The 57,671-nt window shown below is 44.3% G+C and carries 49 protein-coding genes (2 of these 49 cut by a window edge); 26 read left to right on the forward strand and 23 right to left on the reverse strand.

The features are described from left to right. Together cdd and purT are read left to right on the forward strand one after the other, a co-directional pair. Positions 1 to 403 carry the 3' end of a cytidine deaminase gene (cdd, locus tag R7Z47_RS08910; RefSeq protein WP_262606578.1) on the forward strand. Its footprint begins 488 nt before the window's first position, so the window shows 403 of its 891 coding nt (coding positions 489-891); its start codon lies off the left edge, out of view; the stop codon is at positions 401 to 403. 148 nt (positions 404 to 551) lie between these two features. Continuing rightward, complete coding sequence (gene purT, locus R7Z47_RS08915; RefSeq protein WP_017633939.1) at positions 552 to 1,727, forward strand: formate-dependent phosphoribosylglycinamide formyltransferase; 1,176 nt, start codon at positions 552 to 554, stop codon at positions 1,725 to 1,727. Positions 1,728 to 1,799: 72 nt separating this feature from the next. Here the strand turns inward: purT and R7Z47_RS08920 are convergent, their stop codons facing one another. Next, positions 1,800 to 2,450, reverse strand: coding sequence for a thiopurine S-methyltransferase (locus tag R7Z47_RS08920; RefSeq protein ID WP_021707633.1), 651 nt, complete (start codon positions 2,448 to 2,450; stop codon positions 1,800 to 1,802). 315 nt (positions 2,451 to 2,765) lie between these two features. On the opposite strand from R7Z47_RS08920, the gene R7Z47_RS08925 reads away from it, so the two are divergent. Beyond that, positions 2,766 to 3,545, forward strand: a complete 780-nt coding sequence (locus R7Z47_RS08925; protein ID WP_025766820.1) for a phosphoribosylglycinamide formyltransferase — start codon at positions 2,766 to 2,768, stop codon at positions 3,543 to 3,545. A gap of 121 nt (positions 3,546 to 3,666) precedes the next feature. Here R7Z47_RS08925 and ihfA read toward each other — a convergent pair whose 3' ends face one another. Continuing rightward, on the reverse strand, positions 3,667 to 3,963 hold the full coding sequence (gene ihfA, locus R7Z47_RS08930) for an integration host factor subunit alpha (RefSeq protein ID WP_005377899.1): 297 nt from the start codon (positions 3,961 to 3,963) through the stop codon (positions 3,667 to 3,669). 534 nt (positions 3,964 to 4,497) lie between these two features. Here ihfA and R7Z47_RS08935 point away from each other — a divergent pair. After that, positions 4,498 to 5,379, forward strand: coding sequence for an AEC family transporter (locus R7Z47_RS08935; RefSeq protein ID WP_005377901.1), 882 nt, complete (start codon positions 4,498 to 4,500; stop codon positions 5,377 to 5,379). A 213-nt stretch (positions 5,380 to 5,592) separates the two neighbouring features. Here the strand turns inward: R7Z47_RS08935 and pheT are convergent, their stop codons facing one another. The 6 genes from pheT to R7Z47_RS08965 all read right to left on the reverse strand — a co-directional run bounded on the left by pheT (position 5,593) and on the right by R7Z47_RS08965 (position 14,604). Continuing rightward, a complete protein-coding gene (gene pheT, locus R7Z47_RS08940) occupies positions 5,593 to 7,998 on the reverse strand; it encodes a phenylalanine--tRNA ligase subunit beta (protein WP_262606580.1) in 2,406 nt (801 codons plus the stop codon). A gap of 18 nt (positions 7,999 to 8,016) precedes the next feature. Further along, a complete protein-coding gene (gene pheS / locus R7Z47_RS08945; RefSeq protein ID WP_005385470.1) occupies positions 8,017 to 9,000 on the reverse strand; it encodes a phenylalanine--tRNA ligase subunit alpha in 984 nt (327 codons plus the stop codon). Between the two features lie 191 nt (positions 9,001 to 9,191). Further along, positions 9,192 to 10,367 carry a hypothetical protein gene (locus tag R7Z47_RS08950; protein ID WP_411913053.1) on the reverse strand — a complete coding sequence of 392 codons (1,176 nt, stop codon included), beginning with the start codon at positions 10,365 to 10,367 and terminating at the stop codon, positions 9,192 to 9,194. Positions 10,368 to 10,377: 10 nt separating this feature from the next. Beyond that, entirely contained in the window at positions 10,378 to 11,169 is a 792-nt protein-coding gene (locus tag R7Z47_RS08955) for an outer membrane lipoprotein-sorting protein (RefSeq protein WP_025766823.1), read from the reverse strand. A gap of 18 nt (positions 11,170 to 11,187) precedes the next feature. Then, positions 11,188 to 13,566 carry an efflux RND transporter permease subunit gene (locus R7Z47_RS08960; RefSeq protein ID WP_318129999.1) on the reverse strand — a complete coding sequence of 793 codons (2,379 nt, stop codon included), beginning with the start codon at positions 13,564 to 13,566 and terminating at the stop codon, positions 11,188 to 11,190. A gap of 249 nt (positions 13,567 to 13,815) precedes the next feature. Then, positions 13,816 to 14,604 carry a TetR/AcrR family transcriptional regulator gene (locus tag R7Z47_RS08965; RefSeq protein WP_005377913.1) on the reverse strand — a complete coding sequence of 263 codons (789 nt, stop codon included), beginning with the start codon at positions 14,602 to 14,604 and terminating at the stop codon, positions 13,816 to 13,818. Positions 14,605 to 14,874: 270 nt separating this feature from the next. Between R7Z47_RS08965 and R7Z47_RS08970 the strand changes: the two genes are divergently transcribed. Beyond that, the gene (locus tag R7Z47_RS08970; protein ID WP_031780965.1) at positions 14,875 to 15,060 is read left to right on the forward strand and encodes a hypothetical protein; all 186 of its coding nucleotides are present in this window, start codon (positions 14,875 to 14,877) and stop codon (positions 15,058 to 15,060) included. On the opposite strand, the gene R7Z47_RS08975 is transcribed toward R7Z47_RS08970, so the two are convergent. The 6 genes from R7Z47_RS08975 to thrS form a co-directional block, all read right to left on the reverse strand. Further along, the gene (locus R7Z47_RS08975) at positions 15,053 to 15,862 is read right to left on the reverse strand and encodes a helix-turn-helix domain-containing protein (RefSeq protein WP_005385480.1); all 810 of its coding nucleotides are present in this window, start codon (positions 15,860 to 15,862) and stop codon (positions 15,053 to 15,055) included. The genes R7Z47_RS08970 and R7Z47_RS08975 overlap by 8 nt on opposite strands. A 366-nt stretch (positions 15,863 to 16,228) precedes the next feature. Then, positions 16,229 to 16,546, reverse strand: coding sequence for a heavy metal-binding domain-containing protein (locus R7Z47_RS08980; RefSeq protein ID WP_005377919.1), 318 nt, complete (start codon positions 16,544 to 16,546; stop codon positions 16,229 to 16,231). A 189-nt stretch (positions 16,547 to 16,735) separates the two neighbouring features. Then, positions 16,736 to 17,089 carry a 50S ribosomal protein L20 gene (gene rplT / locus R7Z47_RS08985; protein ID WP_004727974.1) on the reverse strand — a complete coding sequence of 118 codons (354 nt, stop codon included), beginning with the start codon at positions 17,087 to 17,089 and terminating at the stop codon, positions 16,736 to 16,738. A gap of 40 nt (positions 17,090 to 17,129) precedes the next feature. Continuing rightward, positions 17,130 to 17,324: a 50S ribosomal protein L35 gene (gene rpmI, locus R7Z47_RS08990; RefSeq protein WP_005377932.1), complete on the reverse strand. Its 195-nt coding sequence runs from the start codon at positions 17,322 to 17,324 to the stop codon at positions 17,130 to 17,132. Positions 17,325 to 17,445: 121 nt separating this feature from the next. Continuing rightward, positions 17,446 to 17,997 (reverse strand): translation initiation factor IF-3, encoded by a 552-nt coding sequence (gene infC, locus R7Z47_RS08995; RefSeq protein WP_080276913.1) that lies wholly within the window; start codon positions 17,995 to 17,997, stop codon positions 17,446 to 17,448. A 3-nt stretch (positions 17,998 to 18,000) separates the two neighbouring features. Further along, the gene (gene thrS / locus R7Z47_RS09000; RefSeq protein WP_005395892.1) at positions 18,001 to 19,929 is read right to left on the reverse strand and encodes a threonine--tRNA ligase; all 1,929 of its coding nucleotides are present in this window, start codon (positions 19,927 to 19,929) and stop codon (positions 18,001 to 18,003) included. 403 nt (positions 19,930 to 20,332) lie between these two features. Between thrS and R7Z47_RS09005 the strand changes: the two genes are divergently transcribed. Continuing rightward, the gene (locus tag R7Z47_RS09005; RefSeq protein WP_005377942.1) at positions 20,333 to 21,310 is read left to right on the forward strand and encodes a DUF3187 family protein; all 978 of its coding nucleotides are present in this window, start codon (positions 20,333 to 20,335) and stop codon (positions 21,308 to 21,310) included. A 6-nt stretch (positions 21,311 to 21,316) separates the two neighbouring features. Here the strand turns inward: R7Z47_RS09005 and R7Z47_RS09010 are convergent, their stop codons facing one another. Continuing rightward, positions 21,317 to 22,060, reverse strand: a complete 744-nt coding sequence (locus R7Z47_RS09010; protein WP_005377943.1) for a sporulation protein — start codon at positions 22,058 to 22,060, stop codon at positions 21,317 to 21,319. Positions 22,061 to 22,308: 248 nt separating this feature from the next. Here R7Z47_RS09010 and hutC point away from each other — a divergent pair, with 248 nt between their 5' ends. The 6 genes from hutC (at position 22,309) to R7Z47_RS09040 (ending at position 29,787) form a co-directional block, all read left to right on the forward strand. Then, entirely contained in the window at positions 22,309 to 23,016 is a 708-nt protein-coding gene (gene hutC, locus R7Z47_RS09015) for a histidine utilization repressor (RefSeq protein ID WP_005385493.1), read from the forward strand. Between the two features lie 129 nt (positions 23,017 to 23,145). Continuing rightward, a complete protein-coding gene (gene hutI, locus R7Z47_RS09020; protein WP_005377945.1) occupies positions 23,146 to 24,396 on the forward strand; it encodes an imidazolonepropionase in 1,251 nt (416 codons plus the stop codon). 1 nt (position 24,397) lies between these two features. Then, entirely contained in the window at positions 24,398 to 25,408 is a 1,011-nt protein-coding gene (gene hutG / locus R7Z47_RS09025) for a formimidoylglutamase (RefSeq protein WP_262606582.1), read from the forward strand. Between the two features lie 73 nt (positions 25,409 to 25,481). After that, on the forward strand, positions 25,482 to 27,179 hold the full coding sequence (hutU, locus tag R7Z47_RS09030) for a urocanate hydratase (RefSeq protein WP_054578031.1): 1,698 nt from the start codon (positions 25,482 to 25,484) through the stop codon (positions 27,177 to 27,179). Between the two features lie 11 nt (positions 27,180 to 27,190). Further along, entirely contained in the window at positions 27,191 to 28,726 is a 1,536-nt protein-coding gene (gene hutH, locus R7Z47_RS09035) for a histidine ammonia-lyase (RefSeq protein WP_017634855.1), read from the forward strand. A 335-nt stretch (positions 28,727 to 29,061) separates the two neighbouring features. Next, a complete protein-coding gene (locus tag R7Z47_RS09040; RefSeq protein WP_017821813.1) occupies positions 29,062 to 29,787 on the forward strand; it encodes a DUF3581 domain-containing protein in 726 nt (241 codons plus the stop codon). 110 nt (positions 29,788 to 29,897) lie between these two features. Here the strand turns inward: R7Z47_RS09040 and R7Z47_RS09045 are convergent, their stop codons facing one another. Next, positions 29,898 to 30,359 (reverse strand): methyltransferase family protein, encoded by a 462-nt coding sequence (locus tag R7Z47_RS09045; RefSeq protein ID WP_262606583.1) that lies wholly within the window; start codon positions 30,357 to 30,359, stop codon positions 29,898 to 29,900. A 73-nt stretch (positions 30,360 to 30,432) separates the two neighbouring features. Then, positions 30,433 to 33,468 carry an FAD-binding and (Fe-S)-binding domain-containing protein gene (locus R7Z47_RS09050; protein WP_256902860.1) on the reverse strand — a complete coding sequence of 1,012 codons (3,036 nt, stop codon included), beginning with the start codon at positions 33,466 to 33,468 and terminating at the stop codon, positions 30,433 to 30,435. A 263-nt stretch (positions 33,469 to 33,731) separates the two neighbouring features. Between R7Z47_RS09050 and R7Z47_RS09055 the strand changes: the two genes are divergently transcribed. The 7 genes from R7Z47_RS09055 (at position 33,732) to R7Z47_RS09085 (ending at position 39,716) form a co-directional block, all read left to right on the forward strand. Further along, positions 33,732 to 34,412, forward strand: coding sequence for a DUF3334 family protein (locus R7Z47_RS09055; protein WP_005388843.1), 681 nt, complete (start codon positions 33,732 to 33,734; stop codon positions 34,410 to 34,412). Between the two features lie 208 nt (positions 34,413 to 34,620). Further along, complete coding sequence (locus R7Z47_RS09060) at positions 34,621 to 35,316, forward strand: DUF2786 domain-containing protein (protein WP_005377954.1); 696 nt, start codon at positions 34,621 to 34,623, stop codon at positions 35,314 to 35,316. Positions 35,317 to 35,533: 217 nt separating this feature from the next. Then, positions 35,534 to 36,193 (forward strand): OmpA family protein, encoded by a 660-nt coding sequence (locus tag R7Z47_RS09065; protein WP_005377956.1) that lies wholly within the window; start codon positions 35,534 to 35,536, stop codon positions 36,191 to 36,193. A gap of 76 nt (positions 36,194 to 36,269) precedes the next feature. Continuing rightward, positions 36,270 to 37,244, forward strand: a complete 975-nt coding sequence (locus R7Z47_RS09070) for a J domain-containing protein (RefSeq protein WP_005388848.1) — start codon at positions 36,270 to 36,272, stop codon at positions 37,242 to 37,244. A gap of 177 nt (positions 37,245 to 37,421) precedes the next feature. After that, positions 37,422 to 37,604 carry a hypothetical protein gene (locus R7Z47_RS09075; RefSeq protein WP_005377960.1) on the forward strand — a complete coding sequence of 61 codons (183 nt, stop codon included), beginning with the start codon at positions 37,422 to 37,424 and terminating at the stop codon, positions 37,602 to 37,604. Between the two features lie 411 nt (positions 37,605 to 38,015). Further along, a complete protein-coding gene (locus R7Z47_RS09080) occupies positions 38,016 to 38,408 on the forward strand; it encodes a SulA-like leucine-rich domain-containing protein (protein WP_262627306.1) in 393 nt (130 codons plus the stop codon). A 204-nt stretch (positions 38,409 to 38,612) separates the two neighbouring features. Continuing rightward, positions 38,613 to 39,716 (forward strand): phosphoribosylaminoimidazolesuccinocarboxamide synthase, encoded by a 1,104-nt coding sequence (locus tag R7Z47_RS09085; protein ID WP_005377963.1) that lies wholly within the window; start codon positions 38,613 to 38,615, stop codon positions 39,714 to 39,716. 78 nt (positions 39,717 to 39,794) lie between these two features. Here R7Z47_RS09085 and R7Z47_RS09090 read toward each other — a convergent pair whose 3' ends face one another. The 3 genes from R7Z47_RS09090 to R7Z47_RS09100 form a co-directional block, all read right to left on the reverse strand. After that, on the reverse strand, positions 39,795 to 41,468 hold the full coding sequence (locus R7Z47_RS09090) for an alkaline phosphatase D family protein (RefSeq protein ID WP_054576435.1): 1,674 nt from the start codon (positions 41,466 to 41,468) through the stop codon (positions 39,795 to 39,797). 330 nt (positions 41,469 to 41,798) lie between these two features. Then, entirely contained in the window at positions 41,799 to 42,176 is a 378-nt protein-coding gene (locus R7Z47_RS09095; RefSeq protein ID WP_005377965.1) for a hypothetical protein, read from the reverse strand. Between the two features lie 288 nt (positions 42,177 to 42,464). After that, complete coding sequence (locus R7Z47_RS09100) at positions 42,465 to 44,819, reverse strand: helicase-related protein (RefSeq protein ID WP_213969558.1); 2,355 nt, start codon at positions 44,817 to 44,819, stop codon at positions 42,465 to 42,467. Between the two features lie 213 nt (positions 44,820 to 45,032). Between R7Z47_RS09100 and R7Z47_RS09105 the strand changes: the two genes are divergently transcribed. The 3 genes from R7Z47_RS09105 (at position 45,033) to R7Z47_RS09115 (ending at position 49,200) form a co-directional block, all read left to right on the forward strand. Next, a complete protein-coding gene (locus tag R7Z47_RS09105) occupies positions 45,033 to 46,721 on the forward strand; it encodes an NAD-dependent malic enzyme (RefSeq protein ID WP_005377977.1) in 1,689 nt (562 codons plus the stop codon). A 154-nt stretch (positions 46,722 to 46,875) separates the two neighbouring features. After that, on the forward strand, positions 46,876 to 47,610 hold the full coding sequence (locus tag R7Z47_RS09110) for a vancomycin high temperature exclusion protein (protein WP_005388862.1): 735 nt from the start codon (positions 46,876 to 46,878) through the stop codon (positions 47,608 to 47,610). A gap of 219 nt (positions 47,611 to 47,829) precedes the next feature. Continuing rightward, positions 47,830 to 49,200 carry an SLC13 family permease gene (locus tag R7Z47_RS09115; RefSeq protein ID WP_213966548.1) on the forward strand — a complete coding sequence of 457 codons (1,371 nt, stop codon included), beginning with the start codon at positions 47,830 to 47,832 and terminating at the stop codon, positions 49,198 to 49,200. Between the two features lie 142 nt (positions 49,201 to 49,342). Here R7Z47_RS09115 and R7Z47_RS09120 read toward each other — a convergent pair whose 3' ends face one another. Then, a complete protein-coding gene (locus R7Z47_RS09120) occupies positions 49,343 to 50,680 on the reverse strand; it encodes a GGDEF domain-containing protein (RefSeq protein ID WP_262606584.1) in 1,338 nt (445 codons plus the stop codon). Between the two features lie 334 nt (positions 50,681 to 51,014). Between R7Z47_RS09120 and R7Z47_RS09125 the strand changes: the two genes are divergently transcribed. Further along, positions 51,015 to 51,839 carry a DUF2797 domain-containing protein gene (locus tag R7Z47_RS09125; RefSeq protein WP_005377984.1) on the forward strand — a complete coding sequence of 275 codons (825 nt, stop codon included), beginning with the start codon at positions 51,015 to 51,017 and terminating at the stop codon, positions 51,837 to 51,839. Between the two features lie 90 nt (positions 51,840 to 51,929). Here the strand turns inward: R7Z47_RS09125 and R7Z47_RS09130 are convergent, their stop codons facing one another. Together R7Z47_RS09130 and R7Z47_RS09135 are read right to left on the reverse strand one after the other, a co-directional pair. Beyond that, positions 51,930 to 53,165 (reverse strand): cysteine desulfurase-like protein, encoded by a 1,236-nt coding sequence (locus R7Z47_RS09130; RefSeq protein ID WP_005377986.1) that lies wholly within the window; start codon positions 53,163 to 53,165, stop codon positions 51,930 to 51,932. Further along, on the reverse strand, positions 53,149 to 53,805 hold the full coding sequence (locus R7Z47_RS09135) for a 2OG-Fe dioxygenase family protein (protein ID WP_005377989.1): 657 nt from the start codon (positions 53,803 to 53,805) through the stop codon (positions 53,149 to 53,151). The genes R7Z47_RS09130 and R7Z47_RS09135 overlap by 17 nt, the downstream gene beginning before the upstream one ends. A 359-nt stretch (positions 53,806 to 54,164) precedes the next feature. Here R7Z47_RS09135 and trxB point away from each other — a divergent pair, with 359 nt between their 5' ends. The 3 genes from trxB to cydC all read left to right on the forward strand — a co-directional run. Beyond that, positions 54,165 to 55,124: a thioredoxin-disulfide reductase gene (gene trxB, locus R7Z47_RS09140; protein WP_005377991.1), complete on the forward strand. Its 960-nt coding sequence runs from the start codon at positions 54,165 to 54,167 to the stop codon at positions 55,122 to 55,124. Positions 55,125 to 55,227: 103 nt separating this feature from the next. Continuing rightward, positions 55,228 to 57,015 carry a heme ABC transporter permease/ATP-binding protein CydD gene (gene cydD, locus R7Z47_RS09145; RefSeq protein WP_262606585.1) on the forward strand — a complete coding sequence of 596 codons (1,788 nt, stop codon included), beginning with the start codon at positions 55,228 to 55,230 and terminating at the stop codon, positions 57,013 to 57,015. Beyond that, positions 57,008 to 57,671, forward strand: the 5' portion of a protein-coding gene (gene cydC, locus R7Z47_RS09150) for a heme ABC transporter ATP-binding protein/permease CydC (RefSeq protein WP_262606586.1). It continues 1,058 nt past the right edge of the window; only the first 664 of its 1,722 coding nucleotides appear in the window; its start codon is at positions 57,008 to 57,010; its stop codon lies beyond the right edge, outside the window. Before cydD ends, cydC begins: the two co-directional genes overlap by 8 nt.

Genomic DNA, 57,671 nt, shown 5'->3' on the forward strand with positions numbered 1-57,671 from the left:
AGCCTTTGGACCAAACGATCTCGGTATCGAGTCCGGCTTAATGGCAGAAGTTAAACACCAATTCTCATGTGATGATGAAGACGCACTCATCCAAAGTGCAGTTGAAGCGATGAACATGAGCCACTCTCCATACACCAACAACTTGAGTGGTTTAGCATTAGAGATGACTAGCGGCCGTGTATTCCAAGGCGCTTATGCAGAAAATGCAGCGTTTAATCCTAGCTTGCCACCGCTACAAGTTGCGCTAATCCAAGTTTTACTTGCGGGTGAAACCTTTGACAGCATCAAAGCCGCTGCATTGGTAGAAAACTCTGAAGGTAAGATCAGTCACTTAGCCGATACGCAATCAACGTTGGAAGCGTTGAATCCAGATATTCCGCTTAGTTTTGTCAACCTTATTTAGGACGGCACACAAATTCAACAAAAAGCTCTACAACATGTAGAGCTTTTTTATTACCTAAAAACCAAAAGCAAACGTTTGCTTTGTCATAAAACTTCAGTATGATCTCCTGCAATTTCTGTCTCATCACTCTATTTTGTAAGGGAACACTATGTTTGGCACTGCAACTAGCGCAAATGCTACCCGTGTATTACTTTTAGGCTCTGGCGAACTCGGTAAAGAAGTCGCCATTGAATGCCAGAGACTTGGTTTAGAAGTGATTGCTTGTGATCGCTATGCCAATGCTCCAGCGATGCAAGTCGCTCACCGTAGTTATGTTATCGACATGTTAGATGGGAACGCCTTAGAAGAAGTTATTACGAAGGAACAACCTACTTACGTCGTACCAGAAATTGAAGCCATCGCAACCGGCAAACTGGTAGAGCTTGAAGAGAAAGGACTGAATGTTGTTCCAACCGCTAAGGCAACCAGGCTAACAATGAATCGTGAAGGTATCCGACGTTTGGCAGCAGAAGAACTGGAATTGACGACTTCACCTTATCGTTTTGCAGATAACTTTGAAGACTTCAAAGCCGCGGTTGAGCATGTGGGTATTCCGTGCGTGGTGAAGCCTGTGATGAGCTCTTCAGGTAAAGGGCAAAGTGTTATCAAGACCGAAGACGACGTTACAAAAGCATGGGATTACGCTCAGGAAGGCGGGCGTACGGGTGCAGGTCGCGTTATCGTGGAAGGTTTTATCGACTTCGATTACGAAATCACTTTATTGACCATCAGAGCCGTTGACGGTGTGCATTTCTGTGCTCCAATTGGTCATCGTCAGGAAGATGGCGACTACCGCGAATCATGGCAACCGCAAACTATGTCAGAAAACGCAGTAAAAGCAGCTGAATACACGGCTGAGAAAGTGGTAAACGCGCTCGGTGGCTACGGCATCTTTGGTGTAGAGCTATTTGTTAAAGGCGATAAAGTCATTTTCAATGAGGTCTCTCCTCGCCCTCACGATACGGGCATGGTTACAATGATTTCACAGGAAATGTCTGAGTTTGCTCTCCACGTGCGCGCGTTTACCGGAATGCCAATTAATAATATTGTGCAATATGGCCCATCTGCGTCTGCTGTTATTCTTGGACAAGGAACTTCCACAAACATTCGCTTTGAAAACCTAAGCAAAGCTTTAGCTCAACCTCAAACACAAGTTCGTCTATTCGGTAAGCCAGAAATCGATGGCCGCCGCCGTTTAGGTGTTGTCCTTACGCGACGAAAAACCACCGAAGAAGCCGTTCAAGATGCTGTTGAAAGTGCTTCAAAAGTGAATATCATTTATTAAATACGAACCACTCATACAAAAATAGCGCAGCTCAAATTGCTGCGCTATTTCGTGTTCCAAACCGAAGAGAGCCTATTCACTCTCGATTAAGTACACTTCTTCAGAGAAGCGACTTAAGCCTTTTTTCGCAATTTTAGGATGATTCTCGTCAGCTTCATCTACGTTCAAACAAGTAACTTTGTAACCTGAAAATAACTGCTCTATCTCTTCGACCGGCACGCTAAATGGAGGCCCTGCCATCTCTTCTTGAGGATAGTTGAGTGTAACAAGCAAAATACGACCGCCTGGGTTCAGCAGTTGCTTGAGACGCTCTACATACTCCTCTCGCATATCTTGCGGTAAAGCAACCAACGCGGCGCGATCATAAATGATATCGGCTTGAGATACTGGTGCAGTGAAAAAGTCCCCAGTATAAATAGAGAGCTCATCAAATTGATAAAGCTCGTGCATGCCATTAAGAGGCGTTACCGTTGGCGTGTAAAAATGTTCAGCAAAAAAGGCACGCACAGCAATATGGCTTAGCTCAACACCTTCAACCGAATCATGCTTCATCGCTAGCCAAATCAAGTCTTCTGACTTTCCACATAAAGGAACTAACACTTTATCTTCACGCTTTGGATTAGTGTGTTTCCAATATACTGGTAATAGCGGGTTTACATCTTCCAAGTGAAATCCGATCTGATTGCTGGCCCATTTGTTATGCCAAAATTCTTGGTCTCTCATTTTACTTTCTACTTGTCGGCTGTTTTCATTTTGAGAGGTAAGACTAACGTTTTTTTTCAATTTGTCTATGCCGTTCATCTTTGGTTAATACTGCGGTGATAGGATGTAATCGGTCTCATAGGAGACGCGCCTTTATCTGATAATCAGAATAAAGAAAAGAGAAATGGTGATCTAACGCACGATTCTACTTCAAGATAAAACTGAAACCTTGGAATCTTTCGTAATGGCCCCATTTATAAGTTAGTACCTGATTTGCCGAACTTAGCGACCTTTATGTTCCCTATTTTCTAAGTACAAGCAAGTTAAGGAGAGTGAATGAGCTTATTTCTTCGTACTACAGCATTGATGCTTTTGGTACTTAGCCGTGCACCGGCATTTGCCGCACTTCCAATTACCCCTGCGCCTAGTGGCGAACAAAATCGTTCAACCAGCCAAAACGAAGTTTGTTCGAAACTTTTTAAACACAGCCTTAGCGGTTTATACGGCATTCAGTCAATCGACACCACGCCAACTCAGCCATATTCTGACTTCGACATTCTTTACAGCAAAGCACACCAAGCACAATTTGAACTTGAAACTATCTGTAAAAGTACCGCACTTCTTAATGACGCTCAGCCATACTTCGCAGGTGTAAAATCCAAACAACGAGCAGAAGAAAAGATAGCTTTAGAGTTAGATGGGAAAGTTGAACGTATTACTGACCTAGCACGTGCAACGATTGTAGCTGAAGACGTCGCGAGCTTAGTCTCCATTTATGAAACGTTAGAGCGTGAAACAACGATTGTGAAAGTAAAAAATCGATTCAAAAAACCTGGCCCTTCAGGATATAGAGACTTGAACTTGCTCGTTCGTTTACCAAAAACAAACCTAGTAGCCGAAGTTCAACTGCACTTGAAAGCAATCGCAGATGTAAAAAGCGGTCCCGAACACGACCTATACGAAAAAATCCAGAAACTAGAACGTCAAGCGATGTTGGAAAAACGTGAGCTAAGCGAAATAGAGCTTGCCTCTATTCGCAACATGCGTACACAGTCTAAGAACTTGTACCAACAAGCATGGCAACCATACTTAACAACGCATCTAGAAGCGGCGTAACCGATATCATTAAGCGTCTCTCATAAACAGAAAAACCACCGCATTGCGGTGGTTTTCATTTGTATGCACACGAATTTTACGCAAAAAAAGACCACGCCTTAGCGTGATCCATTTATTCGGCTTACTGTACTTTCTTCAGGTTTTCTACACGAGCTTTTAACTTCTGACCCGGGCGAAAAGTCACTACACGTCGAGCAGTAATTGGAATATCTTCACCAGTTTTCGGGTTACGACCAGGTCGTTCATTCTTGTCACGAAGATCAAAGTTACCAAAACCTGACAGTTTTACCTGTTCGCCACTTTCCAGTGCCTTACGAATCTCTTCAAAGAACACTTCCACCGTTTCCTTGGCGTCCCGCTTACTAAATCCTAATTTATCAAACAGGTTTTCTGCCAGTTCGGCTTTTGTGAGCGCCATAAAACTTTCCTCAAAGCTATGTTAAACAATGCTACGTTAGTGTAGCGCCAGAGCAGTTTTACCCTACCAATTCAACAACATATCGGGGTTACATCAGGAAGTGTATGACAAGCTTATGATTTTCGCCAACTTTTTTCTTGGCGAACAAAAGGAATAGCACTACGTAAATTATTGTTAAACGCCAGAAATTTGATATTTTTGTTTTTGTTTCATCTTTATCAGGAAAAACATCCAGATTATAAAACTAAAAGTAGTTTAAATATCAACATTAAACACTATTTAATAAAAATATCAGATATTGGTTATTTAACAGACACTTGACATAGAACTTGTCGTAAATTCAGTGATTTGTATGTAACTCGATACGTAACAATTAGATTAAAAGGTATGACCACCTGTACTTTGCAACTGTGCTTTGAAAGCTTGATTAAACCCACGCTTCTCGCTGTTTAACGATGACGCCATATATAAAGATTGATAATGTGGAAGTTCGTGTATTTCCTCATTAGCTTCTTACACTGCTTCTAGGCGACCATGATTAATCAAATCATAAATATTCTTTTCCCTGTTTTTGCTCTTGTCGGAGTTGGCTATTTGGTCGGTCGTTACATCAAGCCTGACTTTCGCCCAATAAACCGCATTAATATTGAGGTGTTTACGCCAGCACTGGTATTTTCGTCACTCGTTAGCATGCCGCTCGATTCAAATCAGGGGCCGCTTCTTTTGGCGGCAATTGTTGCGGTTTTAATTCCCGCACTACTCATGATCCCGGTATGTCGATGGACGTCACTCTCGTTTAAAACCTGGGCGCCACCACATATGTTTCGCAATAGCGGAAATCTAGCTATTCCTTTGTTTACCTATACGTTTGGAGAAATTGCGCTGTCGTCAGCAGTGCTTTTATTTGTCGTGTCAGCATGCTTGCATATCAGCTTAGGCGTAATGCTGCTTAGTCATGGCAACCCTTTTAAGCAAATAGTCAAGATGCCAATCTTTTTAGCAGCGTCGTTGGCTCTGTTTCTCAACGTGTCAAATGTGGGTGCATGGGCGCCTTTATACGAAGCCACTGCTCTACTTGGGCAAGCGGCCGTACCCGTGATGCTTTTATCTCTGGGGGCACAAATGTGTCATTTACGGTTGGACGGTTTAAAGATTGGTGTGTTGTGTACCGTGCAGTCACTGGCAACTGGTGCTGTCGCTTTTGCACTTATTTATTGGTTAATTCCCCTTCCAACGATGCAATTGCAAATGATGGTGCTCTTCACAATGCTGCCGCCAGCCGTCATGAATTACCTATTTGCGGAAAGGCTGAATATAGAACCCATGAAAGTGGCGTCAATGGTACTATTTGGCAACTTTTTCAGCATTCTTACGCTACCTCTTCTGCTTAGCTATACCCTCTCACTCGCTGCCTAACCGCCAACAAGCTATCGTTAGTGTGTATTAGCTGAAAAACAATACGTTCCTAATCTCGGGTAAGGGCCATCCCTAGTTTGGTCTAGTATTTTAAAGTAATGAGGGATGGTGCGAGCAGTAAGGAACTTGAACAACGATAAGGTAATCCTAAAAATAAAAAACCCTGCCAAACTGGCAGGGTTTTCATTTCTTAAGAAGATACGTTACGCGAGATTAGTCACGCAGAGACGCACCAAACTTCTCAGAAACGTGAGCAACGATAGCGTCAACCGCACCAGCGATATCTGCATCTTCAAGCGTACGCTCAAGTGACTGTAGAGTCAGAGCGATTGCTAGGCTCTTCTTACCATCTTCAACGCCTTTACCTACGTAAACGTCGAACAGTTTCGCATCTTTAAGGAACTCGCCACCTTGCTCTAGACAAGCGTTAACAATGTCACCAGATGCAACAGCTTCATCCACTACTACCGCGATATCACGACGGTTTGAAGGGAATTTAGAAAGTGCTACCGCTTCTGGGATCACTTTGCTGTTAATTGCAGACCATTCGATTTCGAATACGATAGTACGACCATTTAGACCGAACTTACGCTCAAGCTCAGGGTGAACGGTACCGATCACGCCCACTTCTTTGCCATCTACGATGATTGCCGCAGATTGACCTGGGTGAAGTGCTGGGTTAGCTTTTTTGCTTTCAGGTGACAGTGCAGCGAAAGAGTACGCTTTTTCGTTCGCAGATAGCTCTAGAATCGCTTCTAGATCGCCCTTAAGGTCGAAGAAATCAACCGTGTTAGTTTCGATATCCCAATGTTCTTCACCGCGAGTACCAGCAATAACACCTGCAAGCATAGGCTCTTGGCGCATGCCGTTTTCTGCAGTTTCACATGGGATGAAACGTAGGCCGTATTCGAATAGACGAACGCGTGGCTGTTGACGCTTCTGGTTGTGAACAACCGTGTTCAGCAGACCTTGGATAAGACCAAGACGCATTGCTGACATGTCTGCAGAAATTGGGTTTGGAAGCACTAGAGGCTCAACACCAGGTACAACTAGCTTTTGTTGCTCAGGCTCAACGAAGCTGTATGTAATTGCTTCGTGGTAACCACGGTCAACAAGAAGATCACGAACGCGTTTCAGTGGAAGATCCGCTTCAACGTGGTTGTGCATCTTAAGTGCTGCTGCTGGGTGTTGGTTAGGAATGTTGTCATAACCGTAGATACGGCCAACTTCTTCAATCAGGTCTTGCTCGATAGCGATATCGAAACGCCATGTTGGCGCTACTGCCATCCAACCTTCTTCTGAAGCTTCAACAGTCAAACCTAGACGCTCTAGGATTTCTACTACGTCGCTATCTGCAATGTGGTGACCTAGCAGGTTGTCTAGCTTAGTACGACGTAGAGCAACTTTGTTTGGCTTAGGTAAGTCTGCTTCAGACTCTACTGCAACAACAGGTGCTACTTCACCGCCACAAATTTCAACAAGAAGCTGTGTTGCACGCTCCATTGCGCTCACTTGTAGTGCGTAATCCACACCACGCTCAAAACGCATTGAAGAGTCAGTGTGCAGACCGTAGCTGCGTGCGCGACCACGGATGTGGTCAGGTGCAAAGAATGCACACTCTAGTAGAACGTCTTTAGTCTCAGTTGTTACACCAGACTCTTCACCACCAAAGATACCTGCGATTGCAAGTGCTTTGTTATGGTCAGCAACTACTAGTGTATCTGCGTTTAGTTCTGCTTCGTTGCCGTCAAGAAGCGTTAGCTTCTCACCTTGCTCAGCCATACGAACTACGATGCCACCTTCGATCTTCGCTAGATCGAATGCGTGCATTGGTTGGCCTTGCTCTAGAAGAACGTAGTTAGTGATGTCTACTACAGGGTCGATAGAGCGAATACCACAACGACGCAGTTTCTCTTGCATCCATAGTGGTGTTTCAGCTTGAACGTTTACGTTCTTAATAACACGACCTAGGTAACGAGGACACGCAGCAGGAGCTTTCACTTCGATAGACACTTTATCGTCGATTGAAGGGGCAACTGCTTCTACTAATGGCTCTGTCACGTCAGCACGGTTTAGTACGCCAACTTCACGAGCTAGACCACGAATGCTGAAACAGTCAGCGCGGTTTGCCGTTAGGTCTACGTCTACTGTTACGTCGTCTAGACCTAGGAATTCACGGAAATCGGTACCGACTACTGCGTCTTCTGCTAGTTCCATGATACCGTCTGACTCAACGTCGATACCTAGTTCAGTGAATGAACAAAGCATGCCGTGAGATGGCTGGCCACGTAGTTTCGCTTTTTTGATTTTGAAATCACCTGGAAGAACAGCACCAACTGTTGCTACTGCTACTTTCAGACCTTGGCGACAGTTAGGTGCGCCACAAACAATGTCTAGAAGCTCTTCTTCACCCACGTCAACTTTAGTTACGCGCAGTTTGTCTGCATCTGGGTGTTGACCACATTCAACAACGTGACCGACTTTAACGCCAGTAAAAGAACCTGCAACAGGAAGAACGTCGTCTACCTCTAGACCGGCCATTGTAATTTGGTGAGTTAGCTCGTCAGTAGTAACCGCAGGGTTTACCCACTCACGAAGCCATGATTCGCTGAATTTCATGTTGATGAGCCCTCTGGATTACTTGAACTGTTTTAGGAAACGAAGATCGTTCTCGAAGAACGCACGTAGGTCGTTCACGCCGTAACGAAGCATTGTTAGACGCTCAACACCCATACCGAATGCGAAACCAGAGTATTTTTCAGGATCGATACCTACGCTACGTAGCACGTTCGGGTGAACCATACCGCAGCCTAGCACTTCTAACCATTTACCGTTTTTGCCTTTCACGTCTACTTCAGCTGAAGGCTCAGTGAATGGGAAGTAAGATGGACGGAAACGTACTTCTACTTCTTCTTCGAAGAAGTTACATAGGAAATCGTGCAGGATGCCTTTCAGCTGAGCAAAGTTTACGTTCTCATCAACCAGCATGCCTTCCACTTGGTGGAACATTGGCGTGTGCGTTTGGTCGTAGTCGTTACGGTATACACGGCCTGGTGCAATAAAACGGAATGGTGGTTTACCATTTTCCATCGTACGGATCTGTACGCCTGACGTATGAGTACGAAGCATCAAGTCTGGGTTGAAGAAGAAAGTATCGTGGTCAGTACGCGCTGGGTGATCAGCTGCGATGTTTAGCGCATCGAAGTTGTGGAATGCATCTTCGATCTCTGGGCCAGCCTCGGTGTTAAAACCAAGTTCGCCAAAGAACTTCTCAATACGCTCTACAGTACGAGTTACTGGGTGTAAACCACCGTTTTCAATACGACGACCTGGTAGTGTTACGTCGATTGTTTCTGCTGCTAGTTTCGCTTCAAGCTCAGCACGTTGTAGTGCATCTTTACGAGCTGCGATAGCTTGCTGAACGACGCCTTTCGCTTTGTTGATCTCTTGACCAGCTTCACGGCGTTCTTCTGGTGGTAGTTTGCCTAGGCTTTGAAGTTGAGCAGTTAGCTCACCTTTTTTACCCAGATACTGAACACGCACTTCATCAAGTGCGACTAGCGATTCGGCAGCTTCAATTGCAGTGCTCGCGCTAGCAATGATCTCTTCTAGATGTTGCATCGTTTCCTCATCTACCTGTAGGTAGTGTCCATAAGGGAGTGATTGGTTTTTTGATAGCTGTACATAGTAGCCAAACCGGGCACCAATGCCAAATTGAATTACGAAAAGAAGAGGTTATTGAATAAAAAGAGCACAAAAACGTCAAAAATGTCATCTTTAGTTAATCTGCCGTTTAGTTGCGCCCTTTTGTTTTAGAAATAGTATTGAATAGATAGCTCGATAAAATCGTCATCTCTAGCGAAGTAGAGCAAATCATTTGGTGTTTCATTTTTAAACAACCAAGCATCAATTTGCCACTTAACGTGATTCGATATTCGGCTCGATGCTTCTAACTTAGCATTGTAAACATCATCGTTATCTAAATCCTTCGTGATTCCCGTCAATACTTCCGTTCCGTCCTCATCATTGAGCGCCCAACGAATACCTGCAAACACATCATTTTGACCGATAGTTTGTGCGTTGTTCCCACGACTGTCATAGAGGTACTCACCAATAACCCCCACATCCCAAACCGTGTCAAATGCACCGACGAAGGTATACTCAAAACCCGTCACAAGACCGACATGATTATCAGCACTATCTCGATAAATACTTTCCAGTTTCCATAACCAATCGCCAACGATTCCTTGCACATCCAGACCGACATGACTCATCAGAGCGTAGTAAGGCTTTAATTCTCCGTACTCAAAACGAAAGTAAGGATCCCGGTTTGTTCCATATAAATAGCTTAGGCCTACGTCCCAATCGCCAAGCATTTTCGAATATCGAAAAGCCACATCTACGTGCTTCTCTTCTCTGCTTGATTCATAGATAGCATCATCAGAGACAACGGGTTCGGTTCGCAAGCGGCCATCTGTACCCGCAAACGTTCGCTCCCTAAAGTAAGGTAACAACATTGCGTGGACGGTGCCCCAGTCTTTGAAAGAGGTAAAATGTAACATCGGCTGACCGAGTTTATCTTCACCATCGACAGCTTCAATGGCATCTGTTTGGTTTACTACATCAACTAAATGGGCTGATTCAGTCACTCCCCAAAAGACCTTACTAATCCCAACTCGAAGCTCATATTCATCCCAATAAGTCAGATAAAGTGCCTCTCGTATGTCGCCATGACTTCGCTCATCGTCTAGACCATCCAGACGATAGAAAGGTGTGAAAGTAAAGTTTGCATCACCATTTTGCATCTCCCAGTAAAATTCTGGCTGCAAAACCAATGACGTTTGCGCTTTGCTCTGACCCTGAGAGCCCGTTTCAAAAAACTGACGATGCTCAATATTGACTTGTCCTGCGAGCTCGACGGCAGTCAGAGGCATCGAGTAAAAAAAGGCTGCTGCACTAAGCAACAACCCAGCATTTAATCGCTTCATTTTTCCTCCACTACCTCACTCGCTTCAACACATTCTTATGAAAGTCATTGTCTTGTAATCCAGTGTTAAAACGCATTTCGCTAGTCGTTAGCTCAGTACTTTTTCCTGTTTGATGGTTTGTCATCGCCATAGTGTGCGCTCGCCAATATTGGTTGAGATATTGCTTGTAATCGGAAAAAGAAAGCGTTTTTAACAAAGAGCCTTTGCGGTCGTAAAACTCAACTTTAAGTGGACGATAATGCGCTTTATCTAACCACACCGTTTGCTTGGTATAACCTGAGTTCTTATCGGTCGGAATTTGCTCTACGACGAAAACATCTTGCCCGTTTATGCTGTCATCTTTTAGGTAGTTGAAACGGTATTTTTCAATCTCAAAGGAACTGAGATCCTCATACGCGAATTCACTGCCCATAAAAGGACCTGATTTGTTACGCGACGAAATACGTTTCACACGTTTCAGTGCAGGAAGGTAAAGCCATTGGTCATCGGCACCCACCGTATGAGAATGGTTGAGAAACGCCGTGCCTTTTACATCTCTCGGTTCATCAAATATCGTGAGCCCTTTGTCACCATCGCCATCAACTTCGAGTGATTGTAAGCGCATTAAACGTGTGCTGCTTTCTCCTTGCGCGTTTCGCAGAATCATTTGCATCGTAGCAACAGAATCCCCCCACCCTTCATCACGGGCTTTGCGCTCTTGGGCAATTTCTAGTCCTTTGGCTTCATCCGCCAACACCGCATGACTCATAATAAGCGAGACAGAAAGTACTGATACTTTTAAGGCATTTTTTACTAAATTCATGTTCGATCCTTTAATTCGTTATGACTGAGTAACAGTCTTGGTTTGAGAGCCAGTTGATTTAAGCTTATTTCGGCGCTCCACCTCGTCGTAAACGCCTTTGTCAAACAACATCAGTAGAGTCGGTAGGAAGATGAAATCCACAACAAGGGCAATAAAGATGACAATGGCACTCAGCTGTCCCATATCGGCATTTAAACGGAAGCTCGACATCGCCAGAACAGAGAAACCAGCAACAAGCACGACCGTCGTAATCCAAAGTGCGCGCCCCACGGTACGAAAGGCGTAGCGAACCGCTTGCTCCGCACTGTGGCCATCTTTACGAGCGTGTTGATATTTAGAAAGAAAGTGAACGGCGTCATCGACAACAACACCAAGCGTTAATGTCACAACGACAGACAATCCCAAGTTAATCTCGCCAGAAACCAGCGCCCAAATACCAAAACCAATAAGCGCAGGAGCAATATTCGGGACAAGACTAATTAAGCCAAGCTTGAACGAACGCAAGGCAAAGATCAGTAATGCAGAGATTAAGACAAGAGTAATGGGCAAGGTTGACAGCATGCTGGCCATATTCGTTTCACCAATATGCGCAAACATCAATGAAGGACTAGACGCAACAACATCATATTGAGGCGCGTTTTCGTTAAACCATTGGTAAATGCGATTTTCCAAATCAACAAGCTCGACGCTGCCCAAGTTCTCCACGGTGAGAACCATCTTGATCGACGACTTATCTACATTGATTTGGTTGTTCAAATCTAAACCATACGGTAGTGACATTTCATAAAGCAGCAGATATTGAGCCGCTAATTCTCTGTCTTGAGGGAGCGAGTAATAAGCCTGATCATCTCCATGCATGTTCTTGTTTAGGCGCTTATAAACATCGCTCAAGGTCGCAACATGGTCCGTTTCTGGCTGCAACCTTAGCCAGTCAGTAAATTTACCCACGTAATTGAGAAAATTAGGATCGGCAATGCCCTGCGATTCGTTGGTTTTTATCGCGATACTGATGTTCGCCATGCCACTGATTCGCTCTTCCATAAAATCAGCCGCTCGGCGAAATTCATTGCTATGGCCAAAGTACTCGACGGATTCATCATTGACTTTGTTCAGCGGAATCAAGCTCGCACTCGCGACAATAACAAGCACCGACAACGGCAATAACGCATGTCGCTTTGACACCACGAAATCTCCTAAATGATCCATAAAGTGCTTTCTTTCATCAGAAGTATCCGACTTAACCGTAACCGGAAGGATATTAAGCAAGGCGGGAAGTAACGTGATGGAAAGGAAACAAGCAACCATGACGCCAAGGGCTGATAGGTTGCCGAAATCTCTCAGGATTGGAGAATCCGACATATTCATCATTAAAAAGCCGATCGCGGTGGTAATGGAGGTAATCAAGATAGGCATGAAATTGAGCGCAATACTTCGCTCAATAGAGTGGGCTTTACTAAAGCCGTTTTGCATAGACTGACGCATTGTCGCGATGATGTGTACACAGTCTGCGACGGCAAGCGTCATCACCAAGGTAGGCACATTAACAGTCGCCGTGCTTAAGAACATACCAGCCCATCCTGACAAGCCCATTGTAACCATAACCGAGCCGATAATAACGATGAGCGTCGCGATGACGCTAAGCAATGAGCGCAACATGATGGTCAGAAACACCAATATCACTAGTAACATAGTAGGCACTAATGTTGCGCTATCATCTTGGGCTGCGGTCATAAACGCGTAGTTCATTGCAATAATACCAGCCTTGTGGAATTCGGTGTCTGGGTACACTTGCTGATAACGCTCAATCATTCCGTTTATGTAAGCAACCACCTCTTGTACTTCAGCAGTTTTATCTATTTCAGGGAGTTGGACCGTAATGTTTACGACCGTGACATCTCCTTTTTCAGAAATCAGTGAACTTTTCAAAACCGGCTCACTCAACGCAATACTTTTGACTTTCTCTATTCGTTGAGGTGTCAATTCATATTCGCTATACAGTAAGTCTTCGACAAGAAGATCATCTTCAAACGCTTCGGTATGCTGGTAGTTGGCGAGGGAATCAACGCGGGTGGAGTATGGAACTTGCCACGCCTCGTCAGTGATCTGCTGAATAAGAGATAATGTGCTAGGAGTAAAAACAGTGCCGCTCTTTGGCGCTATAACCAAAGCAAGACTGTCAGATTTTGCAAAGGTGGTTTGAATTTCATCAAACGCAAGTAACTGCTCATTTGTTCCATCAAAGAAGATGTCGTAATCTCCTCTAAAGTAAAGATTTTTTCCTCCAATAGTTGCTATGACAATCAATAAAACGGTAGCAAGCATCACCAATACACTGTAATTCGTTGGTAGCTTACCCCACCCTGAACGGGCGTATTGTTGAACGTTGTGATGTGGCATCACACTCTCCTTTTGTGACGTTTCGTCAAATTTAAAAACTAAAAAAACAGCAAATGCTGTAAATAACCAGACAAACTCGACATGCAAACTTTAGATCGAATGAATTTGGCTACATAAGTCAGTTTTTAGTAACTTCCTATGCTTCTCGTGATCATTGGCTGAACGCCAACCCTCGAGATTTAATGACGATTCGTCACAATAGTGCGATAAAAAAGCCAACCATAACGTCAGATTGGCCTTTCCAGTTTATTAGCGATTCACTGACTCTAAATAAGCAAGCTCTTCACTAAATAACTCCTGCTCCACTCGACGCCAGGTTTTACGGTAGTCCCATTCTGTAGATAAAGGCGACCAACCTAAACCATCAAGTAACATATTCGCGTTGTGCAGTACTGAGAATGGGTCTTGAATTCGCTGAATACATCGACTGTTCGATGCATTTTGCGCCAAAGCGTTTGAACCGAATGCAATAGACCAGTTGGCGAATACAATAGCATCAGAACCAATTGCGGGAGAAAACTTAAGATCACCACATTCTACCGCATTGTTCACCAGCGCATCAGCACCATCTATTACTTGTTCTTCCAAGTTATTCAGTTCATTCACACGTTTAGGCGAAGCCTTCTCTAAAACCCAAGGCGTCTTTGCAACAATCGCACAAGTTGATAGTACTGGCTCCATACGAGCGTAAATACGATAACCTACATGCATCGCAATGATTTTTTCTCTGGTATTGCCATTAAATTTGGCGGTACGTTCGAAAAATATTGCTTCGCTTTTCAGCGAATGAATACAAAGCGCAAGAATCACATCTTCTTTGCTGCAAAAATGATTGTAGATCGTCCCTTTAGAATAAGGGCTTGACGCTGTAAGCTTGTCCATCGTTAAGTTGGCAAAGCCTTGCTCTTGAACTAAAGACTTAGCCAATTGAATAAGCTCTATCTCACGATCAGCAATCGCCTGTTGCTTTTTTGTTAGCCCTGAAGACACACGACATCCGTCTTGCTTGCTATATTTTTTACAGCGAAAGTTAAACATAATCCTTTGATCCGTATACCAACACACTCCCAATAATTGTAACACGATTCTTTAATACAGGAACGCAACTAAAGTTGACGAACCGTCATAAATGACACTTCGTCATAATAGATCAAAAAACAAACATTTCAAGTATGAATTTATAATTAGAAGATAAATAGCTACCAATTATGCATACCCAAGTAGCTACAGGATGCTTGGTTCAACGAGAATGGTTTCTTTGTAGAAGAAGCGAGAGAGGCTTTGGGAGGAACAACGAAGGAAATCAGCATGTTAAAAATAACGAAAGTAGATGCTGAACAGGTATTATTCGAAATAAGCCCAACACACTTTAAGTCTGAATTAAGAGCAAACACCGCTGAATGCCCTACTTACAAAGTATTTGCTGTCTTAGGCTTTTTCTTTTGCAACGCCCTTTCAGAAACTCTCTTCAAAAAAGGCTCAAAATCTATATAGATAGGCTTGGCTTATCACCTGCAGCTGCGATGGCATAACGAATATCATCAATAAATCGCCCCTCTGTCTCAATAATGCCGTCAGAGAATGTGACTGGCTGATGTGGCCCAGCAAGTAGAACAATATTAGTAAAATCAGAGACATTAAAGTTCTCTGCTACAACATTTTTGGAATGAAAATCAATGACGGTCTTTGCAACTTGATCTTCCAGTAACAAAAGCTGTTCTTCAGTAATTTTCATACGCGCCAAAGCAACGCGAACACACTTATCGTGGGTAGTCGTCTGCTCTTTTATGATTTCGGTATATTTGTCGTTGAGCTTGGAGTTCTCTGCATAGCTATAATATAAAGGCCCGTGCAGCGTTATATTTTTATCTTCATCAACGTAAACGAGATCCAACAACTCTAATGCTTTTAAGTAATCAGACATGCTCTGCTCAGACAAGTCATACTTTTTCTTTAAAATAGAATAACCGTCTTTACCTCGAAGCATTCTCAATTCACGATAAAAGTCGTAAAGGTGAGGGAATTGAAAGAATACCTCATCCTGCGTACGACTAAAGTAATCCTCGTCTTCACCTTGCAATTGATTTGCGAGCTTTTGTAGTTCATCTAACGTGCAATCAACCGCTCTACAATATTCCAGCAACTTATCTAAAGCGAGATTCGTGCTTGTAAGATGTCTCTTAAAGGTAGATAGTGGCATACCCATTTTCTCAGATAGCTCTCGATATGTTAGCCCTTTTGTTTTAATCGCTTGGCGTAATGCGGCTAGCAAGTATTCGGGAGTCAGATCTCTCATCTACAATTCCTTTTGGCAATGTTACAGCTGTATAGTATTTGTAACAATTTAGAACCGCTTGGCAAGGTATAAGTTCATATTTTTATAAGAAAAACATGAATTAATATACTGAAAGGAGAATTCACACAACAAATGAAAAATTCAATATGAATTCAATTTCATTATAGGTATAAAATAATATGCAAAATAAAAGTAAAGCAATCACTCTAAATTATCGTGATTAATTTTAATAGTAACGTAAAGTTGAGAATATAAATCCATTAGCTCTGCAAAAATCTAGAATAATTAACCTAAAAGGAACAGAACGGTAAATGCATAATAATTCACCGCTCTCTATTAGCATTTTTGCAATGCTATTCAAGTAGACTAGTCCGCTAGTTTCACTGCAGTACCAAATGCCAAAATTTCCGAAGAACCATCTACGATTGAGCTTGTGGTAAATCGAATCCCTACAATTGCATCGGCACCTTTAGATTCAGCGTCCGCCACCATGCGCTGTATAGCAATATCACGCGCGTCGGTCATCATTTCCGTGTAACCACGAATTTCGCCGCCAACAATGCTCTTGATACCCGCCATGAGGTCACGGCCAATATGCTTTGATTGAACAACATTACCAGTTACAACCCCTCTGATTTCAGAGATCTGCTTGCCAGGAATGCTTTCGGTCGTTGTGTAGATCATTTTTAATCCCTTATAAACGTAAAAATTTATACCCAAGCTACCTTATAACTAACATAAGATGCTAACCAATAAATTGAGAAGACTGATAAACAATACTCTAAATAGCCAAGCTAAAAGTCATTTGGGTATAAATTTTAGCAATAAAAAAGGAGAGCTAATGCTCTCCTTCTCTTAATCCTAAACTGTTAATTAAAGAGCAGCTTTCGCTTTTTCAACTAGAACTGCAAATGCAGCTTTGTCGAATACTGCGATGTCCGCAAGGATCTTACGGTCGATCTCGATAGATGCTTTCTTAAGACCGTTGATGAAACGGCTGTAAGATAGACCATTTTGACGAGATGCCGCATTGATACGTGCAATCCATAGTTGACGGAATTGACGTTTCTTAGCGCGACGGTCACGGTAAGCGTATTGACCAGCTTTAGTAACTGCTTGGAAAGCTACGCGGTAAACACGTGAACGCGCACCGTAGTAACCTTTAGCTTGTTTTAGAACTTTCTTATGACGTGCACGAGCTTGTACACCACGTTTTACGCGAGGCATTATGCTTCTCCTAAACTAAACGATTGATAACTAAAAAGAATTAAGCGTATGGCAACATACGGATTACTGCAGCCACTTCACATTTTGGAAGGATTGCATTCGGACGTAGTTGACGCTTGTTCTTAGTAGTACGCTTAGTCAGGATGTGACGTTTTGTAGCGTGCTTGTACTTAATACCACCAGCAGTTTTCTTAAAACGCTTAGCAGCACCTTTGTTGGTTTTCATCTTAGGCATGATGAATAACTCCGCATTGAGTAGGTTTAATAAACAACGTAATTAGGGCGAACAAAACCCAGCCGTTATGCCTTTATCGAAAGGAAAGCGGCTAGGTTTTAATTACTTGATGAGCCGTTAATTACTTCTTTTTAGGGGCTAGCACCATGATCATCTGGCGACCTTCAATCTTCTTAGGGAAAGATTCAACTACAGCAATTTCTGCAGTATCTTCCTTAAGACGATTTAGAACGTCAACACCGATGTCTTGGTGTGCCATCTCTCGGCCACGGAAGCGAATTGTTACTTTCACTTTGTTGCCTTCTTCAAGGAAACGCGTCAGGTTGCGTAGTTTTACCTGATAGTCTCCAATATCAGTTCCAGGACGGAATTTTACTTCCTTGATCTGGACCTGCTTTTGCTTCTTCTTCTGCTCTTTAGCAGTTTTGCTCTTCTCGAAGAGGAACTTACCATAGTCCATCACACGACAAACAGGTGGCTCGGCGTTAGGACTGATCTCAACGAGATCCATACCAGCTTCTTCAGCAGCTGCAATGGCTTCTTGAATCGATACAACACCAACTGATTCACCGTCAGCGCCTGTTAGTCGAACTTCACGAATACCACGAATTTCACCGTTGATACGGTGCGGGTTTTGTTTTACCGGCTGTTGGCCACGTCTTCCGCCTTTAATAGCTTATTCCTCCAGATTGAGCTTACGGCTAGAGATCTCGTCTTGGATGTATGCAATAAAATCATCCACTTTAAATTTACCAAGATCTTTACCTTTACGAGTACGCACTGCAATTTCGCCAGCTTCCATTTCTTGGTCACCAACAACAAGCATATACGGTACACGCTTCAAAGTATGTTCGCGGATTTTAAAGCCAATCTTCTCATTTCTCAAGTCCGCTTTAGCTCTAATTCCACTTTTTTGTAGTTTTTGTACTATTTCTTGAACATAACCTGACTGTTTATCAGTAATGTTCATAAGAACTGCTTGTTCTGGCGCCAACCAAGTTGGGAAGAAACCAGCATATTCTTCGATAAGGATACCGATGAAGCGCTCTAGTGAACCTAGAATCGCACGGTGAATCATTACCGGTACAAGACGTTCATTGTTTTCACCTACATAAGTTGCACCTAAGCGACCTGGTAGGTTGAAGTCTAGCTGGACAGTACCACACTGCCACGCACGGTCTAGACAATCGTATAGTGTGAATTCAATCTTAGGACCGTAGAACGCACCCTCGCCTTCTTGAATTTCGTATGGAATATCCATCGATTCAAGAGACTGCTTCAATGCTTCTTCAGATTGATCCCAGATTTCATCTGAACCTACACGTTTCTCTGGACGAGTAGACAGTTTCACTACGATGTTGTCGAAACCAAATGTTTGGTACGTATCGTACACCATCTTGATACAGTTTGTTACTTCTTCTTGAATTTGGCTCTCAGTACAGAAAATGTGAGCGTCATCCTGAGTAAAGCCACGTACACGCATAATACCGTGTAGTGCACCAGATGGTTCGTTACGGTGACATGAGCCAAACTCAGCCATACGTAGCGGTAGGTCGCGGTACGATTTTAGACCTTGGTTGAAGATCTGTACGTGACCTGGACAGTTCATTGGCTTAATCGCGTATTCACGGTTCTCAGAAGAAGTTGTGAACATTGCATCAGCGTATTTGTCCCAGTGCCCAGAGCGTTCCCAAAGAACACGGTCCATCATAAGTGGACCTTTCACTTCTTGGTAACCGTACTCATCTAGCTTAGCGCGGATGAATACTTCTAGATCACGGAAGATAGACCAACCATTGTGATGCCAGAACACCATACCCGGTGCTTCTTGCTGCATGTGGAATAGGTCTAGTTGCTTACCAATCTTACGGTGATCACGCTTCGCCGCTTCTTCTAGGCGAGTTAGGTGCGCTTTCAGTGCTTTCTTGTCGTGGAAAGCCGTACCGTAGATACGTTGAAGCATTTTGTTGTCGCTGTTACCACGCCAGTAAGCACCTGCAACATTCAGCAAAGTGAAGTGTTGACAGAAGCTCATGTTAGGAACGTGAGGACCACGACACATGTCGATGTATTCTTCATGGTGGTAAAGGCCTGGACGATCATCACGAGATACGTTTTCGTCTAGGATTTCCACTTTGTATGGTTCGCCACGTGATTCAAACGTATCACGCGCTTCCTGCCAGCTTACTTTTTTCTTAACCACTTCGTACTTGGTTTTCGCTAGCTCTTTCATACGCTTTTCAATCTTTTCAAGATCTTCTTGCGTTAGAGATTCGTCTAAGTCGATATCGTAGTAGAAGCCATTGTCGATGGTTGGACCGATCGCCATTTTAGCTTGAGGGTAAAGCTGCTTAAGAGCGTGACCAAGAAGGTGAGCACAAGAGTGACGAACGATTTCTAGACCGTCTACTTCATCTTTAACTGTGATGATTTCAAGGCTTGCGTCTTCTTCAATTAGATCACACGCATCAACGCGGTTACCGTTTACACGACCAGCGATAGTTGCTTTTGCAAGACCAGGACCGATCGATTGCGCAACTTCCATAGTAGAAACTGGGTTGTCAAATTGACGCTGACTGCCGTCAGGAAGAGTAATAATAGGCATGCTATGTCCTTTACAGTGGTGTTGCACACCAAGCAACACATGTTATTCAAATTAGAAGCTATTTGTTGAAAATAGTTGAGAGTCAATAAAGGCCTCTCGGTAACACGAATACCGGACCGTTATCGAAAATGGGATTGTACCTAGCTCACATTTAGAATGCAAAGCGCGATTTTGTTTTGTCATAAGAACTTAACCGCAGACCCGTCACGACAATCTGATCATGCTTTTTTAAGAGACCGCATAGCTGATGAATGGAATTGCCCCTCAATGAACTTACACAACAAATTACAATATCCCCTATTACGTGTGAACCGATACAAAGCCTAACACGCTGGGCGAGAGCTCAACGTGCGATTTAGGTATATAGTTGTTTTATAGAGTAGTTTGTATGTAGGTATTCATCATGGTCTATTTCAAATCGCGCTTTATGGTGCTTCTAAGCACCTCGATATGTTCTTTGCAAGCCTTCGCATCAAATGACTTATATGGCCCGCTGCGTTCTTACGCACAATCCCCAATGCAAGTGGTTAGTCACACCAACATACTACGTTCAGGACACAGTCTGCCCTCTGGTTTTGTCGAAGCCTATGGTTCGGGAACCGTGGCAAGTGTTTGGGCTCATACTGATGAATACGCACTGGATTATTACCACAATCAAATCGAATTAGGCAGCAAATGGCAAGTCAGCAACCGTTGGCAGTGGGAGCTCAACTATCGATGGGTCTTTGCCGCTGACAACCATTTAGATGGACTGACGAAAAGCTTCCATAAACTTTTCGGTATCGGACAAAATGGGCGGGATAAAGTAGACAGAGATCGTTTTTACATTTCAATGCCGCAATATGATGTGCTTGAAGATGATTTCGAAGGACAAACACTGGCCAATAACCTATCTACTTACTTACAGTATCAAGTGTTCCAAAATGAACATCACGGCCTATCGATTGGCGGCAGTTTGTATTTTAACGATGTGGCTCACGGCACTTTTCAAGGTAGCAGTTTCGAGCAAGGCTTCCAATTAAACTACAGCTACTTAAGTGATGCTCATGCATTTTATTCGATGATTGGCATGACTTTTCGATCGGATGACCGTGCCTTGCTCGATCTGCCCTATCGACATAATACGATTGCCATTGCGGGTGGGTACCGTTATGCCTTAGAAGATAACCATCACCTGATGTTGGAATATCATTGGTATCAAGGCTCAACAGAAGGGCCCACAGAGTTTGCTGATGCCTCTAATGAACTGGTATTGGGCTATCGATATCTAATGGAAAATTCAGCGCTTGAGTTTTTAGCCGTAGAGAACGCAAGAAACATGGATAACAGTACCGATATCGCTTTCACAATAGGATATCGGTACATATTTTCATCAAGTTGATGAGAGCTATAGATTTAGCGTTGGTGTAACTGCGGCAGCGACTTGAGCATCGGTTGCATTGATCGGCAACGTAAACGAGCGATATTGGTCACCAGCCAAGCTGAGCGAACGGTCAATCTCTGCCAAACAATGCATGACCTGCCCTTCCAGAATAAAAGAGAGCTCAATTTCTTTTGATGAGATAAAGCCGCTGTTACGGAACTCTAGCTCTTGATAAATACCAGAGCGAGAGGCAAACGAGCCACCGCGCAAAAAGCCTTTTTCAACATCGGCTTTAACCATAGTGAAGCCAGCTTGCTCGATCGCTTGAATAACCCGAGATGCTACTGGTAGTGGTTTCACTTCAATATAGTCACGGTCACGCGGGTCAATCGCAAAATCAATATCTAACGTCGTCTCGACCCAAACATGACATTGATTCTTAAGTGCGCTAACCGCAGTAATTGGTGTTTCGTCATGCAGTTTTAGCTCAAACGGAACCTGCTTTTCTTCATTAGGTTGAATCACAAAAGGGTCAACTGCTTTCAATTGATCAATAGTGAAGGTTTGGTAACTTACGCTATCATCCACTTCGACTTTCATTTCCGTGTTCAATTTAATCGTAATAGCATCAATTTGTTGTTCGACGTCTCCGCCTTTGATATGAACATGCCCTTTCAGCGTCGCTCCTTGAAACACGCTCATTTCGTCCAAAATGGTATCTACTTTTGCAGAGCCGATCCCCAGTGATGCTTTCAATTTTTTAAACATACTTTTCCTTTTTTAGCGATTTTTCTTCTAATAATCGTTTGTTTACACAATTGTTTTCTGCTGTGCAAGCAATAGACCACAAGAAAATGTTTGAATTCAATCATCAATCCAAATAATGCTCAGCAGCAAGAGTCATTCAGCTCTGCAATAGGGTTGCTCGGTCACTAAGCGGTACATTCGTCGAGAAATGTTTGCAATTTGTACCTAAATTAAGCAGTATTTGTATAGTCAAATAAAGGGAGATCATTATGTCTGCACCACTCTACATTCAAATTAAACAATTTATCCTGGATAAAATTGATGCTGGAGAGTGGGTAGTTGGTCATCGCATCGCCACCGAGATTGAGCTTACCGAGCAATTTGGTGTCAGTAGAATGACAGTGAACAAAGCAATTCGGGATTTAGTAAATGAGGGCCGATTACAACGTCGCCCACGCTTAGGCACGTTCGTGTGTGATCCTGGTGAAAAGTCAGAATCTCCCCTGCTAGACATTCGAAACATTGCCGAAGAAGTCAGCGATAGAGGGCGAAAGTATGGCAGTAAAGTGCTCAAACAGATTGCCATAAAAGCAGATGACAACATTGCGACAAAACTCGGCGTTATGCTAGGCACGACAGTGTTTTACAGTGAAATTATTCACTATGAAGACCAAACGCCGATTCAATTGGAGCTCCGCTGGGTGAATAGCCAATATGCCCCGAGTTATTTAAATCAAGACTTCACACAAATCACTCCAAATCAATACCTGTCAGATAATTGCCCACTCAGCGCGATAGAACATACTGTAGAGGCAATTGTGCCTGAAAGCCGTATTAAGCAAGACTTAAAAATGCAAGCCAATGAACCTTGCCTTCTCTTGAATCGCAGAACGTGGAGCCAAGATAAGTTAGTCAGTACCGCCCTACTTTATCACCCTGGTAACAAATATAAGCTGAGCTCAAAAGTGCTCATTTAAGGACAAGGTTTGTCCTCTAGATCTACGTTTTGATCACATTTTAGCAACATCAATCTTGTCAGTGTTCTTATTTTGCTCTATTTATTTGTATATACATTTAATGATACAAATAAACACAGGGACACAAACATGGATTTGCTGATTGAAAACGCACGTCTAGTTACCATGCAATCGGGAGAATGCGGATACCTTCCAACGCCTCCAGCGCGCATTGGTATTCAATCTGGAAAAATCGTTGCGATCAGTACTTGTGCCATTGGTGAAGACGCACCGCAAACCGAGTCTCTGCTGTCTGCCCAACATTACGCTCAGAGTATCGACCTTCAAGGCAAGTTAGTTCTGCCAGGTTTGATCGACTGCCACACTCATCTTATTTACGCGGGCAATCGTGCCAACGAATTTGAAATGCGCTTAAACGGCGTGCCATATCAAGAAATTTCCAAACAAGGCGGTGGGATACTTTCAACGGTGCATGCGACGCGTTCAGCAACCGAAGCGCAATTAGTTGAGTTAGCGTTGCCACGTTTAGACGGGCTACTCGCGAGCGGCGTCACTTCTGTCGAAGTGAAATCAGGCTACGGATTGACACTGAATGATGAAGTAAAAATGCTCCGTGCAGCCAAAATGCTTGAACAAGAGCGCAAAGTTAAAATCACCACTACACTTCTCGCCGCTCACGCCATTCCGCCAGAGTTCCAAGGTCGTGCAGATGATTATATTGAGCACATTTGTCAGGACATAATCCCTGTTGTCGCAAAGGAAGAATTAGCTACGAGTGTCGATGTTTTTTGTGAATCGATTGGTTTCAATCTTGAACAAACAGAAAAAGTGTTTGTAGCTGCAAAACGTCACGGCTTAAAGGTTAAAGGGCATACTGAGCAGCTTTCTAATCTCGGTGGTACAGCCCTCACTGCGCAATACAACGGTCTGTCAGCGGATCACATCGAGTTTTTAGATGAGCAAGGTGTTAAAGCACTTGCTCGATCAAACACTGTCGCCACTCTATTGCCTGGCGCTTTTTATTTTCTAAGAGAAACTCAGTTACCACCGATTGAGTTGTTGAGAGAGCATAACGTGCCGATGGCAATTGCTACGGACGTCAACCCAGGTACATCACCATTTTCTGATCTCACACTCATGCTGAATATGGCGTGCACACTATTTCGCCTTACACCGCAAGAAGCACTGCGTGGTGTAACGCAACATGCAGCCAAAGCTCTGGGTTATCAAAACTCACGTGGCGAAATCAAAGTAGGGTTTGATGCGGACTTCTCTATCTGGGATATCGAAAGCCCTGCGGATTTAAGCTATCAAGTCGGAGCAAAACGTCTGGTAGGTCGTATAGTAAATGGTGAATACATTTCACACGGAGGCCAATAATATGTCTCAATTCGACCTACACTCTCCCCTATTTCATTGGCAAGGCCGTCATGATGCCGAGGACGGCAAGCTTGGTCAGCGAATTCATCACGTTGTTCAACGCCAAAAAGCAGATGAGTTGAGTGCCGTTGCGCATGGCGTCTCATTACTCGGTTTTGCTACCGACGCTGGCGTTGCGAGAAACAAAGGACGCATTGGCGCGAAAAAAGCGCCTGACTTAATCCGACGAGCACTCGCTAATTTAGCATGGCACCAAGACGCCCCACTATATGACTTAGGTACTGTGGTGTGTGAAGACGACTTACTGGAAGAGAGCCAAGCTCTATGTGCAGCAACCATTTCAAGCGCACTGCCCCATACGCCAGTCATCGTGCTGGGTGGTGGGCATGAGATTGCGTGGGCCTCGTTTTCCGGCTTAGCGGAATATTTTAAAGCGCACCATCCAGAGAAGAAGCCTAAAATCGGCATTATCAATTTCGATGCGCATTTCGATTTGCGCGCATTCGAGAGTAACCTCGCCGACATAAGACCGAGCTCTGGTACACCCTTCAACCAAATTCACCATTTTTGTCAACGTAACGATTGGGACTTTCATTACGCTTGTATTGGTGTAAGCCGCAGTAGCAACACTAAAGCGCTATTTGAAAAAGCAGATGCGTTAAATGTTTGGTATGTAGAGGACAATCAGCTCTGCTACTTAAACCACAGTTATCACTTAACTCAGCTTCAGCATTTTATTGACGACTGTGACTACCTCTATTTGACTATTGATCTGGATGTATTCCCTGCTGCAACCGCACCTGGAGTCAGCGCACCAGCAGCTCGGGGAGTGAGTTACGACACAATTGCCCCCTTTTTAGATCGAATTCTTCATTACAAAAATAAGTTAATGCTGGCTGATATCGCCGAATACAACCCAAATTATGACTTCGATAGTCAAACAGCACGATTAGCTGCCCGTTTGTGTTGGGATATCGCCAACGCAATGGCGGAAAAACAGCACAAACCATAATGCATCCCAGATGCCACTGATTATTACGACCAAGCAAGTACTTGGTCATCACGAGAAACTAAAGGAGTCTGAAATGACACAGCGCCAGGGACAAGATCCACGACTTGATACAAGCAGAACAATTCGTGCACCTCACGGAGATAAACTGCGCGCAAAATCTTGGCTAACCGAAGCCCCTCTTCGTATGCTGATGAACAACCTTGATCCTGATGTTGCAGAACATCCACATTCACTGGTTGTATATGGCGGCATTGGCCGAGCAGCGCGAAACTGGGAATGTTACGACAAGATTGTTGAAGTACTTGAAAGACTCGAAGATGACCAAACGCTTTTAGTTCAATCAGGCAAGCCTGTTGGTGTTTTCCCTACCCATAAAAATGCTCCACGCGTGCTTATCGCAAACTCAAACCTTGTTCCGCATTGGGCAAACTGGGAACACTTCAACGAGCTCGATAAACAAGGCTTGATGATGTACGGCCAAATGACCGCTGGCAGCTGGATATACATTGGCTCGCAAGGTATCGTACAAGGCACATACGAAACGTTCGTATCTGTTGCAAAAAAACACTTTGACGGTGAAGCAAAGGGCCGTTGGATTCTAACAGGTGGTCTCGGTGGCATGGGTGGTGCTCAACCTCTCGCTGGTACAATGGCGGGCTTCTCCATGATTGCAGTAGAGTGTGATGAATCACGTATCGATTACCGCCTACGTACAGGCTATGTCGATAAGAAAGCGACTTCTTTAGATGAAGCGCTAGCTATCATTAAAGAGTCAGACACACCAGTATCGGTTGGTCTACTAGGTAATGCAGCAGACGTTTTCTCTGAGCTAGTAGAACGTAATATCACGCCTGATGTCGTAACAGACCAAACGTCTGCACACGACCCGCTCAATGGCTATTTACCACAAGGCTGGAGCATGTCTCACGCAGCAGAAATGCGTTTGCAAGATGAAGCAATGGTCGTAAAAGCAGCGAAAAAATCCATGGCTGTGCAAGTTCAAGCGATGTTAGAGCTGCAAAATCGCGGCGCCGCAACACTCGACTACGGTAACAACATCCGCCAGATGGCCTTGGAAGAAGGCGTAGAAAACGCATTTGATTTCCCTGGCTTCGTTCCAGCCTACATTCGTCCTCTATTCTGTGAAGGTATCGGTCCTTTCCGTTGGGCTGCTCTCTCTGGCGATCCTGAGGACATTTATAAAACCGACCAAAAAGTAAAAGAGCTAATTCCAGATAATCCGCACTTACATAACTGGCTAGATATGGCTCGCGAACGCATCCAGTTCCAAGGTTTACCTGCGCGTATTTGCTGGGTTGGTCTTAAAGATCGTGAGCGTCTTGGTCAAGCATTCAACGAAATGGTAAAAAATGGCGAACTTAAAGCGCCCGTTGTCATTGGTCGAGATCACTTAGATTCTGGCTCTGTAGCAAGCCCGAACCGTGAAACCGAAGGTATGATGGACGGTTCTGACGCCGTATCAGACTGGCCATTATTAAACGCGCTACTCAACACGGCGGGCGGCGCAACTTGGGTTTCACTGCACCACGGTGGTGGCGTAGGTATGGGCTTCTCGCAACACTCAGGTATGGTTATCTGCTGTGACGGCAGTGAAGATGCCTCACAACGTATTGCCCGCGTGCTGCATAACGACCCAGCAACAGGCGTGATGCGTCATGCTGATGCGGGATACGATATCGCTAAACAATGTGCAGCAGAGCAAGGGCTAGATTTGCCAATGCTCAACGAAGAACTGAAGAAGCTCAAGTAAGGATGAAAGAGATGTTAAATTTAACGCTAAAGCCAGGTCATATTAGCTTAAACGAACTACGCCAAGTGAGCCGTTCACCAGTCAACCTTACTTTGGATCCTGAAGCCATTCCGGCCATTGAAGAAAGCACACAGGTCGTAGACCGAGTCATCGCGGAAGATCGAACGGTTTACGGAATTAACACTGGTTTTGGGCTATTGGCTAACACACGAATAGCACCAGAAGATTTAGAAACACTGCAACGCAGTATCGTTCTTTCTCATGCGGCAGGTATCGGTGAGTTTATGTCAGATGAAACGGTTCGTCTGATGATGGTATTAAAAATCAATAGTCTGTCTCGTGGCTTTTCTGGGATTCGCCTAAAAGTCATCAATATGCTGACCGACCTAGTCAACGCACAAGTTTACCCTTGCGTACCTAAAAAGGGCTCTGTTGGCGCATCAGGTGACTTAGCTCCTCTAGCCCATATGAGCACAGTATTACTGGGAGAAGGGCAAGCTCGCCACAACGGTAATATCATTTCCGGGCAAGAAGCATTAAAAATCGCAGGTCTAGAGCCTATCACTCTGGCGCCAAAAGAAGGCTTAGCGCTACTAAATGGGACTCAGGCATCCACAGCGTTCGCATTGGAAGGCCTGTTTATCGCGGAAGACCTTTTCGCGTCAGCAACCGTTTGTGGTGCAATGTCTGTTGAAGCCGCTCTCGGCAGCCGACGTCCATTCGATCCGCGCATTCACCGTGTACGTGGTCATCGCAGCCAAATGGACGCAGCACTCGCATACCGTCATTTGTTAGACACATCGAGTGAAATAGGTGATTCGCACACTAACTGTGAAAAAGTACAAGACCCGTATTCTTTGCGCTGTCAGCCTCAAGTGATGGGTGCGTGTTTACAGCAAATCCGCAATGCGGCGGAAGTATTACAAGTAGAAGCGAACTCCGTATCAGATAATCCGTTGGTGTTTGCTGAAGATGGTGACATCATCTCTGGCGGTAACTTCCACGCGGAGCCTGTTGCAATGGCAGCCGACAACCTAGCACTTGCGATTGCCGAGATCGGCAGCTTGTCTGAACGTCGTATGGCATTACTTATCGATAGCGCGCTATCAAAACTGCCACCGTTCTTAGTCGACAATGGTGGTGTGAACTCTGGTTTCATGATCGCTCAGGTGACCTCTGCTGCGTTAGCAAGTGAAAACAAAACGCTCGCTCACCCAGCGTCAGTAGACAGCTTGCCAACATCTGCAAACCAAGAAGATCACGTCTCAATGGCAACATTCGCGGCTCGCAGATTGAAAGAAATGGGCGAAAACACTCGCGGTATTCTGGCTGTCGAATACCTCTCAGCAGCACAAGGCCTAGACTTTAGAGCGCCAAACAAGTCCTCTGAGCGTATTGAGATTGCGAAACAAATGTTGCGTGAAAAAGTATCGTTCTACGATAAAGATCGCTACTTTGCTCCAGACATTGAACAGGCAAATACTCTGCTTAAGCTGGCTATTCACAACACGCTCATGCCAGAGAGCTTGTTACCAAGTGTTCAATAACCAAGCATAACTGGCATTTCATCGAATAAACAGATAATGACTTGAAGGCTCTACGTTCAGCGTGGAGCCTTTTTACATACGATTAAACATGTTGATGGCACTATTTATGAACGCCTGTCTACTTTGATGGCTATACTTTAAAAGATAGGCGAGCGAAAAGGTCGTTGTTTATTGTTTTCACAAATAAAAGCGTTGCTAAAGTATGCGTTTTTAACGGTTTATCCGCCGAAATAGTGTCTTATTGTTAGGATACGGTGAAGTTTTCACTGGATGGACCATTGCTACGCAGATATTCGCATATAATCCCACACAGTTTTGGTTACTACGTAAAAATTATGTTTCTAACACCTTATTTTTCAAACACTAATCACCAGTTTCAGTTCACTCGCGAACAAGCAAGCCACTTTGCAAAACGTGTCGCAGGTGACTACAACCCAATTCATGATGAAGACAACAAACGCTTTTGTGTCCCTGGAGATTTACTTTTCGCTGTGCTTCTTAGTAAAGAAGGCGTTAGCCAAAAGATGCGTTTTAACTTCTCTGGCATGGTAAACGATGGTGTAGCACTTCATATTGAAAATAAGTGTGACAAAGAAAGCGCTGTTGTTGACGAGGCAGGTAAAGAATACTTACACATGTCCCGTGAAGGTGAAACTAACCACGATCCGGCATTTATTGAGCATGTAGTGACAAATTACGTGCAATTTTCTGGTATGAACTTCCCTCACATCATGGTTCCTCTTATGGAAGAGAAGCAAATGATGATTAACTGCCAGCGTCCATTAGTTATTTATGAAAGCATGGAAGTCGAATTTTCACGCTTAGACCTTACGCATCCAGAGGTGGATTTCACTGGCGCAACATTCGACGTAGAAGGAAAACGAGGTGTAGTCACCTTAAACTTTGCGTTCAAAGAAGACGGTGAAGTCGTTGGTAAAGGTATTAAGCGCATGGTTGCAAGTGGCTTGAAGCCATATGACCAAGAAGCGGTTGACGACCTTGTACGCCGCTTTAATGAACGTAAGGATGCATTCCTAGCAAAGTTCGTTAAGGCAGCCTAGTCGACTGCCCTATCAGAAGCGCACAAAAAACGTGTTTACTAAAAGAAAGCCCAACGTCGACCGTTGGGCTTTCTTTTTATGTCTCATCCAAACAAAACTAAACGCAATGTTTAGAGCCAACGACGAACATGGTTTTTATAATCCACATACTCTTCACCAAACAATCGCTCTAAAACGCGTTCCTCAGGCTTGATTTGAAACCGATTCATATAACTGACAAATATCACGCCACAAAGCACCACACTCAAGTGCTGCCACCACAAACCAGTTGCTATGATTAGAAGCAATAATGCCGTGTACATAGGGTTGCGTGAAAAGGCAAACACACCAGTTCTTACAACAGAAGATGCCGCTTCAGGTTTTACTGGGTTCACTGTGGTTTTTACTTTGCGAAATTCATACACGCCAGCAATGCCCATGTAGCCAGACAACAAAGTTAATACACCTACTACAAATTCAACAAAGGGAACTCGAATGTTCATGCTCGGCGTCAAAACTTTAAGTCCGTACATCAAAGGTATGACTAGCAAAAACACCACAACAGGTGGGACTTTGAGTTCAAGTTTTCTCAAGATTCATATCCTTTGAAAGGGTCTAAATACGGTTTCTAAAAAGCCCAGTAAAACTGGGCTTGATTTAGTCCGATTACAACAAAGTTAACAGCGCCTGAACGGGATGCTTGGGCTTCGTTCCTTCAAAGCGTTTAACTTGGCTGCGGCAAGAATAGCCTGTAATCAAACATCTCTCGTTATCCAACTTATCTAAGCTCGGCTTCCAGCTTAAATTGTAAATGTCTTTCGACATCGACAACTTATCAACCTCATGACCAAACGTACCCGCCATACCACAACAACCAACAGGTACCGTATTCAAAACTGCACCAAAGTGAGCAAAAATAGCGCCCCACTCTTTTTCCGCATTTGGCATTTTGGTTTTCTCAGTACAGTGAGCAAACAGATACCAAGGTTCCTGCGCCTTATGCTCTCCGCTTTCAAACGCTTCTAGTCTTGGGTAAAGCCATTCGTGGGCTGTTAGTACATCGAAATTACCTCGCTTACTGCCAAGCACTTCAGCGTATTCATCTCGATAACACAGCACCAAAGCAGGATCGACGCCAACTAATGGGATATCCAAATCCGCTACCATCGCCAAGAACTTCGCTGTGTCGGCTGCTGTGTCCTTAAACTGACGTAAAAACCCTTTAATGTGTTGTGCTTTACCATTCGGCTTAAACGGCAGAAGCACCGGATTCATACCCAGCTTTTTCAATAACTTAACGAAGTCTTCAACGACATCAGCGTCGTAGTAACTAGTGAATGGGTCTTGAACAATTAAAACATGCTTGCTCTTTTCAGACGAAGACAAACCACTGAGCGCTTGCAGATCATAAGGCGTTGTCAGCGACTCTACTCGTTGTTTCAAGGTGGGTACTGATAACAACGGCGCATCGACATACCCGACCGTAGATGCCGTTAAACTTTTCACCCACGACTGCTTCAAAACACCATTTACGACACCTGGCGCTTTCGCCATCATCGGCAGCATAGTCTCAATGTTGGCAACCAGATAGTCTTTTGCAGGACGTTGGTAACGAGAGTGATAGATGTTTAAAAAGCGCGAGCGAAAGCTCGGAACATCGACTTTAATCGGACACTGACTCGCACACGCTTTACACGCCAAACAACCATTCATCGCTTCATACACTTCGTGAGAGAAGTCATACTCGTGACGACGATTGATAGAATGACGTACGCGGTCAATCATGGTTTTGATTGATGTTTTGTTTTCTAGTGTTTGCTTTTCTAAGTCAAGAATATCAATGCCTTGCTCAGTAAGCTGACGCAACCACTCGCGAACCAAACCCGCACGACCTTTCGGTGAATGACGACGATCGGCTGTTACTTTCATCGATGGACACATTGGCGAGCTGGTATCGTAGTTAAAACACAAACCGTTACCGTTACATTCCATCGCTTGTTTAAAGCTGTCACGTACTTGAACGTCAATCTGACGGTCATAGTAACCACGTTTGGTATCGGTAACTTTGACAAGCTCTGCATCACTATCCAGCGGTGTACAGATTTTGCCCGGGTTCATTTTGTTGTGTGGATCGAATGCCGCTTTCACACGTCTCAGTTCAGTAAACAACTCATCACCGAAAAACTCAGGGCCATATTCTGAACGGAAACCTTTGCCGTGTTCACCCCACATCAAACCGCCGTATTTCGCCACCAGCTTAACCACTTCATCAGAAACTTCGTGCATCAATGCTTCTTGGTGCGGGTCACACAAATCCAACGCAGGACGTACGTGAAGCACCCCAGCATCGACGTGACCAAACATGCCGTAATTCAGAGACTTGCTGTCTAACAGTTCTCGAAACTCCACAATGAAGTCCGCCAGGTTTTCTGGTGGCACACAAGTATCTTCAGCGAATGCGACCGGTTTAGCACGACCTTTTGCTGCGCCTAACAAACCCACCGCTTTTTTACGCATGTTGTAAATACGCCCAATGCTCGCTACATCGTTACAAACTTGGTAGCCGATAATGCCCGCTTCTTCTGTTTCCAACATGGTATCGAGCTTGGCGGTCAATGCTGCAACCTGAGCAGCAACTTCCTCTTCGTCCTGACCTGCGTATTCCACCATATTGATGCCAAGCATCTCTTTATTTGGAACATCGGTAAGTAAATCGCTCACGGTGTGCCAAACGATATCTTGCTTCGCGAGATTAAGCACTTTTGAGTCAACGGTTTCTACAGACAACGCCTTCGCTTCTACCATAAACGGTGCATTACGCAGTGCCGAATCAAAGCTGTTGTATTTAACGTTAACCAAAGTACGCGCTTTCGGAATTGGCGTCAGGTTAAGCTTCGCTTCGGTAATGAATGCCAATGAACCTTCAGCGCCGCACAGTACTCGTGTGATATCGAAACGGTCACCGTCTTCATTCAAGGCATTTTTTAAATCGTAGCCCGTTAAAAATCGGTTAAGAGGAGGAAACTTATCTACGATCTGCTGGCGTTTTTCACGACATACGGATTCCGTTACACGTAGCGCCTTGGCAGCAAACTCGCCTTCTTTTGGGTAACCATGAGACAAGTCCGACTCTAAAATTGAACCATCAGCAAACACCGCTTGTAGCGACAAAACATGATCGGATGTTTTTCCGTATTTCAGAGAACCTTGACCAGAAGCATCGGTGTTGACCATGCCGCCAATCGTTGCACGGTTACTGGTAGATAAGTCTGGAGAGAAGAAGTAGCCATAAGGGCGAACAGCGTCATTTAACTGGTCTTTCACTACACCAGTTTGTACACGAACCCAGCCTTCTTTCTCATTAATCTCAAGCACTTTGTTCATGTGACGAGACATATCCACCACAATACCTTTGGTTAGCGACTGACCATTGGTCCCTGTGCCGCCACCACGAGGTGAAAAGGTAATTCGTTCGTACTTTTCTTTATTGCTCAGTTTCCCGAGGAGAGAAACATCTTCTGTCGTTTTGGGATGAACGACAGACTGAGGAAGTTGCTGGTAAACACTGTTGTCAGTGGCAACCGCTAGTCGGCTTGAATATTGGCTTTCGATATCGCCAGTGAATCCGGCGTGCTCAAGCTCTTTCAGAAAACTAAGAACAAGAGGATCGACATCAGTTTGCGAGTGTAATCTTGGTAACATTTGCTTCCTGCCCCTACGACGCTGATCCGATCAGCTGCGGGTTGTGTAATTATTTGCTCACTTCTCATACAAATTGGCGCTAAGCGAAAAAAAACACCACAAAAGAGTTAGTGAAGTAATACTCTTTGAATTTCGTCACTTTACAACATTTAAAAAGACGAGCAAATCAGAATCTCGATACAATAATTAAACTTATGCTTTATTTTTTCACGCTTGATGCCTTACATTGGGGAACGAATCGCGTTTCTAGATGAGTTTTCAGAATGAAAAAAAATAAAATTGTGACCACTGAAGATATCCTTCTCAAACTTTGCCAGTCTGTTTCTGGCGTACTTACTTCGGCGACATCTTCTCAAGTAAATTATTCAGCAATGGTGCAAAAAATCCACAAGACTAGCCTCAAACCAGATTTTGGCTGTTTTGTTCTGTTTGATGGCGGATTTACCGGGCTAGTTGTGATTAATTTTACGGCAAAAGCCGCACTGGAGATCTACACCAACTACATGCGTAATATGGGCATGCCAGAAGAAGAGCTGGCAATATCTCATACTTCTGACGAGGTAGGCGATGTTCTGGGTGAACTCATGAATCAACTGGTCGGAGACTTCACTAATAAAATTCGTAAAGACCTGCAAACGAACATCACACAAAACCAACCAAAAATGCTGGCGCTGAATAAGCAAGTTATCTTACAAGTTGATACCAACCTTGACCGCCCTCAAGCGCGCAGAGTGACGTTCTCCACCGAAAACAACAATATTTTCTATCTCGAGCTAGCAATGGATAAAACTGAGTTCATCCAACTGGAAGAGTTTGAAGTTGCTGAAGACGAAAACCCAGACGACATTTTAGAGGCAACACGTAAACAGTTGGCTGAGAAAGAATCTAAATCGTCGGGTTCAAACGATGATGCCGATGACTTGCTCAACCAGCTCGGGTTGTAATTCTAACGAATCTTAATGAAGAATGGCTTCTTAGACACAAGTACGACTTCATACTGATTACGACGAACTAAAACGCCAGCCTCGCTTAATGCGAGGCTTCTTTTTATGTGCAGAAATTATCTTCAGTCCCACCTTGTATTTCGTTTTTATGTCAAAAAAGGTAATATGTCTGACTTCATAAATTTTCTGCTTTCGTTACTGGTTGTCGATGGATAAACAAAAAGCTCTGAAAAAAATCGCCAAGTGCTTAGAACTGGGCAATTCCGCTAATGTTAATGAGGCTGCCAATGCTATCAAAATGGCACATCGCCTCATGCTTAAATATGGTCTCGATAAAGACGATATTGAGTTCATCAGAATGGGAAAAACACAATCTTCTCATCTGCTACCAGCGAACATCAGTTCTACCATATTGCGAGTGATTCGCGGCATTAACACAAAATTCGGTGTCGAAGCAGTATTGTTGAATCACAAAGGGCTCAAACGTGTCGAATTTATCGGTGAAGCAGATCGCGCTATTTTTGCTGCATTTGCTTTCGATATTGTTTATCGCGAGATGAACGAAAGTACCGGACAATTCCGAAACAGCTTTGCTGGCACAGGCACCTCTTCTCAGGAAGTGACTCGCCGTGTGAACTCATTTGTATCTGGCTGGGTGGAAGGCGCGATTGAAAAATTGCCAATTATTTCTCCAGATGAAGAGTCGGCCAATAAAATTAATGACTATATTGATAAAGAATTCCAAAACATTGACCGCGAAACGTTCAAGAAGCAATTGAAAGAAGCGATGAAAAACCTAACTGAAGACTACGAAGTGGGCTTAAAGAAAGGTAGAAAGGTTTCAGTTAACCGTGGAGTGGGCGGCGAACAAGCACGCAAAATGTTGGGCGATTCATCGAAATAGCCAGGATAGTAAAGGATTCACATAAGCAGCAATGACTTCGATGTCGATGGGGCTTACTTTGAGAGCTTTGGCAGTATTGATAGGAATTTTCTTACAGAAACTCTTATCAATCTTACTTTCTCATAACAAATATTAATGCTTGTTTATTCATAATTCGCATCCCATTATGAGGCATGGTTTCGCCTCAGTTTTATACGGAGATTTTCCCTTGAAAAAGATGCCTATTGCACTAGCTCTAGTGCTAGCTCTTACTGGCTGTCAAGCCACTCAACGCCAAAATGCAACAACGGGTGAATACGAAACTAACTCCACCACGCAAGGCGCGCTTATTGGTGCGATCGCTGGCGCAGCAATCGGCCTAGCAACGGGTGATGATGCTAAAGAACGTCGTCAGCATGCACTCATTGGTGCAGCCGCAGGCGGAGCGACTGGCGCTGGCGTTGGTTACTACTTTGACCAACAAGAAGCGGAATTACGTCGCGCTTTGCTAAACTCTGGCGTACAAGTTCAGCGTGTTGGTGAAAATCAGCTTTTACTGCGTATGGAAAACGGTATCGGCTTCTCTTCAAGCTCTTACCAGCTTGATGCTAGTATCCATAATACTCTACGCGGTGTTGCTCGCATCCTAGTTGAGTACCCAGATACCAGTCTCGTTATTGACGGTTACACGGATAGCACAGGCAGTGAGTCATACAACCAAACGTTGTCAGAGCGCCGTGCAGAGTCCGTACGTCAATTCCTAGTATCTCAAAACGTTGCACCTGGTCGTGCAATTGCACGCGGCTACGGCGAACGTAACCCAATTTGCTCAAACCAAACTTCTGAAGGTCGTGCGTGCAACCGTCGTGTTGAAATCCAGATCTTGCCACTGAAGTAATTTGGTTGCACCATAACGGTAATAATAAAAAATTACCGGAGCAGGCCTAACCATTATCGTTAGGCCTGACATATTAATGTCTGTCAAAACGTCTGCCCTACTCTGCTTATTTAGCCTCAGCTTTTCTGGCTACTCACTTGCCTCTCAAGCTCCAAATGACCCCATCGAACAATACGAGTACGCACAACAATTATTGGCATCAAACGAAGCTGAAGCCTCACCAGAAACGCGCTACTGGCTAGAGCAATCCGCCAACCAAGGTTACCTCCCTGCGCAAAAACAGCTCGCGAACGACTTTGCTAAAGGGATAAATGGCGAAAAAAATGAAACACAAGCGTTATATTGGCTAACCTCTATCGCACTCAATGACCCAACCGATCGTGGCTTTCTTCTCGCCGATTTTATTCAGCGCAATCCAGGTAAGGTCACAACTTCTCAATTGACTGAAGCCTTGTATCAAATGGCTTCTCAGCATAATCCAGCAGCAGAACAAGCTTATAATCAACTGTTAGAGCTGCGCTTCAACCAACTACGAGCTAAACAAGTCTCGCAAATAAAGTCGCTCGATAAAAAAGCAGAGCAAACACAAGAAGAGAAAAGCACAGTTGCAACCCCCAAAGTAAAACACTCGCAGTTTCTATGGCTGATTTGGCTAGCGGCGATCCTCATCATCAGCGGCTTAAGTTTCCTCGCGATCAAAAAACTTAAGCAGAATAGAAAAGCGCGTGAAGCCAAAGAGGAAAGCCAAAATCAACGAATGGCGGAAAAAATAAAAGAGCTAGAGTTTACGAACAAGCAACTGAAGCGTCAGTTAGAGAAAGTATTCAGAGAATTTAAGAAATCCAAAACTCAGGCAGAAAACCATAAGCTAAGCGTCGCGTGTGCTATGTTTGGCTACACACCACAAACCATCCCTGATTTACAGGCAATCAAGCTACGCTATAGACAATTATCAAAGCTTTATCATCCTGACACAAGGGGCAGTGAAGAAGAAATGAAGCGACTCAATCATGCCTTTAAGCTCGTCTCACAAAATGTTACAAAACAGTAAAAATAGGTCAGGATACTTTGGCTGCCATGCTTTTATTCCCATATAATCAAGCACCGCAATCGATCTCCCTCTCAAAGAAATTAACAGACATTTAACTTAAGTCGCGCTTTTATGCCATAATGCCCGGCGCAAAATAACACCTAACGACTCAAATTAATCTAGGTGGGGAGAAAATCAATGTTCACTGAAGAAGGCACCTGTGATTGGTGTAAAAAACCTAGTCTTGTAACTCGTCACGATTATTTAGATGGCAAGCACCATTACTCATGTAAAGCTTGTTACGACATGGCAAAAATCGACGTGCGCCTATTTAACCAAGGCGAATTGCAAATGCGCGAACGCTTGCAACGAGCGAGCTAAGCAAGACGGAATCAATGGAACTGATTTTCAAAGGCGCCTTTTAAGGCGCTTTTTTGATCGGCCAAGCCTATTTCCAATTTCTATCTCGTATTCCCTCCTATCCTACATAGCACGTCGCATCGGTTATCAGCCCTCTCTTACTGTATACAAACCACTGTCCATGAAACAACACCTGTATATACAGTAGTAAACCCCTGTATGTCTCTCGTCCAACTTTCTACTCACCTCACATTTTTAAATTGATGTTAGACATATCAGAAATGAAAAATAAACAAATAAATTCAATTACTTAAAATAAAATCCTTTTATTTCCTTCTCAAAAAACCGCAAATAACTTTTGAGAAACTTGTTGATCAGGTCGCCAAAACAAACTACTGTACAGGCATACAGCATGTATAAAGGAACAGTAAGATGCAGTTACAAAGTCAATCTCATACATACTCTCGCTACAACGTATTGGCACAAGCAACTAAGCCCATGGCCGTTTCGGATCGGCTTCTATCTAAGCTGGCTGTTTTATCGCAGCAGAAACAATGGATTTTGTTTACAGCAGACTGCCCTCGTCCAGACTTTGAACAACTCACTGCTTCTAATATTTGCTGTAAAAACGTTATTCAAATGAAGCCCTCTCAACAGCTTTCAGAAGTCGAGATCGTGATCAAAGCCATCCGATCAGGTAATGCCAGTGCTGTTGTCGCATCAAATAAAATTGCACTTATGAATCAATCGATGTTGCGCGACATGGCGCAACGCTATCAGTGTGAAGTCTTTTTCGTCGAAGGCAGAGTTAATAAGTACCACTAATAAGTTCGACGTTATCTATCCTGCATCTCGCCTCCTTTTTAAGGGGGCTTTTTTTTGTATTAAAGAAAAAAGGCAAACGTTTGCTTTTTCTCTGGCGAGTTAAAATAGTTCTGGTATGATGCCCACATTCGATTTATTCAGCGCCCACATTTTGCTGAATATCTTCTCTTTCTGACGTTTGATTAAGATGATAGGAATGTCGCAATGAGCCTTGCTAATCAAGTACTTGCCGTCAATGACGACCTGCCAATTCGCACCCATAAACCCGTTCATAGTGGAAAAGTTCGTTCAGTTTACTGGTTAACTGAAGAAGACAGCGCCCGACTGATCAAAGAAAAAGGATACAATGTCGCGCCAGATGCGCCTTTGGCTATCATGGTGATTAGCGACCGAATCTCTGCGTTCGATTGTATTTGGCATGCTGAAGGTGGTCTTAATGGTGTCCCGGGTAAAGGGGCTGCGCTTAATGCGATTTCTAATCACTGGTTCAAACTGTTCAAAGAAAATGGCTTAGCAGATAGCCATATTCTAGACATTCCTCACCCATTTGTTTGGATTGTACAAAAAGCCAAACCGGTAAAAATCGAAGCCATCTGCCGCAAATACATCACGGGTTCGATGTGGCGCGCTTACGCAAATGGCGAGCGCGAGTTTTGTGGAATCCAACTTCCTGAAGGGTTAGGAAAAGACAAAGCACTGCCAGAGTTGCTAATGACCCCATCCACAAAAGGCATTCTAAAAGGCATTCCCGGTGTGCCAGAAGCGGATGACGTAAATATTACTCGTCAAAACATCGTAGACAACTACGAAGCATTTAACTTCTCAAGCGCTGACGATATCGCACTCTACGAAAAATTGCTGAAAGAAGGCTTTAACGTTATCAGCCAAGCGTTAGAAGAAATCGACCAAATCTTTGTCGATACCAAATTCGAATTTGGTTATGTTCATGATGCTGCTGGCAATGAAAAGCTGATTTACATGGATGAAGTGGGTACACCAGACTCGTCTCGTATATGGGATGCTAAGGAGTACCAAGCAGGTCACATCGTAGAGAACTCAAAAGAAGGTTTCCGCCAGTTCCTACTTAACCACTTCCCTGACCCAGATATCTTGCTAAACAAAGAACGTATGCCTGAGCGCGAAGCTCTCGCTCGTGATAATGCTTTGCCCGTCGAATCTTTGATGGCGATTTCGAGCACTTACATTGGTATTGCCGAGAAGATTACAGGCAAGCCGATTCATTTGAGTGAGAATCCGAAAGCGGAAATCATCGAGGTTCTGAGCAAAGAATACGGATTGATTGACTAGCACTGTCGCTAGATTGCTAAACGCTTTCCAATAAAAAGTCCGCACTAGCCTGCGGACTTTTTTCGTATTAGGCTCACCTTAGCCGATATTTAACGTAGTGCCATCGGTTGTGGAGGCTGACTTGGTCGTCACCTGATATGTTTTGTCTTTAATCGTTGATACGAAATACCAGGTCGACTCTGCCTTATCGGGCGTAAAAGTAACGCGCATAAAGCCACGCTGTTTGATGTCTGCCCACTGTAATTCTGACACTAAGTGAGGCAACGTGTATTCCATTTGAGTGATCGCAACAGGGTCTAACGCGAGGTAGGCTTCTAACCCAGGGGAACTCACAGAGCTAGTCGCAAACTCTACCCCGATAGGATGCTTAGATACGTCTTTAAGCTCACTTGCCCATGCATTGTGCGTATCTCCTGCCAAACAGACAAAGTTACCACTGCTGGCTTTGGCCAGTTGATAAACGTTCTCTCGCTCAACGTAGTAACCATCCCATGCATCTAGGTTATATGGCAAAGCAATGGTATCTAAACTTGGGTCAGAGAGATAACCCGTAATCGCAGAGTTTACCGCTAATAACGCCTCTGTTTTTTGTTCTTCAGTGGCAGTAAACAATTGAAACATCGCGGTCATAACCGAACTTGGCAACTCCATACGAGACATTAACACTTGTTGCCCTAGCACATTCCAAGTTGCGTCGTGCGTACTGAACGCATCCATCAGCCAAGCGAGTTGGTCACCGCCTAACAGCTCTCGGTCTTGACTGCGCGACTGGGCAACTAAACCGCCAATAGCTTCCATCGTTGGTGAGCTGAGCGAGAAATAATCCAACGGTTTATCACGCCCCACAAGTCGCGTGTCGAGCATCATCAAATTGACTAAACTTCCAAACGAAAACTGACGGTAAATCAGCATGTTTGAGAAAGTGTTTTCACGAACGGGCAACCATTCTGTCCACGCGGCAGCCGCAGCTGCACGACGATCATTAAAGCGGCCTTCCTCTTCTTGATGGTTTTCCGCACCATTTTTCCAACTATCATTTGCAAGCTCATGGTCATCCCAGACTGCAATCATTGGTAGGCTCGCATGTAACGCTTGCAGATCAGCATCTTGGCGATATTGCGCATACCGTTTTCGGTAATCATCTAAGGTAATGCATTCAGTGCCTTTGCTTGGCTCTCGCCCTAGTGCCTCAGCATCTTCACTAGCGTAGCCACCAGCCCCATACTCATAAATGTAATCACCGAGATGAAGTACCACATCAAACGGTTCTTGCTCATGTTGATTTAAGATCTCTCGATACACATGGAAATAACCAGCAGGATAGTTTGCGCAAGAAACAACGGCCATGGATGCCTTTTCTACACCACCCTCTGGTAATGTTTGAGTTTGCCCGACTTCGCTAGTGACATCTCCAACCATGAATCGATAGTAGTAGCGAGAATTTGCGTTGAGGTTTTGAACATCAACTTTTACCGTGAAATCTCGGCTCGTGTCTGTGGCAAAAGTGCCACTTTGCACGATATCAGTAAAATTTTCGTTAGATGAAACTTGCCAGCTTACATCTGCGTAGCTCGCTGAGGTTGTAACACGAGTCCAAATGATTACTTGTGTTTGAGTAGGATCTCCACTCGCCACCCCGTGCTCAAAGGTAACCGCAACAGATTCACTAGCATCGCTACCACAACCCACCAGCCCGGTAACAATCGCCGTTGAAGAGGCAGCTTTCATAAAGTCTCGACGAGACAAAGACATATTGACTTCCTTTCTTATTGTGTTTGTTTTTATGCCCAAATGACGTGGTGACTCAATCATCCTTGTATGCCAATAAGGGACGTTAATTCGAACTTACAGTACCAACCACTTAGTCGGTAATTTGTCCTAAAAACACAAAGTTAGAAGCTAGTTATGACAATTGCATTTCCAAACGTTACATTTTTGTTAATTTAAGTGCAAATACTCTATATTCATCACACTTCCTAAGACCTGTGACAAAAACCTCAAAATAAAAAAGCGACCTACTTTGAGGTCGCTTTTCATTGCACTATTGTTAAGTAGTACATCGATGAAGTGGAAATACTCAGCCTAAAACTTGATGTTAAGAACATCTTGTTCTGACGTGTCCACTTTCAACTGACTGCGAGATTCTATGTACTCGATTTGCTGAACATCGAGCGAATATGGCATAACGACTCGCAATTCATTGATCCCTTCATGTTTAGCTAACTGGGTTAAGCGGACCAAATTGGATTCATCACTTTTACGAGAAGACATCGATTTTAATGCGGCATCCCACAACCGATCTTCAGGCTTGCTCAATTCCGCAATGTTCTGTTTCCACATCAAACCGAAAATAGGCGCGATGGTGGCAAATGCCTCTAAAAAGGTCCATTTTTTACTACCTGTCGCTCCTAAAAAGCTAGTGTAGTCGAATTCAATGCACGTCTTTCCTTGTTGATCCATTCTATGCCCCCGACACTCGAAAATGAGATATACCAAATATCGTTCAACTGTTTTGATATAGCAATGGGATATAAAACATTCGTCTTTTATGCCCTAATTTACATACAAAAGGAAATATTAAAACCAGCTTTGTAACAACTGATGTACAGCTTCGCCATATATAAGCATTCAATTGATTAATATTTCAATTAAGAAACTAAAAACAACACGCAAGTAACGCTATCAATATGAAATCATTATAGATTCACCAAGAAAATATCAATTCTTGTCACAACGTCATCCGCCGACCTACTTTACATCAATCACTCGACTGGCCTTTTTATACTGTATCTTCCAACCAGCCCAACGTGGCAGCTCCCAACGCTTCGGGTCCCCCTTACGGTTTCCCTCTCGATAAACGACCTGTACCAGCTTGCGAGACGCGTAATACTCAACATCCAGTTGGAGTTCTGGCAGCGAAAGTTCTAAAGGGTACTGCTCCGTGAAATCGTCGTATTCCCATTCTGGAACACCGTTAAATGTTAAGTCTTCCGGTTCAAATAACGCCATATCATCGACATTTTCAACGCCTAATGTTTCCAACTGATCCTTTAACCAGCTAGAAAATGTCAAGGAGGCCAAGTCGTTAACCTCTTCTCCTTCGACATTAAGGCCCAATGCGTTGTAGAGTTTCCAGTGTTGGATTTGCTGTTTTCTTTGAGAAGCAAAACCTGGTAACAGTGTCTCGTCTTCTATCATTTCGACAATAGACTGAACAGCAACATCACCTTTTAACGCTTGATGTTCAGTACAGATTGTTCGTCCGGCGTAGACCAGGTGCATTGTTGCTCTTGGCGTCTCTTCTTCATAATTCGTCTCACCTTGTTGCCACTCCCCAAATTCAAGTTCGCGTAATAATGTCAGCGGGATAGGCATCATAACCGATGCGAGGTTCAGTGTTTGCTTAACGCCTCGTCCTGGCACGCTATGGCTATCTAGCACGATGGCCGCTTCTTCTTTATCAGGAAAGCGGCTGTTACGCCCAACCAGCATCTCGACTACGCCATTTCCTAGGGCATCTCTTCGACGAGCTCGTCGGACAAACACAAGCTCAGGGTGCAATGAGGCGATGGAGAAAAAGAGCGCTTCACGTTTATATCGAGAGGCAACGTCAAGTTCCGGTAATTCAAATACTTCTCGCATTTGTTTCGCTAAACCTTGTGCCTCTTCGAGTGCGCTGGCATCAATGACAATGCCCGGAAGTCGCTCCCCCCGAACCAAACGGATCAACAAAGAGGCATCACATCCGCATGGCTCCTCTTGAGATAGAAGCTCAGCAACTTCACCACTTTGTCGCTGATAGAGCTGCGCAGGCACAGATAAGGCGGCAGCCAAATCAATCATTGCTTCCTTCTCTGGCTTCGCTTGAATTCTGGTAACGAGATCGGCAAACAGTGCATCAATGGGTAGTGGATATACTTTTCTCCCGTGCTGCGTGACATTGCCATCCTCATCAATCGCTTCCATGGATAACAACGTCGAATGAGATGCCTCTAGCGACTTTTCTGGAATTGAGTCGAGAAAATCGAGTGTTGAGAGACGGTACCCACAACAAGCCGCTGCCAGCATGGGCTCGACGAGCTCTTCTCTGTGTAATTCTGGAGGCGTCACTAATTCTAAAGGCGCGTGCTCACCATATAGACGAATACAAGCCCCTTCGGTAACGCGACCTGCTCGCCCCATTCGCTGCGCGGCACTGGCCTTAGAAATGTTGGTTAACGTCAGTGCTGTACGTCCATTTCGTTGTACAGTTCTGCGCTCTAAGCCGCTATCGATTACCACCCGGATATTAGGAATGGTCAGAGAGGTTTCTGCGACATTGGTTGCCAATACGACTTTCCGTTGCTTTTGTACCGTCAACGCACGATGTCGTTCTTCATCACTGACCGAGGCATGAAGTTTAACCACCATGACATCGCCACAACTTTGTAGCATCTGAGCACATTGGGTGATCTCTTTGCGTCCAGGCATGAAAACAAGAATATCGCCATCTTCATCTTCCAGTGCTTCTTTTACCGCTCCGACAACCTCCTGTTCACATCCCTTTTTGTTCGGTAAATAGCGGCTGTCTGTAGAACGATGTGTCACCGTGACTGGAAAGCAACGTCCCTCCGAACTCAGGCGCTTAGCATTCAGGTAACGAGCAAGCTTTTCGCCTTCTAAGGTAGCGGAAGTGACGATCAATCGATGTTGATTTTCTTGCTTCAAAATGGCGGTTAATAGATCAATATCCCAGCGTCGCTCGTGAAATTCGTCCACTATCACGACATCAAAGTCTGCTAGCTTGTTTTCCGAAAACCAACGCAGTGCAACCCCCGGAGTCACAAATACAACTTCGGTTTTTTCATCAAAGTAGGCATGAAGCTTGATCGCGTAACCGACTTTGCGACCTATTGGCTCTCCAGATTGCTCCGCAAGAAATTCAGCCAGCGAGGTACAAGCAATTCGACGTGGTTCAATAACCAGAACGCGTCCGTGTTTTGCCGCCCACATGGGCAAGCGGGTAGATTTACCCGACCCGGTTTCGGCTTCCACCACAAGATGGTTAAGGCTTACATGATGGTCAAACTCGGCTTGCAGGCTGTCGATAGGTAGTTGAAACATAGAAATTGGATTTGATTTGATGATGCAAAACATTATACCCAAGTAAAAAAATCCTGCTTTAGGTATCTCTAAACAACCAATATTGCCGATATTTTCGTCGGTATCTGAATTTTTTTGCGACATTACATTGATGTGCATCAACGCATGTTTACAACTAAATAGTGAACCCGTTAAAATTTGGTGCGCATCCTTCAACCCTACATAAGGCACCCAATGAACAACGATAAACGCCCACTATATATTCCATATGCGGGTCCGGCTCTTTTAGCAACCCCTCTTTTGAACAAAGGCAGTGCATTCTCTGCTGAAGAACGTAGTTCATTCAACTTAGAAGGTCTGCTTCCAGAGTCGACCGAAACTATCCAAGAGCAGGTGGAACGTGCCTACCAGCAATACAAAAGTTTCGAAAGCGATATGGATAAACACATTTATCTGCGTAATATCCAAGACACCAACGAAACATTGTATTACCGCCTAGTGCAAAATCACATTTCTGAGATGATGCCTATCATCTACACGCCGACTGTTGGCGCAGCATGTGAAAACTTCTCTAACATTTACCGTCGTGGTCGCGGTCTGTTCATTTCATACCCGAACCGTGACCGTATTGACGACTTGCTGAACAACGCAGCAAACCACAACGTTAAAGTGATTGTTGTGACAGATGGCGAACGTATCCTTGGCTTGGGTGACCAAGGTATCGGCGGCATGGGTATTCCAATCGGTAAACTGTCACTATATACCGCATGTGGTGGTATCAGCCCTGCTTACACGCTACCAATCGTTCTTGATGTGGGTACCAATAACCCGCAACGCTTAGCTGATCCGATGTACATGGGTTGGCGTCATCCTCGTATTACGGGTGCAGAATACGATGCATTTGTAGAAGAGTTTATCCAAGCGGTACAGCGCCGTTGGCCTGATGCTTTGATCCAGTTCGAAGACTTTGCTCAGAAAAATGCGATGCCTCTTCTAGAGCGTTACAAAGACCGCGTGTGTTGCTTCAATGATGATATTCAGGGTACTGCAGCTGTTACTGTTGGTTCCCTACTTGCAGCTTGTAAAGCAGCAGGAACTCAGCTTTCTAAACAACGTATTACCTTCCTAGGGGCAGGGTCTGCTGGTTGTGGTATCGCAGAAGCGATCATCGCACAAATGGTATCGGAAGGAATTTCTGACGAGCAAGCTCGCTCACAAGTTTACATGGTTGACCGTTGGGGTCTGTTACAAGAAGGCATGCCTAACCTTCTTGATTTCCAACAACGCTTGGTGCAAAAGCATACCAATACGAAAGAGTGGGAAAATGAAGGAAATGGCTTCTCACTACTCGATGTTATGCGTAACGCCAAGCCAACGGTACTAATTGGTGTTTCTGGTGCTCCTGGCCTATTTAGCCAAGAAGTCATCGAAGAAATGCATAAACACTGTAAGCGTCCGATTGTCTTCCCACTGTCGAACCCAACAAGCCGCGTGGAAGCGACACCGAACGACATCATTCGTTGGACAAATGGTGAAGCACTGGTTGCAACAGGTAGCCCATTTGAGCCAGTGGTTCATGAAGGTCGCACTTACCCTATTGCACAATGTAACAACAGCTACATCTTCCCAGGCATTGGCCTTGGTGTACTTGCTGTCAATGCAAAACGTGTCACTGACGAGATGCTAATGGAATCAAGTCGCGCGCTAGCAACATGTTCTCCTCTAGCAATCAACGGTCGTGGTGCACTACTTCCACCACTGGAAGAAATCCACTTAGTATCGAAAAAAATCGCATTTGCCGTTGGTAAAAAGGCAATTGAACAAGGTGTCGCATTAGAAATTACTGATGAAGCATTGAACGTGGCGATTGAACAGTCGTTCTGGCAACCTGTTTACCGCCGCTACAAACGCACTGCGTTCTAAGCTTGAGACAATTCGTTTAATAATTAGCCCCTACCATGTAGGGGCTTTTATTTTTTTATCATCCTAACCAGATTTTGGCATAAATGGGCTTCTCTCTTTTTGTTTCTATCAGATATGATGAGAACTACATTTTTAGTTAAGGATATAAAACGTTTTGTTGTTTTCTCGCATAAGATCAAAGTGGAAGCTGAAATTTTCCTGGAAGCGATTTGCTTTGATTTTGTCGATCTCTGCACTTAGTCTGCTTGTTTCTGTTATTGCCATCGACCGGTGGGTGGTTTTACAAGCCAAAGAGAGCATTTTCACTGAATACGAGCAAATCCCTCAACATGAGGTTGCCGTAGTTCTTGGTACCAGTAAATACATCGGAAAGATCCTCAACACTTACTACACTCATCGCATTAATGCGGCGATTGAGCTTTACAACCAAGGCAAAGTAAAACAGTTTTTATTGAGTGGTGATAACGCCCACCGTTCATACAACGAACCGTGGACAATGAAACGCGACTTACTTAAAGCAGGCGTGCCTGAAGAAGTGATTCACCTTGATTATGCTGGCTTTCGTACCTTAGATTCGATTGTACGAGCAAAAAAAATTTTTGCTTCGGAGCGATTTCTGATTGTGACTCAGCGCTTTCACTGTGAACGCGCACTGTTCATCGCTGATGCTTACAGCATTGATGCGCAGTGTCTCGCGGTAGCAGGGCCGACGGCCAACAAGCAAAAAACATCGATGCGTGTTCGAGAACTGCTAGCCCGTGTGAAAGCGTTTTTAGACCTGTATATTATCAATACGCAGCCTAAGTTTCTTGGCCCTCAAGAACCTATCGTCGCAGTAAAAGAGCCAAATAAAGCAGCTAACGAGCCTCTTCAAGTCCCCGTCGAATAGAGGAATAACGTGGCTCACAAGCCTAGTAACATTTCTATAAAACAAATGGGTAGTTTTCTACCCATTTCCAATTCTCAACATCACACTTTCTAATTTGCTCTACGATTCAGGCAAAACTCTTTTTCGCATTCAAAGTAACATTTCATCAATAAATAACTACAAGTCAGTTACTTTGCCATAAAAAAACCGACAAAAGGCAATGCAAAAGGAGCACTACCCATGACCGCACTCGCTGTGACATTGAAGAATTGGTTCTTCACTCGCAACAGCATGATTTTGAACGCGAATATCCTATTGTTCATTATCTTGTTTAATACCTTACCCTTTGAACCACAAGTAGTAACCGGCCTGAGCATCTTAGTTTTTGTTGCTATTTTGTGGCTAACCGAAGCGATTCACGTCAGCATTACTGCGCTGCTCATACCACTACTTGCGGTATTTTTGGGTGTGTTCAACACTCAAGCCGCACTGAATAACTTTTCCAACTCCATCATTTTTCTATTTTTGGGTGGTTTTGCACTAGCTGCGGCTCTACATAAACAAAAGCTAGATCAAGCTATTGCAGATAAAGTACTATTGCTGGCAAGAGGAAAAATGTCTGTCGCTGTATTCATGCTATTTGGTGTGAGTGCTGGCCTGTCAATGTGGATTTCAAACACCGCCACCGCCGCGATGATGTTACCGCTTGTGCTGGGTGTGATGACAAAGCTAGACGCCAAGAAAAACCACAACACCTTTTTGTTTGTTCTACTCGGCATCGCTTACAGTGCTTCAATTGGTGGTATTGCAACACTGGTTGGTAGCCCACCAAACGCAATTGCAGCCGCTGAAGTTGGCCTTAGCTTCACTGAATGGATGAAGTTTGGTGTACCTATTTCCCTAGTATTAATGCCACTCGCTATCCTCGTATTGTACACGATGACTAAACCTGACCTTAGCCACAAGTTTGACCTTGACCATCAACCAGTCGAATGGACAAACGGCAAAATGATTACGTTGGCGATTTTCTTACTGACCGTGACGTTGTGGATATTCAGTAAGCCTATTAACGCTATGCTGGGTGACTTCGCGAAGTTCGATACTCTTGTAGCTATTGGCGCCATCCTTCTACTTGGTGCTTCTCGCGCCGTCGAGTGGAAAGATATCGAGAAAACAACCGACTGGGGTGTGTTAATCCTATTTGGTGGTGGTATCTGTCTGAGTAACGTCCTAAAAGCAACCGGAACAAGCGTATTTTTGGCTCATAGCTTGTCAGGCTTCCTTGAGCAAGCCGGTATTCTCTTAACGATTCTTGCAGTGGTTGCTTTTGTTGTCTTCTTAACTGAGTTTGCGAGTAACACCGCCAGTGCTGCGCTACTTGTCCCTGTATTTGCGACCATTGCAGAAGCCTTAGGCATGTCTCCGGTTATTCTCTCTGCACTGATTGCCGTCGCTGCATCTTGTGCATTTATGTTACCTGTTGCAACACCTCCAAACGCGATTGTGTTCGGTACGGGTCATATCAAGCAAAAAGAAATGATGCGAATTGGTTTCGTATTAAACATTGCCTGTATTGCTGCACTAACGCTTTTCGCTTGGTTGTTCTGGTAAAAATAGCAAGTTCGATTAGCACTACACTGCTGCTCACGGTAATCGTATCGATAACCCAAACTTCCCCCCTAAGTGGTGTTCAGCAGTTTCCCTCTTGGTGGCCAGTTGGCCACCTTTTTTCTTTCCTTTCAGTGAACGGCTATCAGGCTTGCTTCTTTTCGCAAGCAAGTAAACCATAATGAGCTTCCACTCGGTTGCGACCATTGCGCTTCGCCTGATACAACACTTCGTCAGCTCTCGCCATGGTTTCTGAGACGCGTTCATTCTGCATTTGGGCAACGCCAATACTGCAAGTTAATGATTCACCGTGCACCCACAAATGATCCTCCACATTTTTGCGAATCATTTCTGCCTTCTCTAACGCTTGTTCAATATTGGTATCAGGGCAAAATACGACAAACTCTTCGCCGCCCCAACGAACGAGTCGATCGTCTGAGTAAATAGAAGTCGCTACCACCATGACAAATTCGCGCAATATGTCATCCCCCATTTGGTGCCCAAATTTGTCGTTCACCTTTTTAAACTTATCCAAGTCCAAATAGAGAATACTGAAGGTGTTATGCCCCCAGCGAACCTGACGAGATTGTTGTTCCAGCCAGTGTTGCACAGCATATCGGTTCATCGCGCCCGTCAAAGCATCTCGATGCGCTAGCTCTGCAAACTCATAGTTTTGAGCTCGCAAAGTATCATTCACCTTTTCCAAATGACGGTGACGCTTTTGCGCTTTTTCATAAGCCACTCTATTTTTTCGTAACTCATGCAGTGAAAACGCCAGTCCAAGCGCCATCCAAGAGAGTAATAATGCATACAACAATGTTTCTTGCGCAAGGTAAGCGCCTTCAAACTCAATTTTATCAATCACAATTCTATGTTTACCAAGTGCCGCACCAGACCCAGTTGCAATATCAATACGTGTGATGTTTGAAAATTCAGGTGCAGAGTGCTCAATCGCGACTCCGTTATCCGCTAACCACCAGGTCATCACCTGAAGATTTTTAATCGGAATTTCGACAATATCGCTCGAACCCGACGGAGAAAACTGCATGCCATTATATTTAATGGTGTACTCGTCGTCCGGCTTGGAATACTCAGAATTATAATTGCGAAGATACAAACGTAGGTCGTGGCTAGGGTTAGCCCCTATTCCTGCCTCTTCATATCGCACCTTCAATCGAATCGTATGGTAGTTGGAAAGGTCAATACCCTGCGTTGGCGTTGCTGAATCGGTATAAACCGAGATTCCGCAATAAGGCCAAGCATACGAGCTCTGCTTTAGTTCACAGCTAAGAACTAGGCTTTGCCGATCGTATGTGATATCTGCCTCACTCACACCTCCTTCACTGGCATCTTTAGTTGCATAGATATTGAAATGCTCAGATGTAATGGTCAGCTTTCGCGTATCGCCAAGCACACTATAAAGGGCAACCAAACTGATAGTGCAAATAGAAAGAGCAAAGATAAAGTTATGGATCCACTTCATGGGCAAGTGACCTACTGAGATTATACAATACGTGGGGTTCAATAATTTCAAAAAATGAAATCAAGGTGATTTATCAAGAAATAAAATCGCTTTTTCATTCAATTCTTAGTTTCGACACATAGTAACGGATTTTGAACCGTTATCACGTTTTAAAATTTCTAAAAAGTGCAGCCCAACTTCTATTTGCGAAGCATTTCACAGCCATAATTTTTAGAAAATAAAACACGATGCATAATAATTTAGTGCAAGACATTTACTTTAAAGCTCCTGTCAACCCTGCATCTCTTCTCCACTTCAGTATATACTGTGCAAAAACACAATAATGAGTAATGTCATGTCATTAATTGCAACTGGCACGCTAAACAAAATGCGTGCTTCTCTGGACGGTGCCGTCAACTACCGTCTTCCTGTCGGTGAGGAAGAGATCGACTTAACTCCGTTTCTGGGTAAAACGCTCACACTGACTCACACTGGCAATATTTTTTGTTGCTCATGTGGAAAGAAAACGAAAAAGAGTTATTCGCAAGGCCACTGTTTTGTATGCATGAAAAAGCTAGCAAGCTGCGACATGTGTATCATGAAGCCAGAGACCTGCCACTACGATCAAGGGACTTGTCGCGAACCACAATGGGGTGAAGAGAATTGCATGGTGGATCACTTTGTCTACCTGTCCAACACATCCAGCTTAAAAGTTGGTATCACTCGTCATACTCAAATCCCGACTCGTTGGATTGACCAAGGCGCGACTCAGGGCTTGCCAATTTTTAAAGTAAAAACTCGCCATATCTCCGGTTTAATTGAAGTTGAACTGGCGAAACATATCGCAGACAAGACCAATTGGCGCACACTGCTTAAAGGTGACGGTGAACCTATGGCATTGCAGGACCGTTTTGCTGAGCTATTGCCTTTAGTCGAAGAGAAAATTGCCGAGATAAAACAGCAATTCGGCGAAGATGCCATTGAAGTACTGAACGAAAGCATTACCGACCTTAGCTACCCGGTACAACAGCACCCAACGAAGATCACTTCGCATAACTTCGATAAAAACCCGGTTGTTACTGGCACTTTGCAAGGCATTAAAGGTCAATACCTCATCTTTGATACCGGCGTTATTAATGTAAGAAAATTCACTTCCTATGAAGTTGAAGTTAGTGAGTAATCGCTTGTAGAACGCGTTGATTCAAATAAAAACGAAAAAAGCTCGAGTTTGACTCGAGCTTTTGTTTTTCTATTAGGAAGAAATCGTTAGTTATGCGTCAAGGATGCTTTCTAGCACATCGAATAACATATCGACTTCTTCTATTGTGTTGTAATGCATACAACCAATTCGCACTACACCACCCGATTCTTCTAAACCAAGTTGACGAACTAAGCCCAACGCATAAAAGTGACCATTCCATACACAAATGTTATGTTCACCCAGTGTTTTCGCGATGAACTCTGGAGAATATCGGTCAAACGTTAGCGCAAAAGTTGGCGTGCGGAGTTGGCTATCTTCCTTTGCGATACCGAATAGATTGACACCATCTAATGCATTCAAACGCTGTAAGAAACGCTCACTCAAGCGCTGCTCATGTTGTTCATACAGTTGGTAGCTTTGCTCCAATCGTTGGCGAAGAGGTAAACCGACTTCACCAAATTGAGCCAGGTACTCAACCGCAGAAACGACACCAGCAAGACCTTCAAAACTTTGCGTTCCTGTTTCAAATCGACCAGGGCCTATATTAGTGGCAGGCTCGACTTTGTAAGGGCGAATACTGTGGAGCCACTGATCGGCTATGTAAGCAATACCAACGTGCGGTCCGAAAAACTTGTAAGCTGAGCAAGCTAAAAAGTCACAACCTAACGCTTGAACATCAACCAAATGATGAGGCGCATAATGGACGGCATCCACATAAACTTGTGCCCCAACATTGTGCGCCATGCTGACTACTTGCTGTACATCCACAATAGAACCCGTCGTGTTCGATGCATAAGTCACAGCGACAAGGCGCGTTTTATCAGAAAGAAGGCGGCTTAAATGCTCCATATCAAGCGTACAATCTTCTTCGTTGATACGAACTTGATGAACCGTAACGCCTTTATCTTCTGCCGCTTGCTGCCAGCTGGATACATTTGAATAGTGATCCAAAGCGGAGACAATGATCTCATCTCCTGCTTGCCAATCTCGACTAATCGCGCGACTAAGCTGAAAGGTTAGTGAGGTCATATTGGCACCGAAGACAATATTGCCAGATGAAGGGGCATTAAGTAGAGCCTGAGCCGACTCACGCGCATTTTGCATTACGTCAACGGTCACTTGGCTAGAAAAATAATGCCCGCCTAAGTTAGCGTTGAAACGACCTAAATACCCAACCATGCTGTCTAGTACTGGTTGAGGCACTTGTGAGCCACCTGGACCATCAAAAAACGTCACGGGCTTGTCGTTGTGGTATTGAGCCAACGCCGGAAATTGCTCTCTGATCTGATTAAGATTGAAGTTCATTACGCTTATCCGTAGCAGTAAGTACAAATACATCCATATGGCCCGCTTCGTCATCAATAACAGAGCGGATTGGGCACGCGTTATGCCACAGCTTGCTATCAGCCAAGATTGCGACCTCTCCGGTTTCTAGCACTTTACGGAAAAATGGGGCTTGGTTATGGCTGCTGTACAGCATGATGTCGCCACCGATGATGTTATGGCGTCCCACACCAACCATTGCAATATGATCAAAACCGTCTTGGTGCACACCTTCAGGTGCTACTTGGGTTTCTTCTTCCAGTGCCCTGATACGGATTTGGTGAATTTCTATTTCTTGACCGTTTGGCAGATGATTCGCATTGACAAACAATTCACACATTTCTCGAAATCCATCGCTGGTAAGAATATCCTTCTCAATTGGCTCGAATTGTCTTACTACATCACCTTGAAATCGGTTGATATCAGAGGATTGAACAAAGCTATTTTTATTTAAGTCGATGACTTTGCCGTTATCAAAGCCAACCACAGAATAACGTCGTAGTCGATACTGACCATCTGCATGTTCGGTACGAGGCAGTTCTTCAAACGATGGGGAAAGCTGCTCAATTGCTGCCATGCTGAGCTGTGTTAAATGTAGAGTATTCTCACGTGAATGTAACATCATTTGCTCCTTTAATGAGGCACATTAATTAACATTTAATTTACACACTAGGTTACGCAAATATTCTGCAATTACCAGCTTTTAACGTTGATAGCTTCAACAAAACGACGAAAACAACATAACAAACCAAACCAAACCACAAAAACAGAGCCATGTTTCAGTTTTACGCTTTGACAATATTTGAAACTAGACTTCTCTACTACGAATAGAATTTTATGCTAGAAGTCAACGTTCTCAATCAATATTTAGTGGGTTCTAATCTATAACCAATTATTCGATCACAATCGTTGTTTATGCTTTTAAAGCACTAAGAATTTCCATACAATCGAGGGAAATGTTACGCCCTTTTTGGAGCCATAATGAGCGACGTAAAACACTGTAAATTATTAATTCTTGGTTCTGGTCCTGCAGGATACACAGCTGCCGTCTACGCAGCGCGTGCAAACTTAAACCCTGTGCTTGTGACGGGAATGCAACAAGGTGGTCAGCTAACCACCACAACTGAAGTTGAAAACTGGCCAGGCGATGCTGAGGGACTGACAGGTCCAGCATTGATGGATCGCATGAAAGAACACGCCGAGCGTTTTGAAACTGAAATCGTATTTGATCACATCAATGAAGTAGAGCTATCACAACGCCCATTTCGTTTAAAAGGCGACTCAGGTGAGTACACTTGTGATGCTTTAATCATATCTACCGGCGCATCAGCAAAATACCTTGGCCTTGAGTCTGAAGAAGCATTTAAAGGTCGCGGCGTTTCTGCTTGTGCAACCTGTGACGGTTTCTTCTACCGTAATCAGAAAGTTGCAGTTGTGGGCGGTGGTAACACGGCTGTTGAAGAAGCGCTATACCTATCTAACATTGCGTCAGAAGTTCACCTGATCCACCGCCGCGATTCATTCCGCGCAGAGAAGATCCTTGTGAAACGTCTGATGGATAAAGTTGAAAGCGGTAATATCGTTCTTCATACCGATCGCACTCTCGATGAAGTACTGGGTGACGATATGGGCGTAACGGGCGTCCGCATTAAAGACGTGAACAGCGGTGCGACAGAAGATATCGATGTAATGGGTGCATTCATCGCAATTGGTCACCAGCCAAACACACAAATCTTTGAAGGCCAAGTAGACATGAAAGATGGCTACATCATCGTTCAATCAGGTCTTGAAGGCAACGCAACACAAACTAGTATCGAAGGTGTATTTGCAGCTGGCGACGTAATGGACCACAACTACCGTCAAGCGATCACCTCTGCAGGTACAGGTTGTATGGCTGCATTAGATGCTGAACGTTTCTTAGACTCACTTGGTGACAAATAACTTTTCACATTTGTGTCATATCCTTAAAGCCCAGCGGTATTCCCGCTGGGTTTTCTTTTGTATACTACCGCCTCATTAAAACAATTATCATTAAGCCTTCACGATGGATAAGAAAAAGCAAAGCAGCTTGAATAAGTGGCTGAAGCAACAAAGTAAGTTAGCCAAGCGCTGGCTTATGATTGCGATAGGCCTAGGCGTACTTTCAAGCGTGTTTTTATTGGCTCAAGCAGCCCTGCTCGCCTCCATTCTGCACCAGTTAATCATTGACCAAGTCGACAAAGCCGAGCTCATTTGGCATTTTGTTGGGCTCGGTGGCACGGTTATCGGTCGAGCTGCTTGTACCTGGGGTCGAGAGCTTGCCGGTTACCGTTGCGGGGAGCAAATTCGAGTTTATATTCGCCAACTCATTTTAGATAAAGTTCATAAACTTGGGCCAGCTTACATCAAAGGCAAACCTGCTGGCACTTGGGCAACGCTCATCTTAGAGCAGGTAGAAGATATGCAAGATTTCTTCTCACGCTACTTGCCTCAAATGTCATTATCGGTACTAGTGCCTTTCATCATTTTGGTTGTCGTATTCCCAGTAAACTGGGCAGCAGGCTTGATCTTCCTGGTCACTGCACCACTAGTGCCTATTTTCATGGCACTGGTTGGGATGAAAGCCGCAGAAGCAAACCGTAAAAACTTTAAAGCGATGCAGCGTTTGTCGGGTCACTTTTATGACCGCTTGCAAGCAATGACAACCATTCGCTTATTCGATAGAACAAAATCTGAAACTGAGACGCTAAAGGGTGCTTCAGAAGTCTTTCGTACTCGTACCATGGACGTTCTGAAAATCGCGTTTCTGTCTTCTGCGGTGTTAGAGTTTTTCACTTCTATTTCTATCGCAATTACCGCTGTCTACTTTGGCTTTAGTTATATCGGGGAGTTGGACTTCGGCTACTACGGCACAGGTGTTACGCTGTTTGCTGGTTTGTTCATTCTGATTCTTGCTCCAGAGTTTTATCAGCCATTACGTGATTTGGGCACGTTCTATCATGCGAAACAGCAAGCGGTTGGCGCAGCAGAAAGCATTGTCGAGTTTCTGGATTTGGAAGTCGATCAAATCAAAGATGGTACCCAAGCGTTAGATAAAAACAGCCCTATCCATATTGAAGCGAACCAGTTAACCATTTTTAGTCCGGAAGGTAAGCAGCTCGCAGGTCCCCTATCCTTCTCTCTTGAAGCCAACAAAAGTACGGCTTTAGTTGGACCAAGTGGCGCAGGTAAAACAAGCTTGGTAAACACCATCCTCGGTTTCATGCCTTATCAAGGTAGCTTGAAGATTAATGGTTGTGAATTGTCGCAACTGGATCTAGCCACATGGCGAGAGGCAGTAAGCTGGATTGGTCAAAACCCGATGCTATTACACGGTAGCATTCGAGATAACATCACACTAGGTAAGCACAATATTCAGGATGCAGACGTACATTCTGTGTTGAATGACTCTCACGCTGCTGAATTTGTTGAAATGCATGGGTTGGATTATCCGATATCTGATCGTTCTGGTGGTTTATCTGTCGGCCAAGCGCAGCGTTTAGCACTGGCTCGCGCCATGCTACAAAATGGTCGTTTTTGGTTATTAGATGAACCAACCGCAAGCTTAGATGCTCGCAGTGAAAAACTCGTGATGGAAGGCATTAACAAGTATGCGCATGCCACAACGAATCTGATGATTACTCACCAACTTGCGCCTTTACAAAACGTATCGCAAATTCTTGTTATGCAGGACGGTCAGATTGTTCAACGTGGTGATTACGCCACACTGTCGACAGAAGATGGCTTATTTAAAGACATGTTGGAAGCGAACCTCGCACAACGTGAAACAGACAAGGGGAACTTAGATGCGTGATTTACTCCCTTATCTTAAACTCTATAAGAAACACTGGTTTGGTCTTTCGCTAGGTATGCTACTGGCATTTCTGACCTTAGCGGCGTCTATTGGCTTATTAACGCTATCAGGTTGGTTTATTTCAGCCGCAGCGGTGGCAGGCTTGACGGTTGCTCGTGAGACCTTCAACTACATGTTACCAGGTGCCGGGGTACGCGGCGCTGCAATGGCTCGAACCGCAGGTCGATGGGGAGAACGTGTCGTTAGCCACAATGCAACGTTCAAGCTGCTTACCGATCTACGTATCTTCTTCTTTAAGAAACTTGCACCACTGATTCCGGGTCGTGTTTCTACGATGCGTGATGCCGATCTGCTCAACCGTCTAGTAGCGGACGTAGATGCGATGGATCACGTATACCTTCGACTTATCAGCCCTGTCGTGATTGGTATTTTTGGCATATTGAGTTTAACGGCTGTCCTGGCGTTCTTTGATTGGCATCTCGCCCTACTGCTTGGCTCGATTCTTACCGTCATGTTGTTTGTATGGCCAGTGCTGTTCTATAAACTGGGTAAAAATAATGGCGAGAATCTCACTCATCATAAAGCGCAATTGCGAGTGGCGACACTGGACTGGCTTCAAGGCTACAGCGAACTGAGTATCTTTGGAGCAGAAGAAC

It is taken from the genome of Vibrio sp. 1641 (assembly GCF_033339995.1).
Taxonomy (GTDB): domain Bacteria; phylum Pseudomonadota; class Gammaproteobacteria; order Enterobacterales; family Vibrionaceae; genus Vibrio; species Vibrio alginolyticus.

Excerpts from the sequence above, each read along its gene's own strand:
- pheT (WP_262606580.1), bottom strand. The coding sequence starts at position 7,998 with ATGAAATTCAGCGAATCATGGCTTCGTGAGTGGGTAAACCCTGCGGTT.
- R7Z47_RS08955 (WP_025766823.1), bottom strand. The coding sequence starts at position 11,169 with ATGAATTTAGTAAAAAATGCCTTAAAAGTATCAGTACTTTCTGTCTCG.
- purT (WP_017633939.1), top strand. The coding sequence starts at position 552 with ATGTTTGGCACTGCAACTAGCGCAAATGCTACCCGTGTATTACTTTTA.
- R7Z47_RS08920 (WP_021707633.1), bottom strand. The coding sequence starts at position 2,450 with ATGAGAGACCAAGAATTTTGGCATAACAAATGGGCCAGCAATCAGATC.
- R7Z47_RS09070 (WP_005388848.1), top strand. The coding sequence starts at position 36,270 with ATGTCTGTCAAAACGTCTGCCCTACTCTGCTTATTTAGCCTCAGCTTT.
- R7Z47_RS09040 (WP_017821813.1), top strand. The coding sequence starts at position 29,062 with ATGTTTCTAACACCTTATTTTTCAAACACTAATCACCAGTTTCAGTTC.
- hutH (WP_017634855.1), top strand. The coding sequence starts at position 27,191 with ATGTTAAATTTAACGCTAAAGCCAGGTCATATTAGCTTAAACGAACTA.
- rplT (WP_004727974.1), bottom strand. The coding sequence starts at position 17,089 with ATGCCTCGCGTAAAACGTGGTGTACAAGCTCGTGCACGTCATAAGAAA.
- R7Z47_RS09060 (WP_005377954.1), top strand. The coding sequence starts at position 34,621 with ATGGATAAACAAAAAGCTCTGAAAAAAATCGCCAAGTGCTTAGAACTG.
- R7Z47_RS09005 (WP_005377942.1), top strand. The coding sequence starts at position 20,333 with ATGGTCTATTTCAAATCGCGCTTTATGGTGCTTCTAAGCACCTCGATA.
- R7Z47_RS09105 (WP_005377977.1), top strand. The coding sequence starts at position 45,033 with ATGAACAACGATAAACGCCCACTATATATTCCATATGCGGGTCCGGCT.
- R7Z47_RS09130 (WP_005377986.1), bottom strand. The coding sequence starts at position 53,165 with ATGAACTTCAATCTTAATCAGATCAGAGAGCAATTTCCGGCGTTGGCT.
- R7Z47_RS08980 (WP_005377919.1), bottom strand. The coding sequence starts at position 16,546 with ATGATCTACACAACGACCGAAAGCATTCCTGGCAAGCAGATCTCTGAA.
- R7Z47_RS09085 (WP_005377963.1), top strand. The coding sequence starts at position 38,613 with ATGAGCCTTGCTAATCAAGTACTTGCCGTCAATGACGACCTGCCAATT.
- R7Z47_RS08965 (WP_005377913.1), bottom strand. The coding sequence starts at position 14,604 with ATGTTTAACTTTCGCTGTAAAAAATATAGCAAGCAAGACGGATGTCGT.
- R7Z47_RS09055 (WP_005388843.1), top strand. The coding sequence starts at position 33,732 with ATGAAAAAAAATAAAATTGTGACCACTGAAGATATCCTTCTCAAACTT.
- R7Z47_RS09010 (WP_005377943.1), bottom strand. The coding sequence starts at position 22,060 with ATGTTTAAAAAATTGAAAGCATCACTGGGGATCGGCTCTGCAAAAGTA.
- R7Z47_RS09075 (WP_005377960.1), top strand. The coding sequence starts at position 37,422 with ATGTTCACTGAAGAAGGCACCTGTGATTGGTGTAAAAAACCTAGTCTT.
- R7Z47_RS08925 (WP_025766820.1), top strand. The coding sequence starts at position 2,766 with ATGAGCTTATTTCTTCGTACTACAGCATTGATGCTTTTGGTACTTAGC.
- pheS (WP_005385470.1), bottom strand. The coding sequence starts at position 9,000 with ATGCAACATCTAGAAGAGATCATTGCTAGCGCGAGCACTGCAATTGAA.
- R7Z47_RS08970 (WP_031780965.1), top strand. The coding sequence starts at position 14,875 with ATGTTAAAAATAACGAAAGTAGATGCTGAACAGGTATTATTCGAAATA.
- R7Z47_RS09115 (WP_213966548.1), top strand. The coding sequence starts at position 47,830 with ATGACCGCACTCGCTGTGACATTGAAGAATTGGTTCTTCACTCGCAAC.
- cydD (WP_262606585.1), top strand. The coding sequence starts at position 55,228 with ATGGATAAGAAAAAGCAAAGCAGCTTGAATAAGTGGCTGAAGCAACAA.
- trxB (WP_005377991.1), top strand. The coding sequence starts at position 54,165 with ATGAGCGACGTAAAACACTGTAAATTATTAATTCTTGGTTCTGGTCCT.
- R7Z47_RS09100 (WP_213969558.1), bottom strand. The coding sequence starts at position 44,819 with ATGTTTCAACTACCTATCGACAGCCTGCAAGCCGAGTTTGACCATCAT.
- R7Z47_RS09090 (WP_054576435.1), bottom strand. The coding sequence starts at position 41,468 with ATGTCTTTGTCTCGTCGAGACTTTATGAAAGCTGCCTCTTCAACGGCG.
- thrS (WP_005395892.1), bottom strand. The coding sequence starts at position 19,929 with ATGCCTATTATTACTCTTCCTGACGGCAGTCAGCGTCAATTTGACAAC.
- hutG (WP_262606582.1), top strand. The coding sequence starts at position 24,398 with ATGTCTCAATTCGACCTACACTCTCCCCTATTTCATTGGCAAGGCCGT.
- hutU (WP_054578031.1), top strand. The coding sequence starts at position 25,482 with ATGACACAGCGCCAGGGACAAGATCCACGACTTGATACAAGCAGAACA.
- rpmI (WP_005377932.1), bottom strand. The coding sequence starts at position 17,324 with ATGCCTAAGATGAAAACCAACAAAGGTGCTGCTAAGCGTTTTAAGAAA.
- hutI (WP_005377945.1), top strand. The coding sequence starts at position 23,146 with ATGGATTTGCTGATTGAAAACGCACGTCTAGTTACCATGCAATCGGGA.
- hutC (WP_005385493.1), top strand. The coding sequence starts at position 22,309 with ATGTCTGCACCACTCTACATTCAAATTAAACAATTTATCCTGGATAAA.
- R7Z47_RS08935 (WP_005377901.1), top strand. The coding sequence starts at position 4,498 with ATGATTAATCAAATCATAAATATTCTTTTCCCTGTTTTTGCTCTTGTC.
- R7Z47_RS09135 (WP_005377989.1), bottom strand. The coding sequence starts at position 53,805 with ATGTTACATTCACGTGAGAATACTCTACATTTAACACAGCTCAGCATG.
- R7Z47_RS08950 (WP_411913053.1), bottom strand. The coding sequence starts at position 10,367 with ATGAAGCGATTAAATGCTGGGTTGTTGCTTAGTGCAGCAGCCTTTTTT.
- R7Z47_RS08975 (WP_005385480.1), bottom strand. The coding sequence starts at position 15,862 with ATGAGAGATCTGACTCCCGAATACTTGCTAGCCGCATTACGCCAAGCG.
- R7Z47_RS09120 (WP_262606584.1), bottom strand. The coding sequence starts at position 50,680 with ATGAAGTGGATCCATAACTTTATCTTTGCTCTTTCTATTTGCACTATC.
- ihfA (WP_005377899.1), bottom strand. The coding sequence starts at position 3,963 with ATGGCGCTCACAAAAGCCGAACTGGCAGAAAACCTGTTTGATAAATTA.
- R7Z47_RS09065 (WP_005377956.1), top strand. The coding sequence starts at position 35,534 with ATGCCTATTGCACTAGCTCTAGTGCTAGCTCTTACTGGCTGTCAAGCC.
- R7Z47_RS09125 (WP_005377984.1), top strand. The coding sequence starts at position 51,015 with ATGTCATTAATTGCAACTGGCACGCTAAACAAAATGCGTGCTTCTCTG.
- R7Z47_RS09095 (WP_005377965.1), bottom strand. The coding sequence starts at position 42,176 with ATGGATCAACAAGGAAAGACGTGCATTGAATTCGACTACACTAGCTTT.
- R7Z47_RS08960 (WP_318129999.1), bottom strand. The coding sequence starts at position 13,566 with ATGCCACATCACAACGTTCAACAATACGCCCGTTCAGGGTGGGGTAAG.
- R7Z47_RS09050 (WP_256902860.1), bottom strand. The coding sequence starts at position 33,468 with ATGTTACCAAGATTACACTCGCAAACTGATGTCGATCCTCTTGTTCTT.
- R7Z47_RS09080 (WP_262627306.1), top strand. The coding sequence starts at position 38,016 with ATGCAGTTACAAAGTCAATCTCATACATACTCTCGCTACAACGTATTG.